Raw genomic sequence first — 57,671 nt, forward strand, 5'->3', positions numbered from 1 at the left:
CTCTGAGGCATTAATCACGTTGTCAGATGTTACCGAATCAATCGCAAAATTTACTGATCCTGTATTTGGTGCTGCAGTATCAACTGTGACTACACCTGTATCTGTACCTTTGTTACCTGCTGCATCTGTTGCAGTCACGGTAATGGTGTGTGGACCGTCTGTTAGCACTGGCAGTGTATTGTCTGCAAGCGTCCAGGTGCCGTCACCATTGTTGGTCGCTGGATAGTCCACACCATCCACAGTCACCACCACAGTCGCAGTCGGATCGTTCACTGTACCCGTCAACGCTGGTGTGCTGTCATTGGTCAACACATCATCAAGAGCGACTGTCGGTGCTGATGTATCAAGCGTATAAGTTTGTGTATCGTTAACTGTGCTGCTATTACCTGCTGCATCAGTGAAAGTTACTTTAGCATCAATGGTTTTATCTGCATCAGCAACCAAACCACTACCCGGTACACTTACACTCCAAGTGCCTGCAACTTTATCAACTGTTGCAGTATAGGTTTGACCATTAATAACAACAGTAACGACTGTATTCGTCGCATCTGCCGGAACATTTTTCAAGACACCTGTAATGGTGACATTGCCCGATGCCTCTGAGGCATTAATTACGTTATCAGCAGTTACTGAATCGACTGCAAAGTTGACACCATCTGTATTTGGACCAACTGCATCCACAATAGCAGTCCCTGGTCCGGAAGTATTGCCAGCAGGATCTGTTGCTACTGCTGTTACCGTGTCTCCATCTTTAAGACCTGGATTATCTACTGACCATGTACCATCTGGTCCCGCAACCACAGTTGTACTCGTTCCATCAGGATAAGTCACCGTTACTGTTGAACCAGGTTCTGCTGTACCCGTAATCGGGTCTGTCCCGTTAACCGGATCAATTACTGGTGCATTTGGCGCTGTGGTATCTACTGTATAAGTTTGCGTATCTTTAACAGTGCTGCTATTACCTGCTGCATCTGTAAACGTTACAGTAGCATCAATAGTTTGATCTGGATCTGCTTTTAAACCACTACCCGGTACACTTACACTCCACGTACCCGCATCCTTATCTACTATCGCATTATAAGTCACACCATTGATTACAACGGTCACAACAGTATTTGCTGCATCTGCTGGAATGTTTTTCAAAATACCAGTAATCGTGACATTACCTGCTGCTTCTGAGGCATTAAGTACATTATCAGATGTAACTGAATTAACAGAGAAAGTTACGCCATCTGTATTTGGTGGAGTAGTATCGGTAGGTGTTGAAGAGTCATTATTACTATCATGGTTCGATGCCGCTGCGATAATACCACCCGCAACTAATGGGATAGCCCACAACCACGGGTTTATGCCGCCATCGTGATAAAGCAATGGTTCAATTGAAGAAATAGGTTGATAAATGACATCAGACACCAACTCTTGTGGTGCCTCTGCTGGTAAAGCAGCTGGTAAATCTTCAGCTACGAGTGCTTGTGGCTCAACATCACTGTCGGCATCAGCATCCGCATCAGCATCAGCGTCTGCATCATTTTCAGCATCTTTGAATTTTGCCCAAATTAACTGTCCATTTTCGTCTTGAAAAACAAGGCTGTTATCTTTAGGCTCAGCTGTTCCACTAAAAAAGCCTTCAATAACAATTGTCTCGCCATTTTTCAGGCGAATGACTGCATTGGTTCCCTCCCTATTTACTACCAATACATCACTGGCAGCCACTTTTACCAATACAACCGATGCTTCTGTAAGCGATGCGGAAGTTCCCTTGATGGTTGACAAGGTGTCGTGACTATCCTTGGCAATAATTTGTATTTCAGGCATATCTGTATTCCTTTTATATTATTGATTTAAATGATTTTTGTATAATTCTTTTTACTTAATGTTTTCAAGTTTTTGACCTACAACTTAAAAACATTAAGTAATGTGATCATTTTTACATTAACCACTTTAAAATAAAAAAAACAAATACTAAAGTACCTAAAGAAAAAATTTTAATTAATAGAAATTATATATAAGTCTTCTTTGAGTTTATCTTGTGTTAATTTAATGGAAAATTTCTTTAAATGTTTTATATATAAAACAAATTTCTTTTTTTATATTTACCATTTGTTGAAAAGTCATTTAATTAAAGTATCCATATAACAATTATTAATATCTTAATAAAATAAAATATATTATTAATGATATATATAGAAAAAAAAGGCTTTAGGTAATATTTCACTATTACACTAAAACCTAATTTGTAAATCTTTTATAAAATTTAAAACCGCAAATATTTAGAAATTATCTGGACTCTCAAATCGTTTTACTTCTTGTAACTTATTTGGGTCATGCATTGTTGCAATTCCATCTTCAGTTTTTTGGTCAACCAGAATATCCGGATTAAAAACGGTAATTGTTTCTCTACCCAGTGCATCCTCTCCAACAATATATTGAAAGCCTCTTCGATTCATCTTATGACACAATCGTTGATAGAGACCTTTTAAACCTTCGGTTTCTTCATTCGGATTGTAATAGAAAGCATTCATCACAGCTGGTAGGCCTAGACCACATACGATGCCTGATAACAACACACTAATAAAAGTATAGCCAATCAGGATACTGCTATAAGGACTTAATGCAGGAATATTGGCAACCGCCAAAATCAATGCAAGTGAAATCCCTCCTCGTACCCCACCCCAAGATAAAATGGTTAAACTACCATTATAACTTTTCATTTTCCGCATATTCGGGAAAAAGGCAAAAGCCATGAAGTTGGCTGCAAAACGAGAGATATGTAGGATAAAGAACGCAACAATACCGCCTAAAATTAGGCTAAAGTTTAAATCAAGAATAAATAACTCTAGACCAATCAAAGTAAATAGGAATGAGTTGATGATCCCTTCTACAGTATGCCAAAAATGATTAACCTCTTGAATCTCTCGCTCTTCTCGTATTTCTTTCCATTTGTTTCCAACAATTAAACCACCTATTACACAGGCAATCGGTGCTGATGCATGGGCAAACAAAGCCACTAAATATGCTCCACTCGCAAGCAAAGCTGTTGTCAAAATCAGGGACTCCATTTCGTGTTTACCACGTAATAGACGCAACACCCCTACCCCAAATGCCCAACCAATCCCGACCGCAACAACAATTTCATAGAGTAGAGCTTCTAGTGTCGCCATCAACGAGAAATGTTCACCCTGTAAAACATTGAGCAAAGTCATAAACAATGCAATACACATTGCATCATTAAAGAGTGACTCGCCTTCTAGCTTAACAATCAAATGATGCGGTGCACGAATCGAACTAAGTACACCTTTAATACCAATAGGATCTGTTGCCCCTAAAGCTGCACCTAAAAGTAAAAGCACCAGAATTGGCACATGATATCCAACCAGTAGTTGGAACCCGTAGAGCAATCCACCAAATAAAACGGCGCAAATGACTAATGCAATGGTGGCCAAGATACTAATTTGCTTCCAGTAACTTTTTAAATCAGAAATTTTAAATTTAAGTGCTGAAGAAGTTAAAATAAAACAGATGACACCATTAATTAAAAAATCATAAAAATCGATATGGCGCACGGCTTCTTCAATATTATGAATATTAATAGTAATAAACTGGTTACCGTTTAGCAGGCTTGCGCCCCATTGCAAAATAAAGACAAAAATTGCTGAGACCAGCGGCACACCAATAGCCTGAGGAAAGCCTAAAATGCGCTTATTGAAGATCGTGGTTGCGATTGATAGCGCAAAAACCACTGTGAATGCTTGTAGTAGAAAAAAATTACCCATTAATACCCTTCTTCTGGGTCAACGACCAAATAAGTGAAACTTCGTTAGATCGACCAAACTTAATAAAAAACTGGCATAAAGAATGCCATAATCATAAAAAACAGAAATTAGGACACAAGTTTAACGAATTGATTGAACAATCTATCACTCTGTTAAATTTCTTAACATTATTTATAGTTATGATCTAAAAAACGGATGAGCTTCTTAAATATGTTTAACAAGACTCATCCTAGAAAAAATTAAACTGGATTATTAAAAGTATCGCATTGGTTAATATCGCCAGTTTTTAAACCAACCTGAAACCAGTGCATTCGCTGTTCACTACTACCATGGGTAAAGCTATCTGGAACCACCTGACCAGTAGAGCGTTTCTGTAAATAATCATCTCCAATTTTTTGAGCAGCATCCATCGCTTCTTCAATATCACCTTGCTCTAAAAATTGAGTACGTTGCTGATTATGACTCGCCCAAATACCCGCTAAACAATCCGCTTGCAATTCTTGGCGAACAGATAATTGATTACCTTCTCTTTGGCTTGCTTGTGCACGGGCTTGTTGTACTTGTGAAGAAATACCAAGCAAGGTTTGAACATGGTGCCCTACCTCATGTGCAACCACATAAGCTTGAGCAAAATCACCTGCCTGATCTTGTCTTGAAAGTTCAGTTTGGTTTTGCTCACCAGAAATTCCCATTTGCTGACGCATATCTTTAAAGAATTCTGTATCGATATAAACCTTCTGATCTGCTGGACAATAAAATGGTCCCATTGCAGATTGAGCAGTACCACATCCAGATTGAATCATTCCACTAAATAGCACCAATCTTGGTGGCGTATATGTTTTACCTAACTGTTTAAATATAGGAGTCCACGTATCCTCTGTATCAGCCAAAACAGTTCCAACAAAATCAGAGGCTTCTTTTTGCTCGGGTGTTAAATTTTCTGGCGCAGTTGCATTTGACTGCTGTGATGCAGTGACTTGCTGAGTTGCCTGATAAGCTTGTTGTGGATCAACCCCAAAAAACTTCCACGCAACAAATGCAACAACCAAACCAATAATACTGATACCACCTGCTCTAACACCGCCACCACCTCGACGGTCTTCCACATTGGTACTAATTCGACGACCTTTCCAGCGCATAATTTCCCTCTTATTTTAGAATGGCATCATGAACCCGATGCTTTTTTGGGCCACATTTTTTGTATTAAGCTCACAATTAATAGAACAATTGCACCTGCAACCAGTCCTATTCCAAAATTAATCAGTGTCGGTGTTAAAGCACCAATAATATTGCCTACCGCTGGTATTGTTTCTATATGGTCCACTGTGTTTTCAGTTAAGTGATGAAGTAACGGAATCGTATGATTAATAATCCCACCACCCACTAAGAACATTGCAATGGTGCCTACGATTGAAAGTAGTTTCATTAAAATAGGTGCAAAAGCTAATAAACCTCGACCTATAGTCTGCTTAAATGAGGCAGTTTGCTTCGTTAAATATAATCCCAAATCATCAATCTTAACAATCATGCCAACTAAGCCATAAACGCCAATTGTCATCACAACAGCAATAATACTGAGTACGCTTACCTTAGTCATTAAACTAGCTGTAGCCACGGTGCCTAAAGAAATAACAACAATTTCAGCAGATAAAATAAAATCTGTTCGAACGGCTCCTTTTACTTTTTCTTTTTCAAAATTTGCTAAATCTAATTCTTCACTATCAAATTCTGCTTTTGCTTCTTCTGATGTAGTGGGCTTTTTATGCATAATGGTATGAAGAACTTTCTCTACCCCTTCATAACACAAAAATAAACCTCCCAACATTAATAGTGGATTAATCAGCCAAGGAGCAATCACACTAATCAACAAAGCCAAAGGAACTAAAATAAGTTTATTAACAAATGAACCTTTAGCCACTTTCCAAACTATAGGTATTTCGCGATCTGCACGCACACCTGTAACTTGTTGCGCATTTAAAGCTAAATCATCGCCTAAAACACCAGCAGTTTTCTTTGCTGCCATTTTGCTCATTAAAGCAACATCATCTAAAATTGTTGCAATATCATCTAGTAATAAAAGTAAGCCACTTGCCATTTCTTATCCAAGTTTGTATTTATTAGGCTATTGTAAGATGATTTTTTTCAATTTCTGTAATTTTACTGAATAAATTCACAATATTATTTTAAGAAAAGTTTAACCAATCGCTGACGAATTTTTTTTATTTCCCGTACAATAATGCCAATCTTTTATATTGCAGGGCTTACTACCCCTGATTAAGCCAATAAGACAGTGGAATAAATAATGAGTAATGTTGATCAGCGTCCAATTATTTTGACAGGCGACCGCCCAACCGGACAACTTCATCTTGGGCATTTTGTCGGTTCTTTGCGTTCTCGTGTAGGTTTACAGGATAGCCATCATCAACATCTCTTGTTAGCAGATGCACAAGCCCTAACAGACAATGCAGATAACCCAGATAAAGTCCGTCGCAATATTTTGGAAGTTGCTCTAGATTATTTAGCTGTAGGCATTGATCCAACAAAAACCACGATTTGCGTTCAATCATGTTTACCAGCACTGAATGAGCTTACTATGCTTTATCTTAACTTCGTGACGGTTGCACGTTTAGAGCGTAACCCGACTATTAAGTCCGAGATTCAAATGCGTGGTTTTGAGCGTGACATTCCGGCTGGTTTCCTCTGCTACCCTGTTGCACAAGCGGCTGACATTACTGCTTTTAAAGCGACTGTGGTTCCAGTGGGTGAAGATCAAATTCCAATGATTGAACAAACCAATGAAATTGTACGTCGAGTAAACCGTCAGATTGGCCAAGACCTTTTACCTGAATGTAAAGCTTTGCTTTCAAATATGGCACGCTTACCTGGTTTTGATGGCAAGGCAAAAATGTCTAAATCATTAGGTAATACCATTGTTTTAAATGCTTCTGATAAAGACATTAAAAAAGCTGTAAATGCAATGTATACCGACCCAAATCATCTTCGCATTGAAGATCCAGGCCAGGTTGAAGGAAATATTGTATTTACTTACTTAGATGCATTTGACCCAAATAAAGAAGAAGTTGAAGAGTTAAAAGCACATTATCGTCGCGGTGGTTTAGGTGATGGAACTGTTAAAAAACGCCTTGAAGGTGTTTTAAAAGAATTGATTAGCCCTATCCGTGAACGTCGTGAAGAACTTGCCAAAGATCCTGACTACATTATGGATGTTTTACGTCAAGGTACAGATAAGTGTCGTCTTATTACTCAACAGACCTTAGACGAAGTTAAAGATGGTTTAGGATTATTTAAATTCTAATTCCTTTAAAAATTAAAAGCCCTTCGGGGCTTTTTTTATGCTTATTTTATTCATAGCATAATTTTTTAGAATTACTAATGTATTGACAACTATTCACATGCTTTTACCCTATTAACGTGAAGTAACACTTATTAACGCTAATAGCGATGAAGAATTTCTTAACTATCTCTATTATTCATCATGTAGGTTACATTATATGAACCTCACGACATTTCTCCTTAAACCGAAACTGTTTTTACAGATTCGTTGTTCTACGCAATGATCACCCCAATCATTGCGTATTTTTTTGCTTAAATATTTTGTTTCTTTAGAAATTTTATTTTGGATTACTTATTTTTTATTTAATAGATAAAAAAACACCGCATCATTTTCAGATGCGGTGTTTTTTAAGATTCAGAATAAAGCGATTAAGCTAAACCTTTCTCTTTTAAAACTTGCAACATTGTTGAACCAAGCTCAGCTGGGCTACGAGTGTAAGCCATTCCCGCGCGTTCAAATGCAGCGAATTTCTCTTCAGCAGTACCTTGACCACCAGAAATGATCGCACCAGCGTGACCCATACGCTTACCTTTAGGTGCAGTTACACCAGCAATGTAACCTACTACAGGCTTAGTCACGTTAGATTTGATGAATTCAGCAGCTTCTTCTTCCGCTGTACCACCGATCTCACCGATCATGATGATGGCATCAGTATCTGGATCGTCTTGGAACAATTGAAGAGCTTCGATTTGGTTCATACCTGGGATTGGGTCACCACCAATACCGATACAAGTAGACTGACCTAAACCAAGCTTAGTTGTTTGAGCAACAGCTTCATAAGTCAATGTACCTGAACGTGAGATGATACCAATACGACCTGGTTGGTGAATGTGACCTGGCATAATACCAATCTTACATTCGCCTGGAGTGATCACGCCTGGGCAGTTAGGACCAACTAAACGAGTACCGTTACCGTTAGTTTCTAAGTAGCGTTTTGCTTTAAGCATGTCGATTGTTGGAACACCTTCAGTGATCACAACGATTAGGCCAACACCTGAATCAACCGCTTCAACGATAGAATCTAAAACAAATGGAGCTGGTACATAAATTACAGATGCGTCTGCATTTGTTTCACGTACAGCTTCTTTCATTGTGTTGAATACTGGTAAATCAAGGTGAGTAGTACCACCTTTACCTGGAGTAACACCACCAACAACTTTTGTACCGTAGTCTAAAGCTTGTGCAGAGTGGAAAGTACCGTTTTTACCAGTAAAACCTTGTACCAATACTTTAGTGTCTTTATTAATTAATACGCTCATGATTGATACTCCCCTTACGCTTTAACTGCAGCTACAACTTTTTCTGCGGCATCAGACAAGCCGTTCGCAGAAATTAATTTCAAACCAGATTCATCAAGTAATTTAGCACCTAACTCCGCGTTGTTACCTTCTAAACGAACAACAACTGGAACAGTTACATTTACTTCTTGAACCGCTGCAATAATCGCTTCAGCAATCATGTCACAACGTACGATACCACCGAAGATGTTAATTAAAACACCTTGTACAGATGTATCAGCAAGGATGATTTTGAACGCTTCGATTACGCGCTCTTTAGTTGCACCGCCACCAACGTCAAGGAAGTTTGCAGGCTGACCACCATAAAGTTTAATGATGTCCATAGTTGCCATTGCAAGACCAGCACCGTTAACCATACAACCGATGTTACCTTCTAAAGCAACATAGTTAAGGTCGAATTCAGATGCTTTTAATTCACGCTCATTCTCTTGAGATTTATCACGTAAAGCAGCAACTTTAGGTAAACGGTAAAGCGCGTTAGAGTCGATACCAACTTTTGCATCTACACATAAAATATCGCCATTTTCACGAACTGAAAGTGGGTTAATTTCGAATAATGCAAAGTCATTTTCTACAAATGCTTGGTAAGCAGCAGCCATAATTTTAACAAATTGGCTGATTTGCTTGTCTTTCAAACCTAAAGCAAACGCAACTTCACGCGCTTGGAATGGTTGTAAGCCAACTAATGGATCAACTTCAACTTTGATAATTTTTTCTGGAGTTTCTTCTGCAACTTTCTCGATTTCTACACCACCTTCTGTAGAAGCCATGAAAGTAATACGACGGCTAGAACGGTCTACAACCGCGCCCAAGTAAAGCTCACGCTCAACTGGGTATACGTCTTCAGCAACAATAATGCTGTTTACTGGTTGACCATTTGCATCAGTTTGATACGTTACAAGACGAGTACCAATAATGTTATTTGCAAACTCGATAACATCTTCTTTAGATTTTGCAACTTTAACGCCACCAGCCTTACCACGACCACCAGCATGAACTTGCGCTTTCATTACAGCGAATTTACCACCAAGCTGTTCGAATGCAGCAACTGCTTCGTCTGCATTGGTTGCCAAGATACCTTCTTGTACCGGCATACCATATTCTTTCAATAACGCTTTAGCTTGATACTCATGTAAGTTCATTTAGTTACCTACTTAACTTTGTTTGTTGTCTTCAATTTGCACAACATTCTCATGTTGTATATGCAAATTGCTGTCTACCTCTATCACCTTGATGTTTTTTTAATCACACCATCAAATGTGAAAAAGAGCGGAGAACCGCTCTTTATTTTATTTACGCTTACGTTGAATCGCGTGAATTGCACGACCATCTACAGCAAGTGCAGCTTCATGAACAACTTCAGAGAATGTTGGATGACCAAATGTCATTAACTGAAGATCTTCAACAGAAGATACAAATTCAAGAGCGATCATACCTTGGTGTACGATATCAGATGCAGCAGGTCCAATGACATGCATACCTAATAAACGGTCAGTTTTTGCATCAGCAACAAACTTAACGAAACCAGCACCTTCACCCGCCGCTAAAGCACGACCATTTACAGCAAAACCGAATTGACCAGTTTTAACTTCATGACCTTTTTCTTTAGCTTGTTCTTCAGTTAAACCAACCCATGCCGCTTCCGGATGTGTATAGATAACAGAAATGATTGTGTCGTAGTTCACTTGAGCTGCATGACCATGGATACGTTCAACAGCCATTACACCTTCTTCCATTGCTTTATGAGCAAGCATTGGACCACGAACTAAGTCACCAATCGCATATACACCTTCTACAGAAGTTGCACAGTAATCGTTTACTTCAACTAGACCACGTTCAGTCAATTTAATGCCTGAATCATCAGCCAATAAACCTTCTGCATAAGCTTTACGGCCTACACAAACGATTAATTTGTCAAAAGTCTGAGTTTTTTCTTCGCCACCTTGAGTGTATTTAACAGTCACTTCACGACCATTAACTTCAGTACCAGCAACTTTAGCGCCAATACGAATATCAAGACCTTGCTTAGTTAAAAGCTTTTGGTACTCTTTTGCCAAAGCTTTATCAGCCATTGGTAAAAATGCATCCATCGCTTCAAATACAACAACTTCAGCACCAAGACGACGCCAAACAGAACCAAGTTCTAACCCGATTACACCAGCACCAATAACACCTAAACGTTTAGGTACTTCTGGGAAGTTTAATGCGCCAGTTGAATCAACAATAATATCTTGATCTACAGGAGCTACTGGAATATTTACAGGTACAGAACCAGACGCAAGAATTACGTATTTAGGTTCTAAAACTTGAGTCTCACCTTCGTGTGAAACAAACTCAACTTTTTTACCAGCAAGTAATTTACCAGTACCTTTTAACCACTCAATACCATTGCCTTTAAGCAATTGATCGATACCACCAGTTAATTGGTCAACAATTTTGTCTTTACGAGCAAGAAGCTTAGCAAGATCAAAATTCACTTCACCTGTAGTAATACCGTGATCAGCTAAATGATGCACTGTATCTTCATAACGATGTGAAGAGTCAAGTAATGCTTTAGAAGGGATACAACCTACGTTTAAGCATGTACCACCTAAAGATGGCTTACCGTTGTGAATACGTTTTTCGATACAAGCGACTTTAAAACCTAGTTGAGCAGCACGAATTGCAGCTTCATAACCACCAGGACCACCGCCAATAACAACAAGATCAAATTGTTGAGACATTGTTTATCTCCATGGTCCGAGATAGAGGATCGCTCTATCTCGGTAATATTATTCGAAGAAATTAAAGATCAAGGATGAGTTTAGCTGGCTCTTCTAACAATTCTTTGATTGCTACCAAGAAACCTACTGCTTCTTTACCATCGATCATACGGTGGTCATAAGAAAGCGCTAAATACATCATTGGCAAGATTTCAACTTGACCATTTACAGCCATAGGACGCTCTTGGATTTTGTGCATACCCAAGATACCAGTTTGCGGCTGATTCAAAATTGGAGTTGAAAGTAATGAACCGAAAGTACCACCGTTAGTAATAGTGAAAGTACCACCAGTCATTTCTTCGATAGATAATTTACCGTCACGTGCTTTAGCAGCATACGCACCAATACCTGCTTCAACTTCTGCATAGCTCATACGATCAGTATCACGTAATACTGGAACAACAAGACCACGATCAGAAGAAACTGCGACACCGATGTCATAGTAACCGTGATAAACAATATCGTCGCCATCAATTGACGCATTTACCGCAGGATAGCGTTTAAGTGCTTCAGTTACAGCTTTAACAAAGAATGACATGAAGCCTAAACGAGCACCATGGCGTTTTTCAAACGCATCTTTATATTGCTTACGCAATTCCATGATTGGTTTCATGTTAACTTCGTTAAATGTAGTTAACATTGCAGTTTCTTGAGTTGCAGAAAGAAGACGCTCAGCTACACGCTTACGTAAACGAGTCATTGGAACGCGTTTTTCGATGCGCTCACCAACAGCTACGCTTAACGGAGTAACGTTAGCAGCTGGTTTAGCTTGATGGTTTGCTACATCTTCTTTAGTGATACGACCACCGCGACCAGTACCTTGTACGTCAGCAGCTGCAATACCAGTTTCAGACAAAGCTTTACGAACTGCAGGAGCTTGACCAGATACAGCTTCAGTGCGCTCAACAACAGGAGCTGCACCAGCTTGAGTTTGAGCAACTTCTTGCTCTACTGCAGGAGCAGCAGCTGCACCAGCACCAGCTTCAAACTGAGCAATCACTTCATCAGAAAGAACTGTATCGCCTTCACCTTTAATGATTGCAACTAAGCTACCATCTGCAGGAGCAACCACTTCTAAAACAACTTTGTCGGTTTCAATATCACAGATCACTTCATCACGTGATACAGGTTCACCCACCTTTTTGTGCCAAGTTGCGATGGTTCCATCTGCAACAGACTCTGGGAATACCGGTGCTTTAATTTCGGTTGCCATTATTGAGAATCTCCTGATTGTTCAGCTTCGATTGCCAATGCATCATTAATTAGCTGAGCTTGTTGTTTTGCATGCAAGTACGGTGAGCCACAAGCTGGTGCAGCAGAAGCTTCACGACCTGCAAAACTGATACGGATTTGTTTGCCAGATTTTAAGATATCGTCGTATAAACGCGGTGCGATAAATAACCAAGCGCCTTGGTTCTTCGGCTCTTCTTGTGCCCAAACAAGTTCTTTCACGTTTGGATATGCAGCTAAGATTTCCGCAAGACGTTGTTCTGGATATGGATATAACTGCTCAATACGTACAATTGCGACGTTAGTTAAGTTTTGTTCACGACGTTTTTCAAGTAAGTCGTAATAAACTTTACCACCACAAAGTACAAGGCGAGTTACATCTGACTTATTAATTTGATCGATTTCGTCAATTACAGTTTGGAATGAACCATTTGCAAGCTCTTCTAAAGTAGAGGTCGCAAGTTTATGACGAAGTAAAGATTTCGGTGACATTACGATCAATGGCTTACGAATTGGGCGTACAGCTTGACGACGTAATGCATGGAAAATCTGTGCAGGTGTCGTTGGAGTGATCACTTGCATGTTATCTTCAGCACATAACTGTAAGAAACGTTCTAAACGAGCTGATGAATGCTCTGGACCTTGACCTTCGAAACCGTGTGGTAACAACATTGTTAAACCACAAACTCGTTCCCACTTAGTCTCACCAGAAGCAATAAACTGGTCAATTACAACCTGAGCACAGTTTACGAAGTCACCAAATTGTGCTTCCCAAATAATTAAGCTCTTAGGAATTGTAGTTGCATAACCATACTCAAATGCAAGAACAGCTTCTTCAGATAATAAAGAATCATAAATTGCAAAACGAGGCTGGTTTTCTTTAACGTGACAAAGCGGAATATACGTTGAGCCATCTACCTGATTATGCAATTTTGCATGACGGTGCGAGAATGTACCACGCCCAACGTCTTCACCAGTAATACGAACAAGGTAATCTTCATCGATCAAGGTTGCGTAAGCTAAAGTTTCAGCAGCACCCCAGTTCAATGCAGTTTCACCAGTTTGCATTTTCACACGATCTTCAATTACTTTTTGCACTTGACGCTGCATAACAAATCCTTCCGGAAGTTTGCTCATGCCCTCGCCTAATTCTTTTAAGCGATTTAAGTCAAATGAAGTATCCCAATCGTCTGTATAGTCATGGCCCAAATAAGGTGTCCAATCAACAAACATTTTTGTATTTGGTTCAAGCACCAAAGCGTTTGCCACATGGTTTCCGGCTTCTAAATCAGCACGGTAATCTTCAACCATTTGGTCTGCTTCAGCACGATCAATTACTTTGTTTTGAACAAGTTGGTCTGCATAGAGTGTACGAGTTGTTGCTTTTTTAGCAATCACTTGATACATCAATGGCTGTGTACCAGATGGCTCATCTGCTTCATTATGACCACGACGACGGTAACAGAACAAGTCAAGTACTACGTCTTTACGGAATTCGTGACGGAAATCATGTGCTAATTGAGTAGCAAAGATTACTGCTTCAGGATCATCGCCATTCACATGGAAAATTGGCGTCTGAATCATTTTTGCAACGTCAGTACAATATTCAGTAGAACGCGCATCACGTGGATCAGAAGTTGTAAAACCAACTTGGTTATTCACGATAATGTGTACAGTACCACCAACCGTATAGCCACGAGTTTGTGACATCTGGAAAGTTTCCATGTTCACACCTTGACCTGCAAATGCAGCATCACCATGAACAATGACTGGTAATACATCATCACCGCCGATGTCTCTACGACGCACTTGACGTGCACGCACAGAACCTTCAACTACAGGACCAACGATTTCCAAGTGAGATGGGTTAAATGCTAATGCCAAGTGAACTTCGCCACCAGGAGTCATTACATTACTTGAGAAACCTTGATGGTATTTAACGTCGCCAGAACCTTTCTTATGAATAGCTTTACCTTCAAACTCGCCAAACAAGTCTGCAGGGTTTTTACCCATAATATTAACAAGAAGGTTTAAACGGCCACGGTGTGGCATACCAATAACAACTTCTTTACAACCAACAGCACCAGCACGTTGAATGATTTCATTCACCATAGGAATAAAAGATTCACCACCTTCTACACCAAAGCGCTTAGCACCAACGTATTTATTGCCTAGGTATTTTTCAAGTCCTTCTGCAGCGGTTAAACGCTCCAGGAACCCTTTCTTTTGATCATTTGTAAAATTAAGCTGACCACGAACACTTTCAAGACGCTGTTGAATCCAACGCTTTTCTTTTGTGTCCACGATATGCATATATTCAACACCGATTGAACCACAATAGATTGCTTCCATTGCTTCAATCATTTCAGCAAGCGTAGCTTCGCTTTTGCCAATCTCAAGATTGCCAGTGTTAAATACTGTGTCTAGATCTGATTTGGTTAAACCGTGAGCTGAAAGCTCTAAATCTGGAATCTCTTCACGCTTAGCAAGACCTAATGGATCTAACTTAGCTTTTTGATGTCCGCGATTACGATAAGCAGCAATAAGTTGTAAAACGCCGATTTGACGACGCTCATGCTCAGTACTTACCGTACTTTGTACAACAGGTTGAACACGATTAGCATTGCGTCCTAGTAATAGGAATTGCTCACGCACAGCACCGTGTGGTTGGTCACCCTTTGGGTATTTATCGAAATATTGGCGCCAGTCCTCAGCTACAGAGGTTGGGGAAGACAGGTACTGCTCGTAAAGTTCTTCAATATACGCTGCACTATCAGCGGAAAGTTCAGTGTCAAGACGCAATGCGTCAGCAACTTCTTGCATTTGTGGACCCATTTCCTATTGCAAAAAATATTACAGGCTGCCTTTTAAGCACACCCATGATGCATAATGCCAAATTGGTAAAAAAGGCATTACTTACCCAACAGGTCTTTAAGACCATGGGGCGTCATACTACCTAGAGAGGAAACTCCATAGGTAATTAATGAATCACAACACCCTCAATGGCATCATCACTCACCTTATACTCGATTAAAACCGAGCAATTTTTTGCAAATCTTTTTAGAAAAATTAACTTTAAAATTAACTTTTCTAAAATGACTTTAACCATAAAAATTAAGCACAGATCTAAGATTGTGCTACTTAAATTAATTTCAATAGTATACGCTTTTTTCACCTATAACTTTGTGGCAAATCGTATCATGTTCTTAACGAACGATTGATTTTTTTGACACATACCACCTATAAATTGGCGAAATACATATGCGATTTTATCTTTTAATATATGGTGCAATATATAAAAACCTCATCTTTTTCGACCAAAGTCTAAAGTTTACATTATAAAGTTAAAAAAAAACGCACATCAAGGATGTGCGTTCTCTATTTGTGCAGAATTAACCCGCTTGATCTAATAGCATATTACGGATGTGACCGATTGCTTTTGTAGGATTTAGACCTTTAGGGCATACTGACACACAGTTCATGATACCTTTACAACGGAACAAACTGAATGGATCGTCAAGACGAGACAAACGGTCTGCAGTAGCAGTATCACGAGAATCAATAATAAAACGGTATGCATTCAATAATGCTGAAGGACCCAAGAACTTATCAGGGTTCCACCAGAATGATGGGCATGAAGTTGAACAACATGCACAAAGAATACATTCATACAAACCGTTTAAGTGTTCACGCTCTTCAGGAGATTGTAAACGCTCTTTAGGTGGAGCTGGTTGGTTATTGATCAAGAATGGCTGAATCTTGTCATATTGATCATAGAATTGGTTCATATCAACAACCAAATCTTTAACCACCGGCAAACCTGGTAATGGACGAATTACGATTTTCTCTGGTAAATCATTCAGGTTTTCTAAACAAGCCAAACCATTTTTACCATTGATATTCACACCATCCGAACCACAAATACCTTCACGGCAAGAACGACGGAATGTTAACGATTCGTCTTGAACTTTCAATGCAAGCAATGCATCAAGCAGCATACGGTGCTTGTCAGTCAATTCAAGCTTGAAAGTTTGCATGTACGGCGCTTTATCCTTATCAGGATCATAGCGGTAGATTTCGAATGTACGAGTACCTCTACTCATCTTTATACTCCCGATTAGAATGTACGTGGTGCTGGCGGAATTGCATCAACAGTCAACGGTTTGAAGCGCACTGGCTTATATTCCAAACGGTTATCTGATGAATACCATAACGTATGTTTCATCCACTCATCATCACGGCGACCGTATGAATAAGTTGGGTGATCAGCTGGTAATTCATAATCAACTACAGTATGCGCACCACGACACTCTTTACGCGCAGCAGCTGAAATTAGAGTTGCTTTTGCAACTTCATACAAGTTTTCAACTTCAAGCGCTTCAACACGTGCAGTGTTAAATACTCTAGATTTATCTTTTAAATGAATGTTACGCACACGTGGTTCAAGAGCAAGGATCTCTTTTACACCCTTATCAAGCAATGCTTGAGTACGGAATACACCAGCGTGATCTTGAACGATATCACGAATTGCATCAGCAACTTCTTGAGCATTTTCACCAGAAGTCGAGTCATCCAATTTACGTACGCGATCTAATGTTTGCTCTAATACGTTTGTTGGAAGAGGTGCATATTCATCACCATGATGCTTAGTTACGTAATCAATAATGTGCTCACCAGCAGCTTTACCAAATACAACCAAGTCAAGAAGTGAGTTAGTACCTAAACGGTTTGCACCATGTACTGATACACAAGAACATTCGCCAATTGCATAGAAACCTTTTACAGGTTTAGTGTAGTTGTCTGTACCCACTTCAGGTAAACACACCTGACCATGCATATTCGTAGGAATACCACCCATTTGATAATGGATTGTTGGTACTACAGGAATCGCTTCTTTTGTAATATCAACGTTCGCGAATTTTTTACCAATCTCAAATACAGATGGTAAACGCTTCATGATTGTTTCAGCACCCAAGTGAGTCATATCAAGTAAGATATAATCACCTTTTGGACCACAACCACGACCTTCTTTAATCTCTTGGTCCATAGAACGTGAAACGAAGTCACGTGGAGCCAAGTCTTTTAAAGTCGGTGCGTAACGTTCCATGAACGGTTCGCCGTCTTTATTACGAAGGATTGCACCTTCACCACGACAACCTTCAGTCAACAATACACCAGCACCCGCAACACCCGTTGGGTGGAATTGCCAGAATTCCATATCTTGTAATGGAATACCAGCACGAGCAGCCATACCAAGACCGTCACCAGTGTTGATATAAGCATTTGTTGATGCACGGTAAACACGACCAGCACCACCAGTAGCAAATAATGTTGCTTTTGCTTGGAATACTGAAATGTTACCAGTTTCTTGGTCAATTGCTGTTACACCAAGAACATCCCCAGCTTCGTTACGGATCAAATCAAGAGCGATCCACTCAACGAAGAATTGAGTACCCATTTTCACGTTGCTTTGATAAAGCGTGTGCAATAATGCATGACCTGTACGGTCCGCAGCTGCACAAGCACGTGGAACTGGCTTATCACCATAGTTAGCAGAGTGACCACCGAACGGACGTTGGTAAATTGTACCATCAGCGTTACGGTCAAACGGCATACCCATGTGTTCAAGTTCATATACAACTTTTGGTGCTTCACGACACATAAATTCAATTGCGTCTTGGTCACCTAACCAGTCAGAACCTTTTACTGTATCGTAAAAATGGAAATGCCAGTTATCTTCTTGCATATTACCTAACGACGCACCGATACCGCCTTGAGCAGCTACAGTGTGCGAACGTGTCGGGAAAACTTTAGTGAGTACTGCAACCTTCAAACCCGCTTGAGCGAGTTGGTAAGATGCACGCATACCAGAACCACCACCACCAACGATAACTGCATCGAAAGTGAGGTTTTGAATATTTGAATAATCTTCTTTAGGGGTTATCGCGCCCATGATGTCTTCCTATCAATTCGCCCAGAAAATCTGGATACCCCAGATTGCGTACACAAACACTGCAATAATGACAGCCGTCGTCAGTACAAGGCGTAAACCTTTCGCTGAAGGACCCATTTGACGAGTAGTGACATAGTCAGTAAAAACTTGCCACATACCAATCCATGCGTGTGCGATAAGCGATAAAATTGCCAATAAAGAGAAAATCTTCATTGGTAATGTCATCATGAAACCAGCCCATTGTTGATAGTCAAATCCACCTTTGCAGAGAATCCAACCCAAAAGAACAACAGTATAGGCTGCAAGTACAACCGCACTTACACGCTGGATAAACCAATCACGAGAACCTGAACCAGTTAAACCTGTAGCACTTTTCATTAGAACATAATCCATATAAAGGCTGCGATAATAGCTACCACAGATAAGATCAATGAAATTGTCGCTGCTATACGACCACTTTGCAGTTCTTCAGCAAAACCTAAATCTGCAAGTAAGTGCTTTACTCCAGCAATAAAGTGGAATAACAAGCCGGCTACAAATACCCAAACGATAAAACGTACAAGGATATTCCCAAACACGACATTTTTAACGTAGTCAAATCCTTCTGGTGAAGATAATGATTTATCTAAAATCCATAATAGAACTGGTACTAATAAGAAAACGATGACACCTGATAAACGGTGTAAAATTGATGCAATAGCCACGGGTGAGCGTAAATTTACCGCTAACACCTGACCCATGGACAAATTGACAGGTCTGTTGCTTTTCACAGCGGGCATCCTGTAGGTAGAAACTCCGACCGGAGTTTGTTGAATTAATTCCAAGGAAAGCTGGCATTGTTAGGCAAGCACAGCTCATGCCTAACCTATAAACGACACTGAATTATAAAACGCGAAGTATCAAAATACAAACAATCCACTTTCCCATTTAAGCAAAAAACAATTAAATAAGAATCATTAACAATGATATCACCCTATTAACCCCGTTAAAATGGCATACAGAGTTTCATCATGTTATTGTTTAAAATAACTTTTTATTTAATTTCATTTTTTCTGCAATTTCTTTTAAATAAGCAAATTTTAGACTAAAGATAAAGTTATAAATTCATCATATAAATAGAAAAATGTTAGTAACTGCTCATATTTTCAATAAAAGCTACAATTCAACTAAGTGAAGTTAGTTGGATTCAATACAAATCAGTCAATCTAAAATACATTTGAGAAAGCAATTTTTATTGAAAATAAAATTTATAATTATTTTAACGCAGTTCAATTAGCTATTTTTTATACAATTAAACTTAAAAAAACAGCAACATTCTTTGTTACAACTAAATAAAAATAGAGTGTTTTTTGATTATTAATTTTAAATTACACCATGAGTTTTATGATTTTTTTAATTGGATTGGCATTTTCTACCGACTTGCCATTCCTCATCTTAATTTAAAAATTTGCTTACAATTGTACTGATACTTCATTTTTTTTCTGCACGTTCTTATTGAATTGACTTATTATACCATCCCGATGCAGTGATTTTACTGACTTTTTTGCTCGGGTCTTGATGACTAACTCTCTGTGAGAACGTTATTTTTTATCCATAAGTATAATTGACAAAATTTCAGTACTCACTAATCTTATAGCAAATTTTGACACCGTCTGATTCGCACATGAGAACATTAGGATTTCGAGTCAGATCAACATTCACCAGGACAGGAGATCTATTGAATGTCTGAAGCAAATGGCAAAAAAGCCGTATTACATCTTGATGGCAAAGAAATTGGTTTACCAATCTACAGTGGCACTTTAGGTCCAGATGTAATTGATGTCAGCAGCATATTGAAAGAAGGTCATTTTACTTTCGATCCTGGTTTTATGGCGACAGCTGCATGCGAGTCTAAAATTACGTTCATTGATGGTGACAAAGGTATTTTATTACACCGCGGTTACCCAATCGACCAATTAGCAACTCAAGCAGACTATCTTGAAACTTGTTATTTATTATTAAATGGCGAGCTCCCAACTGCTGAACAAAAAACAGAATTTGATGCCAAAGTTCGTGCTCATACTATGGTTCATGACCAAGTTAGCCGCTTCTTCAATGGTTTCCGTCGTGATGCTCATCCTATGGCAATCATGGTTGGTGTTGTGGGTGCATTATCTGCGTTCTATCACAACAACCTCGACATTGAAGACATCAATCACCGTGAAATCACTGCGATTCGTCTAATTGCAAAAATTCCAACACTTGCTGCTTGGAGTTACAAATACACAGTAGGTCAACCATTCATCTATCCACGTAATGACTTAAATTACGCGGAAAACTTCTTACACATGATGTTTGCTACTCCTGCTGACCGTGATTACAAAGTAAATCCTGTTCTTGCTCGTGCAATGGATCGTATCTTCACGCTTCACGCTGATCACGAACAAAATGCTTCGACATCCACAGTACGTCTTGCTGGTTCTACTGGTGCAAATCCATACGCATGTATCTCTTCAGGTATTTCTGCGCTTTGGGGACCTGCTCACGGTGGTGCAAACGAAGCTGTTCTTAAGATGCTTGATGAAATCGGCAGTGTAGAAAACGTTGCTGAGTTCATGGAAAAAGTAAAACGTAAAGAAGTTAAACTCATGGGCTTCGGTCACCGTGTGTACAAAAACTTCGACCCACGTGCTAAAGTCATGAAACAAACTTGTGACGAAGTTCTTGAAGCATTAAATATCAATGATCCTCAATTAGCGCTTGCTATGGAACTTGAACGTATTGCATTGAACGACCCGTACTTTGTTGAACGTAAACTTTACCCTAACGTAGACTTCTACTCAGGTATCATCCTTAAAGCGATTGGTATCCCAACAGAAATGTTTACAGTAATCTTTGCTCTTGCACGTACAGTAGGTTGGATCAGCCACTGGTTAGAAATGCACAGCGCACCATACAAAATCGGTCGTCCTCGTCAGCTTTACACTGGCCCGACTCAGCGCGATATCAAACGTTAATATTCGAAAGAAAATTAATGATAAAAAAGCTGCCTTCTGGCAGCTTTTTTATTGTGGTATTTTCAATTCAATTTAAAACTTATTCTTCATCAAACACACTTAATAAATGATGACTAATCCCATCAGCTCGGAGCCAAGCCAACTCATAACTCGCTTTAGCCAAAGCTAGAACACGTCTTTCAAATTCAACCCATATTGTTTTGACTTGAGGTTCTGAAATACCCAAACCACTCTCGTGTGCCAGATGCTTATTTTTTTCACATATTTTCAAAGCATGATAAAGCTTGCGGCCTTTACTCGCCCCTTCCATCAACCGAACACGCTTACTTAAAATAAATCCCTCTACATGCTGTAAGTTCGCATGAGGCAACATAGGTACTAGGATTTGATTCAACTGATCGTCTAAGCGCTTCCACACAGCCAAGCGTTGCTCTGCTGTATACGTATTCCATTGAATCACTTCATGGTTAAAACGGCGACAACCACGGCACACCTGATCACCAAAAACTGTTGAACAACGCCCTGCACATGGGGTGAGAGAGAGCATTCGATGATCATTACTCAAAACAAACTCCTTAAATAAACCATATACTTTTTATGGTTTTCTCGCTTATTACACATTTTCGCGCTAAAATATGCGCCTTAAATTTATATCTTAATACATTTGGAGTTTTCCATGAACGCTACTGTAGAACAGCTTGCACCTGTAGAACAGCAAGCGACCGCGGGTTGGGTTGTTGCAGCACTATATCAATTTAAAGAAGTTCAAGATCCTGCAGATCTTCAGCAACGTCTATTAGACTTAGTGAAAACAATTAACCTTTGTGGAACTCTGATTGTAGCAGGTGAAGGAATTAATGGTACTGTTGCGGGCGATCGTGTAGCAATTGATAGTCTCTATCAATTTTTGCTTAATGAAGGTTTTGCTTCTATGGAATACAAAGAATCCCATAGCTCTGACAAACCTTTCCGTAAAATGAAGATTAAACTTAAAGAAGAGATTGTAACTTTAGGTGTTGAGGTTAAACCCCGCGACTTAGTGGGTCACTACCTCGATCCAAAAGAGTGGAATGATTTAATTGCACGTGATGATGTAATTTTAATCGACACACGTAATGACTATGAATATAAGGCAGGCACTTTTAAAGGTGCAATCGACCCTAAAACTGAGACATTCCGCGAGTTCCCAGAATATGTCAAAAAAGAGCTAGAGCAACATAAAGATAAAAAAATTGCGATGTTCTGTACAGGCGGTATTCGCTGTGAAAAATCAACATCTTTACTTCTTCAAGAAGGCTTCCAAGAGGTTTATCACCTCAAAGGCGGTATCCTTAAATACCTAGAAGAAACCCCTGCCGATGAAAGTTTATGGGAAGGCGAATGTTTCGTATTTGACGGACGTACTGCTGTAACTCATGGCGTTGAGGAAGGCGTAAATATTAAATGTCATGCTTGTGGTTGGCCATTAACTCCAGAAGAGTCAGCTTTAACAAGTTATGAACATGGTGTTTCATGCGTGTATTGCATCGACAAGACAACTGAAAAACAAAAAGCTGGTTTCCGTATGCGCCAGTCGCAAATTGCAGCTGCAAAGCGTAAACGCTTATAATTTTTAATGGAAAGGCATTTAGTTTTCTAAATGCCTTTTTTATAGAAATAATAAAAATATTTTGACTACATAGCCCTTCAAAAACCAATTCATTCACTGAAAGCTAATTTTGGAACTTTTAACATCCAAACTCCACCAGATTATGAAAACAACTCGTTCAACATCCTAATTAAAGCTCTAAATTTAAGATAAACCTTAAAAAAGACTACTTCATTCTTTAAACAATTAAAAAAGCCAAATAATAAAAAACGCCCTAGAAAGGACGTTATTTATTATTTCTTCTAATAAATTAATTTGGAGTATGGTACATCAAATATAATTCATTCAAATTATCTGGAATTTCTTCTGCCAGTTCATCCATTAACTGTCCATTACGACGGAAAGATTCCATCTGCGGATCTTCTTCATCAATTCCACTAAATACCATCATTGGTAAAGTTAAATCAATTAATTGTTCTTCATGTTCAGGGGCAAACCATGCCTCTTCATTTAAGAACATTGCATCAACAAATCCCACACTCCAGTCGCCTAAGCTAGATTCAACATCAGCTTCTTCAATTTCAAATGGAAATACAATTCCATTCTCATTTGCTAAATCTTGTCGAATTGACTCTAACCACGCCTTGATTTGCTGAATAATTTCAGCAGGAACCTTTTTATGGTTATTATCAAACAGCTCATCTAACCAACGGTCAAACTGAGGGCCTACTGCAATTGCACACAGAAAACCATGAGTTGCAGCGAAATCTAGACCATACTCATTGTGGTCTCCATCTAGATATTCACTTAATTGGTCTAAATCTAACGCACTCATTGTGTTACCTGACTATAAAAAAGAAATCTACGATAGCATAGCATTTAAGCTGACGATGCCCTATTCAGATTTGATTAGTCTTCATCATCAAGATCATCATCGTCTAAATCATAATCAAAATCTTTCAACTCACGCTCTAAACGGCGTTGAGCCAATAGATCATCAATTAATCTACGTTTTTCTAATGATTCTTTCGCAGTGATTTTGCCTGATGACTCATCAAAACCGACATCATCATCATCACCGTAGTTATCATCTAGTTCAAAATCTGTAGAAGACACTAAAACTACCTCTAATGAAAAAATGTGAATGGGTCTAGGCGCTATTTATCTCTCTTACAGAATCATGTCAAGTTTTATTTGTATTTTTTTCATTAAACTGCATATTTGTACTTTTTTTCACCCGAAAAATTGTGTATTTATAAAACTCAACTATTTTTTTAATCAAGAAAAAATTCTATGATCTTTTCGATGATTTAAGCTTGAAAAAAATGATTTTAGCCCAATATTCAAAAAACAGACGTGAATTCAAAGATATTTTTTATTTAACGGTTACCGATCAAACCCAAAACATTTCAAGCAAATTGTGCTATCATGCACGGTTTTTCACTGCCACAGATTCAACGAAGAGTAAGCAAAGATGAGCGATATGCATTCCCCTACTTCTCAAGTAGCGGCTCTGATTAGCCGAGGCAAAGAACAAGGTTACTTAACTTACGCTGAGGTTAACGATCATCTGCCGGACTCGATTACTGAAAGCGAACAGATTGAAGACATTATTCAAATGCTTCAAGACGTTGGTATTCCTGTACACGAGCGTGCACCTGAATCTGACGATACCATGTTCGGTGAGTCAACTGACACAGCTGATGAAGTTGCTGAAGAAGAAGCTGCTGCCGTACTTGCATCGGTTGAAAATGAGCCTGGACGTACGACAGATCCTGTACGTATGTACATGCGTGAAATGGGTACAGTTGAACTGTTAACCCGTGAAGGTGAAATCAGCATTGCAAAACGTATTGAAGAAGGGATCCGTGATGTCCTTAATTCAATTGCGTACTGGCCAAATGCTGTTGAAGTTGTATTAAAAGAATATAATGATTTCTTGACTGGCGAACGTCGCCTTGCCGATATTTTATCTGGCTATCTTGATCCGGAAACTGACGAAGATATTCCTGAAGTTCTAGAAGAAGAAACAGAACTTGAAGAAGATGATGCGCCAGCTACACCAGCAAAAGAAGTTAAGCTTGACGATGACGAAGAAGATGAAGAGTCAGAAAGCGACGATGATTCTGAAGGTGAGTCTGGTCCAGACCCTGAAGTTGCAAAGATTCGTTTTAATGAACTTGAATCTGCATGGACTAAAACAAAAGGTATTATTGAGAAACATGGCCGTAACAGCCCTGAAGCAGACGAAGCTTTAGAAGCGTTAGCTACTGTGTTTATGATGTTTAAATTTACACCACGTTTATTCGATATCATTTCTGAAATGATTCGTGGCACACATGAACAAATTCGTGCCAATGAACGTGAAATCATGCGTTATGCAGTACGTCGTGGCCGTATGGATCGTACTCAATTCCGTACATCTTTCCCTAAGCAAGAATCTAATCCAGCTTGGTTAGATGAACAAATTGCTAAAGCTCCTGCTGAAATCAAGGCGCATTTAGAAAAAGTTCGTCCGGATGTTTTAGCGTTCCAGCAAAAAATTGCAGATATTGAGAAAGAACTTAGTTTAAGCGTTGCTGAAATTAAAGATATTTCTAAGCGTATGGCAATTGGCGAAGCGAAAGCACGCCGTGCTAAGAAAGAAATGGTAGAAGCCAACCTTCGTTTGGTAATTTCGATTGCGAAGAAATATACCAACCGTGGTTTACAGTTCCTTGACTTGATTCAAGAAGGGAACATTGGTTTGATGAAAGCTGTAGACAAGTTTGAATATCGTCGTGGTTATAAATTCTCGACTTATGCAACTTGGTGGATTCGTCAGGCGATTACCCGTTCGATTGCCGATCAGGCTCGTACAATTCGTATTCCTGTACATATGATTGAAACAATTAACAAGATCAACCGTGTATCTCGTCAATTGTTACAAGAAATGGGCCGTGAACCAACACCTGAAGAATTAGGTGAACGTTTAGAAATGGACGAAGTTAAGGTTCGTAAGGTACTTAAAATTGCCAAAGAACCAATTTCAATGGAAACACCTATTGGTGATGATGAAGATTCGCATCTTGGTGATTTCATTGAAGATCAAAACATCACTTCTCCAATTGATGCTGCGACTTCAGAAGGCTTAAAAGAAGCAACACGTGAAGTATTGGAAAACTTAACTGAACGTGAAGCAAAAGTATTGAAGATGCGTTTTGGTATTGATATGCCAACCGATCATACGTTAGAAGAAGTGGGCAAGCAATTTGACGTAACACGTGAACGTATTCGTCAGATTGAAGCGAAAGCATTGCGTAAATTACGCCACCCTTCTCGTTCTGAACACTTACGTTCTTTCTTGGAAAATGACTAAGTTTTGAAGGCTTGAAATTTCAAAACCAAGCCCCATTTAATAGAAAGAGCTATAAACGCCTGCGATAATGCAGGCGTTTCAAATCATGAGGTAACTTATGTTAGACCGCACTCCATCTCGCGAACTACAAGAACATCTTTGGGTATTTCCGATGGATTATCCAATTAAACTTATTGGCGATGCGGGTGAAGAATTACGTGTTGCTGTAGTCGATATTTTGGTGAAACATTTCCCAGACTTCGACCACTCAACATTAAAAGTTCAAGAATCTCGCACCGGCAAGTATCATTCTTTAACAGCACAATTGCGCTTTGAAGAATTAGAACAAGTTCATGCACTTTATGCTGACTTGGCTGCTTGCCCGCAGATTAGAACTGCGCTTTAATTTTAAGTTCTTCAATCAATACCACAGTCAGACACTCTTACTGTGGTATTTTTTTGAGAAATTTTTAAGTTATCAAACAGTGAAAAACAATACAAATATTTAGAAACCCTATTATAAAATCCTTTAAAATTACAGGGTTTTCGGCTTCTATCTTGCAGGTATTAACTGGGTGCCGCAGAAACCAACTTATAGGAAGATATTGTGATGAGCCTTGATAAACCCAACTTGATCATTCGCCAATGGAACGATTTACAAGATTATCAAAGCAAGTTCGAAACCATGAAACTCTTAACAAACGAGCGTGATCAAGATACGCCTGATGAGTTATGGTTACTTCAACATTATAATGTCTTAACACAAGGTCAAGCTGGTAAACCAGAACACATCCTAATTTCATCAAATATTCCAGTCGTACAAACTGATCGTGGCGGGCAAGTAACTTGGCATGGCCCTGGTCAACTCGTTGCTTACTTCATGTTTGATCTTAATCGACTAAAATGGAACGTACGTACTTTGGTCAGTTTTGCTGAACAATTTATGATAGATGTTTTAAAAAAATATGGAATTGAAGCTTATGCCAAACCCGATGCCCCTGGGGTATATGTAGATGGCCGTAAGATTGGTTCTTTAGGTTTTAAAATTCGTCGTGGTCGTAGTTATCATGGATTAGCATTAAACTTGGACTGTGCCTTAGATGGATTCCAGACCATCAATCCTTGCGGTTATGCAGGCTTAGAAATGGTACGTATACAAGATTTAGTGACTCCTTATCCATCATTTGGTCAACTTTGTCAGGACTTTATTGAGTATATTAATAGTACTGGGTACTTTAATGACCCTAAAGTCAAATATGAATAAATCGCTTTGCGATGAAATAAAAATGGATTAGAGTAATTACTCTAAATTTGCTTTCGCATAATTTTAACAAGGGATACGCGAGTGATTTCGACAAAAGCGGTAAAGCCGACTCTGCAACTTGCCTACGTTAAGCTCATGATGGATGTTATTGGTCGTGGCTTGGTCATGGCAAGTCAAGTGGACACTGAAATACAAGAGGAAGTATCTAAATTTCCTGTTCACTTTGTACTTTCAATGAATGTTTTCCCGAATGGACCAGCATTTTTTGCTCGAGTGACAGAAGACAAACAGTTAGAACTACTTCAAAGAGCTGAAAGAAAACCAGACTTAACGATTACATTCAAACACGTCACTCATGCCTTTTTGGTATTTTCTTTTCAAGAAAGTACTGCTCAAGCATTTGCCAATGACCGAATGATTGCCGATGGTGATGTATCTGCTGCTATCCGCTTAGTACGCTGCCTAAATAAAATGGAAGCTCTTATTTTACCTAAATTGGTTGCTTCACTAGCAGTCAAAGAATACCCAACCGAACTTAGCCTAAAAGAAAAATTCAACGAGGCTGCAAATATTTACCTAAAAGTAGCCAAGTCCTATTTCAAGCGGAGCGCATAACATGGCCAAACCATATTACGAATTCTTTTGTCCTGTAAAAGTCATTGCTGGTAATGCTGCGTTAGAACATATTCCGTTTGAGCTTGCAACTTTGGGTGCAAAACGCCCTCTTATCATTACAGATAAGGGTGTACGCGCAAATGGCTTATTAAATCCGATTGAAGCTGCATTTAGTACAACTGATGCTGTCATTGGTCATGTTTTTGATGATGTTCCACCCGACTCGAGTTTAGAGGTTGTTCGCCTTGCAGCAGAAGCTTATCGTGCAAACAAATGTGATGCGATCATTGCTGTAGGTGGTGGTTCAGTCATAGACACTTCTAAAGCAACTAATATTTTAGTTTCTGAAGGTGGAAATGACTTATTGCAATATGCAGGTGCTCATAACTTACCGAAGCCATTAAAACCATTTTTTGTGATCCCAACAACTTCAGGCACTGGTTCTGAAGTAACAATGGTTGCCGTGGTTTCAGATACTCAAAAGAATGTTAAGTTAGCATTTGCTTCTTATTATTTAATGCCGCATGCAGCGATTTTAGATCCACGCATGACACTTACATTACCGCCTCATTTAACTGCAATGACTGGTATGGATGCATTAACGCATTGTGTAGAAGCCTATACATGTATGGCTGCCAATCCATTGAGCGATGCTTATGCAAGTGCCGGAATTAAAAAGATTAGTGAAAATCTCTTTAATGTCTTAGAAAACCCAAATGACTCACAAGGCCGCTTAGAGTTAGCTCAAGCTTCCACAATGGCGGGTATTGCATTTTCTAATTCAATGGTCGGCCTAGTTCACTCTTTAGGACATGCTTTAGGTGCTGTTGCTCACCTACCCCACGGTCTATGCATGAATTTATTCTTACCTTATGTACTTGAATATAATAAACAAGTAAATGGTCAGAAAATTGGTGAGTTACTATTACCGCTTGCTGGTGCAGATATTTATGCACAAACTCCTGCAACCCAACGTGCAGATAGAGCAATTACGACTATCTTAGCAATGCGTGATCGCCTATTTACTTTAACAAAGTTACCACGCACTCTACGTGAAACAGGTAAAGTAACTGAAGCACAGCTTGATGAAGTTGCAGAAAAAGCACTAAATGATGGCTCAATTATTTACAACCCGAAAGAAGCAAGCTTAAAAGATATTCGAGATATCTTAGAAAAAGCTTGGTAATTCGATAAGTTAAACTCCAAGAAATTCCATAAAGGTCTGATTTATATATTGAATCAGACCTTTTTTATCATTAACCATTTTTATTGATTATTTTATTTGAAACATATGGCAAAAAAATTGCTAAAAAATAGATGAAAGTACTGACAATTTATATCAATTTAGGATAGATTGGCGCACTTTATCTTTTTCTGTAGGGGGGATCGTTCGTCTCAAACGATCCTTAACACCAAGCTGATCCTTGATCAACGATTATGAGGATAACGCCGTTGACAAATTTATCTGGGACTAAACCAACAGGCAAGCTTCAAAAGAATCTTGTACTTTGGCATATTGTTATTATTGGTTTAGCTTACATTCAGCCATTAACGTTATTTGATACTTTTGGTTTAGTGTCAGAACGAAGTGGTGGTCATGTACCAACTTCCTACATTTTTGCATTAGTCGCAATCTTATTAACATCGATCAGTTATGGACATATGATTAAGCGCTACCCTTCTTCTGGGTCGGCCTATACGTATGCTCAAAAATCAATTCACCCTAATGTTGGCTTTATGGTGGGTTGGTCTTCTTGGTTAGACTATCTACTGTCACCGCTTGTTAATATTATCTTGGCAGATATTTATCTAAGAGCTCTTTTTCCAGAAGTAAATAACTGGTTATGGGTGATTGGTTTAACAACGCTTATGACTGTTATTAATTTATTTGGTGCACGGTTCGTTGCACGTTTTAACAGTACGATTGTTGTTATTCAGCTTGGCGTAATTTTTTATTTTGTTTATCAAGTATATACCTTACTTACTCAAGGTGTATATGCAGATGGAACTTTAAATCCAGATAAAGCGGCATTGTGGTCATTAACTCCTTTTTGGAACGATATGACATCTGTCAGTTCTTTAATTGCTGGCGCGACTGTACTCTGCTTCTCTTTTACCGGATTTGATGCTTTATCGTCTCTTGCTGAAGAAACAAAAGATGCAGAAAAAACGCTACCAAAAGCTATTTTTTCTACAGCATTACTTGCAGGTATTATTTTCATTGTAAGTACTTACTTCATCCAATTATATTTCCCAAGTAATCCAAATACTTACTTCAATCCGTTAGATGAATCACAACCTGTGATGGTCGCTGCGATTGGTAGTTTGATGTTTAAAACTTTGGTTTTATATTTTGCTGTAGTCGCTGTGATGGCATCAGGTATTTCTGCACATGCGGGTGTATCACGCTTAATGTATGTGATGGGACGCGATGGGGTCATCAACAAGAAACTATTTGGTCATATCAGTCCAAAATTGCATACCCCAACTTACAACATTCTTATTGTTGGTGTGGTTGCTTTATCTGCTGGCTTTTTAGATCTTGAACATATTGTTAACTTGATTAGTTTTGGTGCTTTAACTGCTTTTAGTTTTGTTAACTTCTCTGTAGTTTCTCGCTATGCATTAAGAGATGGAAAGAATAAAACGCTTAAAGACATCATTAATTATATTGCTATACCAACGCTTGGTTTTGCCAGTGTGTTTATGATGTGGTTAGAGATAGATAAGCTTGCCTTACAAATTGGCTTAGCTTGGGCCGTTATTGGTGTAGGTTATTTGGCCTACAAAACCAAAGGCTTTAAATATAATGCTCCGCAACATAACGAGCATGAGTAATAAAAAAGGCGCTTAAAGCGCCTTTTTTATGGTCAAATTAACCAAAAATTTTATTTACAATGCTTTGTACACGTTGAGCATAAAGTTTTGCTGTTTCAAGATCACCTGTCGGAACCTCTTCCACACTTGCATCCGAAGGCGATTGAACTAAAAGTCCTACCGAACCACCTAAGTTGTTTACATCTTCACGTGTTGCATCTTTCGTATTTGCTGGCAATAAACCAAGACTCACCCAAATGCCACCATGCTGTGATGCTAAAGTTTGCAGTTGAATAAGAGTTACTTGCTTATCACCATTTAAGCTCGCGCTGTTTGTAAAACCTGCAAATACTTTATCTTGCCAACCACGTGTAAACCACACTTTTGAAGTTGCATCAGCAAACTTTTTAAACTGCCATGGCGCTGTACCCATATAAGTAGGCGCACCAAAAACAATCCCCTTCGCATCATTTAATGTCTGCCAATCTTGATCAGTAATATTTCCCTCTTGATCAATTTGGATGAGCTGGGCAGTAATTTCGTTTGCAAACGTTTCAGCAACAACTTTTGTATGGCCATAACCAGAGAAATATACAACCGCGATATTAGAGTTAGACATGGGAGCAAACCTTTGTTTTATTAAATTCCACTTTATGATATATTTTAGAAACTAGGTGTCAATTAGTTACTAGTTGGTAACTAGGGTAATTTTTTCAAGAAATTATAGGTAAATGGTATGAATGAATGTCTAAAATATAATATTTTTCAACAACATTGCCCTGCTCGTTTATTTTTTGAAAAAATTGCAGATAAATGGGTTTTATTGATTTTAAATATTCTTGAGGAAGAAACTCAGCACTTCAATTTGCTCAAAAAGAATATTCAAGGTATCTCCCCTAAAGTCTTATCACAAAAGTTAAAAATGCTGGAGAGAGACGGTTTTATCGAGCGTAAAATTCAGAATACATCCCCAATTCGTGTTGATTACTCACTTACTTCTTTAGGGCAAAATGTAGCTTCAATGGCGTTCCAATTAAAGGAATGGGCCGAAACCAATATTGAGCAAGTTTTAGCAGCTCAAATAACTTATGATGAAAAAGCATTAGAACAGGCTTAACTCATACTTCCCTTAAAATTTTATAGCTCATGAGTGGCTCATCTTAATTAATTTTAATCGGCTCAGGTGGCGCACTTATTCTAAATTGAATAGTTAAAGGTTCGCATTGTTTTAACTCCTGCTCATTTTTCAAATAGGTGCTTTCTAGACCATATTTCCAAGTACCATTCATGACTTCAAATGCAGGATAATTGACAATAAAAGTTTTGGTTTCACTAGGCTGATATTCGTAAGTTTGGGTCTCTTTACACTCATTTTCTGGGTAAGAACGTTTAGTATTTCCAAATAAATAGAGTTCTAAAGGTACATAACACGCAGGTTGTTGTTCTTGTATTTTCTCTAATCCCTTATTAGTTTGAGTAATCTGCAAAGCAATTGTGCCATTTAAAGTCAACTGCTGTGCATATTTAAAAACTGTTTCTTTTTCGATGGGTTCACGCGTTACATTATTTAGGAACTGCAGTTTACGATGCAAGCTATTACAGTCATCTTCAACAGGTGCGGATAACCAAATTTCATTATCTTTTGAGTCACCTTTCTCACCATCGGCAGGTGTCTCATAATCACCTGGTTTACCAGGTTTAGTCGGATTTCCCGATCCACCTAAACTGGCACCACCTGCGAATAAATCCTCTCCACAAGCAGTCAAAAGACCACCCATCAAAATGAAACTCATGGATATTATTAATTTTTTATAAGTTATTTTCATCATATTGATAAGCTCCGAAACGGAAAGTTTTGGTTGCACCCTCTTTTCCTTCATCGAGTGCACAACGTTCAATGGCTAACTTAAGTATTTGTAGTGATAGATCTTCCCACAAGCGTAAACTTGCGTCTTTGAGTAAAGTGATCGATTCATCTGTTAATTCATCAGCAAAAATTGCTTGTTCTAAATAGGGCTCTTTTTCTGGCTGAAATAAATTATGAACTCCGGCAGCTAAATGTGCCTCTAAGTTATTCGTTAATAATTTTCGAACCTCGAATTGCTCAACATCAGGCATAAAACTACGCTGCTGCAACATCACAAGGCCATCTTCTTCTTTCACAATGTTCAAACGCTCAAGTTCGTTCAAAATAGATCTTGGATGTTTTTCAGTTGAAATTTTCTTTACCAAACTTTCAAAGCTAATCTGATTTTCACTAATAAAAGGAATTTTTTCTGCTAATCCCTCTGCAAGCCACAAGCCAATCACCCGAGCAGGAACACTTACTGGCTCTGCTACTTTTGCTTCTGTTAAAGGTTGCCCAGCCTGCATTGCCTTTTTAAATGCATTCACGTCTTTGCGATGTAACCCTGAAAGTAAACTGACCGCTGAATCAGTTGGCTTTTGTTCTATACGCTCTAGCTCAGTTAAAGCCTGTTGATAGAAAATAGGTTTTAAAGCAGTCACAAAGTCGTTATATCCCACTCCTGAACGAATTAACCATTGCGTCAGGTATTCCATTAACATTAATACCTGCTTTTGATTAAGTTCTGCATTGTTCGTTTGGAGTGTGGTCATAGGGTAACAATTTTCCTTCATATTTGAAAAACAGTATGGGCCGAGCAATTGTCACACTGAACGGTTTAAGATGCAATTTTCATTCTTAGACCTCTTTTGGAAACCGATCAACATAATGATTTGGCGCATTAAAATGGGTAAAAGAAATACTGATTGAGACGTCTAAACTTTCTACACTATGCCACCAACCAATTGGGATAAACAAAGCTTCCCCAGCATTCAAAATACATTCCACTGGAGTGATTGATCTTGCCAAAGGATATTTTTCAAAATCAATTTTATTTGCATTATTTAATTCACTAAACACCCAATGATCGTTATACAGATGAGGAACTTGTAAGGCAGGAATTAAAGTTACTTTTTTTCTTCCATAAATTTGGACTAACATATTATTCGTTAAATCATGGTGTAATGGCGTAAATGTTCCTTTAGGTCCAAACCATAAAAAACTACGCTCATCTTTTAAAGCCAAGTCGCAATAACCTTCTGCAAAATTACCAATATCTAAAAATAGCTCTTGAAGCATCTGATGGCTGTTAGTCGCATTATTTGCAGTCATATAAAAATCATTACTGGCATCAACTGACATAACTTTTGATACAAGCTCTGACATCTTCATTTTGTGTTTTAGTGATGGAGAATGTCTTTCAAACTGTTCATCTAAATTTCTATTCATCTGAATTTCAACTGAATGATGACCAAATTTAGAAGCAAAATATTGCGGAGACCATTTGTGCAAAGCTGGCCAATGTTCTATTCCTTCTTTTAAAATCACAGGGCGATGTTGACTATAGTAATCCTTTATAAAAACAGAGAACCGTGGAGCAGTAATTGAAGGAATTTCTTCACTATAGCCAGAATTTAGCTGTGCCAATTGATCTACAGTTTCTATTAGCCATTCACGTTTTTTAAGTTGATGATGCTTTTTCTTCAAAATTTTATATAGCTGATTATTTTCTAAATTATTTAGATATTCTTTTACTTTTAAACCATCATGCCCCTGCTCTATTAATATTTTTACTATTTGCTCAGACGTGACCTCATTTAAAACTTGTTCAATTATCCACTCTTGATCATGATTCAATAAAGTCTGAAATTTTAAATCATTCATTTCAAACCGTGGCTCAAATCCATTTGCTTTTAAAACATCGACTAATTGTTCAATTCCACACCCTTTTTCTAAATTTTCTTCAAGCCAGTTTTTCCATTCTAATGGCAACTGGTCAAACCATTTTTGGCTTTGTTCGAATATTTCAATTTGATTATAAGCTGCCATGTTGAACCTTTTTTCAAATTTGATCTTTACAACTGCATTATAATTGATCTATTTTAAAAATGTTAAATTTTCACATTTTTAATAAAAAAAGGGTTCATATGATGAATAATATAGTAAAAGGAAGCAGCATTGCTTTGATTTTTATAGCTTTAAGTGGGTGTGGGTCTGACGATAATGATTCGACACCGACACCGACACCGACACCGACACCAACACCAACACCAACACCAACACCAACACCAACACCAACACCAACACCAACACCAACACCAACACCAACACCAACACCAACACCAACAAGTGTAGCGGATCGCTTTATTGGAAGTTGGTTAGCAGGTAAAGGAGCTTGTATTAACGGCTCTGCTCTAAAAATGAACGTCATTAAGGTTTCTGATAACAGCGTTCGATTTACCAGTGAAACAGTACGTTATGAGAATGAATCGAACTGTACAGGTAACATTGTTGCAAGTTACCGCCAAGCTGAAGATTTTAGTCTGGTTTCAAATATTGGAGCACCACAGACTATACAAACCTCAAGCTATAATAAAGTAGATTGGCAGCTTGTAGTAGCTGGAGAATTGGAGCAAAAACAGCCAGCTATTCTAGGGTTTAAAAATGCAAACCAATTCTGCTTAGTCCCTACGGATCAACCTAATGCGATACATAATTATTTGCAGCAAGCAAACTTTGATCTCACAAATACGTGCTTCACAAAAACAACACCACCAGCAAGCATGCAAAAGCCGACACAAGTATTGGCAACAGCAAGTTATAGACTAGGAGATAATAAGGAATCTTGGGCAGATCTATTAACCCAACTTAATGACCAAGGACGTCAAGGCTATGCCCTTCTCACACCATCTGTAAGTTTAGATAATCCTGACGGCAGTTTTGCCCTATATAAAAACTTATATGTTAAAAACAATAAGTCCGCTGATACATACACCTATAAGACAGTTGATGTTAAAACGAACTCGGTAGCAAACCGTTATTTACTATGGGTGAATGAGCTAAATAAACAAGGTAGCTTAGGCTATATATATAAACTCTCATTTGGAGAAGTAACTTCGAATACAGATAAATATTTATTTGTGAAAAATGATAAGAAACCAGCAACTTATACTTACTCTAATCGATTCTTAACCAATACCTCTCGCACAACAATTTTAAATGCCTTCAACGAACTTGGTGCACAAGGTTGTAAACTCATTTACGCAAACACCTCGTTCACCAATAATGGCACAACGAATGGAACCTTCTATGTACCCACTTGTGTAAATAGCAGTACACATAACGGAACCTATGCGTATCGTTATTTTGAAGTTCCGCGACATATTCCGTTTAACAAGGAAGATGCAATAAAACTTGAAAAACTTCTTAAAGAGCAGGCAGCTGAAGGTTATAGACTGGTTGATGCAAACAATAATCTAGGCTTCTTTAATATTGATGGTTATCTATTTGAGCGTGATAGTGAAAATACGGGACCTATTGAATATAAAGTATTTATTGAAGATGCTGCATCCGAAACAGATGAACCATATCTCGTTGAAAATCGAATTCAAGACCAAGGTAAATTAGGTTGGTTCTTTGCAGTTCGACTTGGATCGGTCTATACCAACTCACCAACAAATTATGATTTAGCAAGTGGTGTTATTTTCCCTAAATAAGACATCTAAAAACAAATAAGGCCACAACTGTGGCCTTATTCTTACTTAAAATTAGATAACTTATCCTAAGTTTTTAAACCCCTGCTGACGCCATGCTTCATAAACAATCACTGCGGTTGCATTAGATAAATTTAAACTTCTTGAGTTTTCAGCCATTGGCAAACGGATCCACTGTTCTTGTGGAAACATTAAGCGGACATGCTCAGGCAAACCACGTGTTTCTGGCCCCATTAGTAAAGCCACAGGCCGATTCAAATCGACTGTATGTGGAGTCGCTGAGCCTTTAGTGGTGAGTGGAAAAACATGCTCAACACCTTTCGCTTTTAAGTCTGCAAGGCACAGTTCAATGTTGTCCCAAATCTGCATACGTGCCCATTCATGATAATCAAGGCCTGCTCGCTTGAGCTTTTTATCATCTAACTCAAAACCCAAAGGTTTGACTAAATGTAACTGTGCGCCCGTATTAGCACATAAACGAATGATATTGCCTGTATTGGCAGGAATTTCAGGCTCGTATAGAACAACATGAATCACAAATTTTCTCGACTTTAATAACCAGCAATAAATTCAGATGAACTTATTGCCATTTTAACTGTTCACGTAAACTCACCACTTCACCAATAATGGTTAAAGTCGGCGCCACGATATGATGTTCAGACACTTTAGTTGCAATATCAGCTAATGTTCCAACGATAACTTTCTGCTCTGGTGTAGTTCCTTTAGAAATTAAGGCTACTGGCATATCAGCACGTTGACCATGAGCAATAAGTTGCTCACAAATACGTTCTAATCCAACTAACCCCATATAAAGAACTAAAGTTTGATTTTCATAAACCAGTTCATTCCAAGGGAGTTCAGGTGAACCTTCCTTTAAATGTCCAGTCAAGAAACGTACACTTTGCGCATAATCACGATGAGTTAATGGAATCCCTGCATAAGCTGAACAACCTGATGCTGCTGTTATGCCCGGTACAACTTGGAAAGTGACATTCGCCTCAACCAGCTCTTGAATCTCTTCACCACCACGCCCAAAGATAAATGGATCACCACCCTTTAGACGACAAACACGCTTTCCTTTTTGAGCATATTCAACCAATAAAGCATTGATACCATCTTGGGGAACAGAGTGATTTGAACGGGCTTTACCCACATAAATTTTGGTCGCATCACGACGGCAAAGTTCTAAAATTGGTGCAGACACCAAACGATCATAAATCACCACATCTGCTTGTTGCATAAGACGTAATGCTTTTAGTGTCAGTAGCTCAGGATCACCTGGTCCAGCCCCGACTAAATAAACCTCACCTTTAGGTGCAGTCCACTCGGTTAAGGCTTGCTGGATCAAATCATTTGCAACGTCTAAATTGTCATTAAAAACTTGTTCTTTTAATGGACTAGCATAGAGGTTTTCCCAAAAGATTCGACGCTCATCGGGGTTAGTAATCTTTTCTTTTACTTGCTTACGCCATTGACCAGAAAACTCAGCCAATTTACCCATGCCATGTGGAACAATCGTTTCGATTTGAGTACGAAGTTGTCTAGATAAAACTGGCGATGCGCCATTTGAGGCAACAGAAATGATCAATGGAGAACGATCAATAATCGCTGGAACCATAAAACGGCAGTGCGGAATATCATCGACACTATTTACCAGTAAATTACGCGCTTCACATTGTTCAAAAACAGCTTTGTTTACTTGCGCATCATTAGTGGCAGCAATAACTAATCTGTAAGGAGTATTTAAAAAAACTTCGGCAAAGGTCTCAGCAAAGTACTGCCCTCCAGTTGCCTGAATCAACGATAAAAGCTGATCTTCAATTGCCGGAGCAATAATATCAATTACTGCTCCAGCTTTGGCTAAAAGATTTGCTTTGCGCAAAGCGATATGCCCACCACCCACAATCAGACAACGTTGCTGTTGCAACTTTAAAGAGATTGGAAAAATATCCACCTTAAACCTCTACATTAATCATCTGATTTGGATTAAGCAAAAACCGTGCACAATTTAGATGCAAAGCTTAGTCAATAAATGTTAAACCACCCATATATGGGCGTAATACTTCTGGAATCTCGATAGAACCATCTTCACGTTGGTAATTTTCCATTACAGCAAGCAAAGTACGTCCAACTGCAAGACCTGAACCATTTAGTGTATGCACCAATTCGGTCTTCTTTTGATCCATTCTGTAGCGCGCTTTCATACGGCGTGCCTGAAAATCACCCATATTAGAGCAGCTTGAGATTTCACGATAAGTATTTTGGCTTGGAACCCAAACTTCTAAGTCGTAAGTTTTAGTCGCACCGAAGCCCATATCACCGCCACAGAGCAAAATTTTGCGATATGGCAAGCCAAGTGCCTGCAAAATGCCCTCGGCATGTGCAGTAAGTTCTTCAAGTGCCTGCATAGAAGTTTCAGGTTTAACGATTTGCACCATCTCAACTTTATCAAACTGATGCTGACGAATTAAACCACGTGTATCGCGACCATAAGAACCAGCTTCACTACGGAAACACGGTGTATGCGCTGCATATTTTAATGGCAAGCGTTCGGTATCAATAATCTCATCACGAACGAAGTTAGTAACAGGAACTTCTGCTGTAGGGATGAGGTAATATTCTTTTTCGCCTTGAAGTTTGAACAAATCTTCTTCAAATTTTGGTAATTGACCAGTACCACGAAGTGAATCAGCATTTACCAAATAAGGCACATAAGCTTCTGTATAGCCATTCTTTAAAGTATGGGTATCAAGCATGAACTGCGTTAAAGCACGTTGTAGGCGCGCTAAAGAACCTTTCAACACACTAAAACGTGAACCAGTCAATTTAGTCGCAGTTTCAAACTCTAAACCGCCCATCCACTCCCCTAAGTCAGTATGATCTTTGATTTCAAAATCAAACTGACGAGGCGTACCCCATTTTGAAATTTCAACGTTATCATCTTCATCTTTACCAGCAGGAACAGATTCATCTGGTAAGTTAGGGATGCTAAGCGCTTTTTGTTCAATCTCGTTTTGGAGCTCTGACAAAGCTACTTCAGCAGCTTTGATTTCATCACCAATCGCCTGCATACGCGCCATGATTTCAGAAGCATCACCACCGGATTTTTTAATCTGACCCACTTGTTTTGCACCGGCATTACGTTCTGCCTGCAATTTTTCAGTTTTTGATTGCAAGTCTTTACGGCGAGTTTCTAAAGAAGCCCATTCTTGAACATCTAATTGAACACCACGTTTTGCCAAAGCCGCATTAACAGCTTCAATATTATTTCTGAGTAACTTAGGGTCGATCATAATCAATCATAATATGGGTAAAAAACTGGCTATAGTGTAAGGCCTTCACACTAAAAAATATAGTGATCATATTCATAACGAATAGCTTTCACACAATTGTTAGAATAGATCACCTATTTTAGAACTTATAGTTTGGCACGCTCGGTAAATACTCAGGTTTAATGAATTTACTCGCTTCAAAATATGGTAGCGTTAATTCAGACATTCCTTCGGCATAAGAAGCCAACTCATAAATTGGATAGACAAAAACAATCCCATTTGCGCCATAGTAGAAATTATCACTTAATTGCAGTTTTTCACGATTGATATTGTGCTCTTGAAGCCAATTTGTATTTGCATCATAGAGGGCATCAACCAACTGTTTTTCAACATCTGGTTGAATAAGTTCAGTAACAGTAATGTGCTTTTTATTTAATAAGTCAAAATTTACAAATTCTTGATGAGACATGCCGTGTGCAGCACCAGCTGAGTACGAATAAGTCTGTAATGCAAAGGTGGCAAGATTATAGTTTTGCCCTAAATAACGAACATAGATTGCACTTTGACTTGAACTTGGTTCACCTTCAGGTACTTCAACTGGTTGATCAGCTAAATTTGCAAAAGCATTCGGATCTGCTTTCTTTATACGATTGGTGAAGTAATCATTAATCCATTTTTGATTGGTCTGTACTGTTTGAAAATCATACTCAGTACAACCATCTTCTAAGCAAACTTTTGATTTTGGCAATTTTACTGGGATTACTTTTGCTTGAATTACAGGAACACCAGCCTCTTTCGTTTCTTTAACTTTTGCAGTCGAAGCAGCCTGCTCTTCTTTGGCGGCCGACTTTGGTTGACAACCAGTCACCATTGCCATTGCAGCCATTAATGGAAGAATACAAATAATTTTCTTATCGTAAAGTCGCATAATAATCCCCATGAATTTACCTCTAACACTATACAAAGCGTAAGAATAAGACGGGGTTAAAAAATGTATCTGTCTCTCTTATATAAAAAAAGCTACCTTTTACGGTAGCTTTTTTGAAGAGGCTTTAATTATTGGTCAATAACATCTGTACCTTTTGGTGGCGTAAAGTTAAAGACTGATGCTGGAATTGAAGCATTTACTTTAACGTTCTTAAAGCGTACATAGGTGGTTTGACCTAATGAGTCTTGTAATACCATAAGTGTAGGCGCTTTATTTGCTCCAAAGCTAATCGTTAAGCTTTGGAATGCCCCATCTTCTTTTTTCGGGAATAATGTGAAATAAAGTTTAGATTTATCGGGTTGTGTTACACGATAAGACTTCATGATTTGGTTGGTATTACCAGAGAGTAATAATGCTGGTGTATCTGCAACCTGATCATCTAAGCTTTGGCGAACCGCTTGTTGTAAATCTGGATCATAGATCCAAACTGTTTTTCCGCTCGTTACAATAGTTTGTTTAGCAGGACTTACTGTTTCCCAATAAAATTTCCCCGGACGCTCAACTTTCATTGAGCCTTTAAATGTCTGGTTCATATGCTGTGCACTTAAACTCTTTTTCTGTGCCACAGTTTTTGTATTGGCTTTAGTTGTTTGTTCAAAGTCGGCAGTCAAACGCTGTAATCCTGATAACTGATTAACCAGGTTCCCAATTGCCTGTTGCTCCGGTGCTGCTACAGGCGCAGCAAACACTGTAGTACTCATTACAGGAGCAAGCACAGACGCGCTGAGTGTAATAGCACACATAGTTTTACGAAGCATATTCATGTCATCACCTTTTTAGTTGCTGTAAGACAACTTGCCATCTTCCAAAGTTATGAAACTTAGCAAGCTCTTAATTCAAGACTCATATTAACCGACAAACTCTGTGCTAATCATTGAGAAAATAAGATATTTTGTTATGTTATTCATGTTGTTTGTAGAATTTCATTCATCATGATGAAGATACACAAGATTAAATTCCATAAAAAAAGCCCACAAAATGTGGGCTTTTTTTTGAAGCTAAAACTTATACAGTTTCAACTTTTACGTAGCGACGGCCAAATTGACCTTTCACTTCGAATTTTACTACGCCGTCAGCAGTAGCAAATAAAGTATGGTCACGGCCCATACCAACATTTGCACCAGCGTGGAACTCAGTACCACGTTGACGAACGATGATGTTACCAGCAGTTACAGCTTGACCGCCGTAAACTTTAACACCTAACATTTTTGGGTTTGAATCACGACCGTTCTTCGTCGATCCACCGGCTTTTTTAGTTGCCATGTCTCTTACTCCTCGTGATTAGCCTGAAATACCAGTAATTTTCAACTCAGTGAACCATTGACGGTGACCTTGTTGTTTACGGTAGTGTTTACGACGACGCATTTTGATAATGCGGATTTTGTCGTGACGACCATGGCCAACCACTTCTGCAGTTACTTTAGCGCCAGCTACAACTGGAGCACCGATTTGAATGCTGTCACCGTTTACAACCATCAATACATCATCAAATGTAATAGTCGCGCCAGATTCAGCTTTCAATAATTCAACTTTAAGGGTTTCACCCTCAACTACACGGTGCTGTTTACCACCGCTTTGGATTACTGCGTACATAATGTACTCCAATGAGCCCGTGTCGACGTGCCGATAAGGGATATATCGATCTTAAAACGCTCGCCACTGGGGTTATATAAGGCGACAGATTTTAAGTGAAATTTGATCAAACGACAAGTATTTTCTATTTATCAGTGACTCCTATTCCCCTCTTTTTACAAAATCAACAGACAGCTTAGATTGGAATTTAGCAGTTTTCATTGATTCTGAATGAAAATTAAAATACAGTTCCAGACACAAATTGCGACAAGAACAAGTTGTATTAATGCTGATGTCATTAAATTTATTGTTTTGCCGGAAATATCATGTTTTGCTTAAATAAAGAACAAAGAACGCATAAAGACAATAGAAATGATTAATATCAGCCACTTGTTTACCTGTGCAACACACCTTTAATTGATACACTAACGCCACTTATCTACCAATACGGGGTTTTTCTTCATATGGTCATCGATTTCAAGCAAGACATTCTTGCGCCTGTTGCCTCAGACTTTGCTGCGATGGATCACTTGATTAATGAAGGAATTAGCTCAAAAGTCGGTTTAGTCATGTCTGTCAGCAAGCATGTTGTTGAAGCTGGCGGAAAGCGTATGCGCCCAATCATGTGTTTACTTGCAGCCCGTGCTTGTGGTTTAGATAACATGCAAAACGCACAACGTTTAGCTGCAATCATTGAAATGTTGCATACCGCGACATTGGTCCATGATGATGTGGTAGATGAATCTGGCCTTCGACGTGGTCGACCTACAGCAAATGCGACATGGAATAATCAGACCGCTGTATTAGTCGGTGACTTCCTGATTGCCCGTGCGTTTGATTTACTGGTCGATTTAAATAACATGACTTTATTGAAAGACTTTTCAACAGGTACATGTGAAATTGCTGAAGGTGAAGTATTACAACTTCAATCACAGCATCAACCAGATACAACCGAAGAAACTTATTTAAAAATTATTCACGGTAAAACATCTCGCCTGTTTGAACTCGCTACAGAAGGCGCTGCTATTCTGGCTGGACAAGAGGCGTATCGTGAACCATTAAGATTGTTTGCAGGTCATTTTGGTAATGCATTCCAAATTATTGATGATATTTTAGACTACACTTCAGATGCTGAAACATTAGGTAAAAATATTGGTGATGATTTAATGGAAGGTAAGCCAACTTTACCGTTAATTTCTGCATTAGCACACTCAACAGGTGAAGAGCATGCGATTATTCGTCGCAGTATCGCCACTGGTGGAGTAGACCAATTATCTCAAGTCATAGAAATTGTACAGAAGTCTGGTGCTTTAGATTATTGTCACCAACGTGCCCAAGAAGAAACAGAAGCAGCACTGCAAGCTTTATCAAACCTACCCGATACACCGTATCGTCAGGCATTGATTAACTTAACTCAGCTTGCGTTACATCGAATACAATAGATATTATTTTGCCTATGCATGTAAATTTTTCAGAACATTTTTTAAAAATAGAGAAGCAGCTTGAGGATCCTCAAGCTGTCATTGATGAAAATCTACTGATTGAACTCGTCAATGTCGTTCGCCCATCCGACCCAGAGGATACGGATGAAATTAAGAACAAAATACAGGCTTTAATTGAAAGTCTTTTACGTACACCTACAGCACCCTTTCTATTACAAACTTTCTTATTACGTTTGATTAATCGCTATAAGCAAGTCAGCTTATATGCGGACAGCGGGATTTTGTCTTTAGATGGTTTCTGGAACCAGCTTGGACAAAGACTCGGAGCACATTTTTTACCGCTAATCGAAGACTCAAGCCAACTCAAAATATTAATTGGAAGAATTTTCTATTTAGAAAGTGACAAAATCTGGCTCAATAATATTGCTGATGAAGATTGGTCAAATTTATTTAGTCTTATTGGGCAAAGCCAAAGTAATGTCGATGAAAAGTTAGTCATTCAAAATGAAATGATTAAAGCCATCACTGTCTTATCCTATCGAATTAGTGGAATTGGTCTTTATCCCGAATTTATTAATGCTCAACCAGAATTAACGGAATATGAATCCCCGTTTCTAGTTCAGAATCGTGAAATTATTGAATTTATAGAAAAATATAAAAAACAAGAACTTTCTGATCATGAGATTGCAGTTATTGCTCCTCCCGATGCATCACAAGCATTTGTTATGTTGGAACAATGTCGGGATGTAGTGTTAAAGATTCGCCGTGCTACTAAAAGAATTGGTGTAAGTTTAAGTTTGACTTATTTGTTGTCATTACTTGAGCAATGTCTTGATCGTATTGAATTATTACTTTATCTGGTTGTAGATAATACTCATGGAAAGTATGTTTCGTTAGGGCACCTTATTTCCGATTTAACCAAGGCGCACTATAGTGAAAAAAGTGTTCGCTCTTTACTCAGCACAACCAGTGAACTTATTGCCTTTCAAGTGACTGAAAATGCCAGCCGAACAGGTGAACATTATGTAAGTACTGATACCAAAGGCTTTTGGGGCATGTATAAAGCTGCTGCTGGAGCAGGCGTCATTATTGCCTTTATGGCATCTTTAAAAATTCTTGCAGCACGAATGACAATGGCTCCGCTCATGCAAGCCTTTACATTTAGTATGAATTATTCTCTAGGTTTTATTCTGATTCATGTTCTGCACTTTACTGTTGCTACCAAGCAACCCGCAATGACGGCGGCGGCTCTTGCTGCAACAGTACAGCAGCGTAGAGGTTCTAAAACAGCTCAGATTGCAGAGTTAGCAGCCCTGATTATTAATATTATCCGAACTCAATTTATTGCTATTTTAGGCAATATTTCGATTGCGATTCCTACTGCCGCACTCATTACTTTTGCTTGGCAGTTTTATCTTGATGAACCGTTATTAACCCATACTAAAGCAACGTATTTGTTGCACAGCCTAAATCCATTCACTTCTTTAGCAGTTCCCCATGCAGCAATTGCCGGAGTTTGCTTATTTTTGTCGGGTCTCATTGCTGGCTACTTTGACAACATGGCTGTTTACCGAAAAGTCGGTCCACGCCTAAGAGCGCATCGCCGCTTAGCAAACTGGTTTGGGCAAGATCGCCTCAACCGTTTTGCTGATTATATTGAACGTAACTTAGGAGCGTTAGCGGGTAACTTCTTATTCGGGATTATGTTAGGAAGTATGGGTACCATAGGGTTTATTTTAGGTTTACCTTTAGATATCCGTCATATTGCCTTTGCTTCGGCTAACTTTATCCAAGGTTTAATGACTATTAACGGCAGCCCAGACATCGGACTGATTATCGTGTCCTTTCTAGGCGTGCTATGTATTGGTCTCACTAACTTATTTGTTAGTTTCACCTTAACGATTATTGTGGCTCTACGTGCACGTCGTGTTCGCTTCGAACAATGGAAACCTTTAGCCAAACTCGTTATGACCCATTTCCTGACTCGCCCAAGCGATTTTTTCTGGCCCCCAAAACAGCCGCTAGAACTTGAAGAAAATACGACTACAAATAACGGAAAAAAAGCAGACCACTAAGAATTTTGCTTTGTACACAAAATGTGATTTTCGTCAATTTTGTTGTGATTGTTTTTCCAAATGTTAAAAAATTTTCAAAATGAATTTACGATGATCTATCAGGCTTGAAAAAAAGTGTACTGGCAAGTACACTTTTAGCGGCTTTCAGTAGTGGACACTGCTTGAATAAGCAAAGGTATTTTTTATATGCCCTATTTGTTGCTTTTTATTGGTTGTATTTTTTTAGGATTAGGTGTTCTTGGTCTTTTTGTACCAAGACTTCAGTCTTTGGATCTTCTCAGCGTTCAAATATTGAGTGAATATCGTTCAGATTATCTTAACTCTATTACGATCTTCCTAGCACGGATAGGTGGTATGCCTTTTGTACTTTTTTTATCCTTTCTGGTGTGTATATATCAGGCATGGTATAAAAAATATATTACTGTTATTTTCATTAGCGTGGGAGTTCTTGGCAGTATCACCATGGGTTGGCTGCTCAAGTGGTGTGTTGATCGCCCAAGACCCCCACAGGTATATCATATTGTCGAAAGTTACGGTGCATCGTTCCCAAGTGCACACAGTGTTTATGCATCAACACTGGCTTGTCTGGCAATGATAATGTTATGCCATAAGCCCAACATTAACTCTCCTTATATCATTTTGATTTCTTGCCTTTGGTTTATCTGCATGGGGCTTTCAAGAATATATGCTGGAGTTCATTTTCCAACAGATGTACTCGCCGGTTGGGGCATAGGTTTTATTTGGATTGCACTGCTTTGGCTCTGGTTATTACAAACACAAAGTAGGTTAAGTAAAAAACAAATATATTTTTAGATTTTATCTAACGAGGTGGAACAATGATGTCGGCTAAGCTTTGGGCTCCTGCCCTTACTGCTTGCGCATTAGCAACAAGTATCGCACTTGTTGGTTGTGGCAAAGGCTCCGATGAGAAACAGCAAGCTGCTGCTGCTCAGAAAATGCCGCCTGCTGAGGTAGGTGTTATTGTTGCTCAACCACAAAGTGTTGAACAAAGCGTTGAGCTTTCTGGCCGTACTTCAGCATATCAAATTTCTGAAGTTCGTCCTCAAACAAGTGGTGTAATTTTAAAACGCTTGTTTGCTGAAGGAAGTTATGTGCGTGAAGGTCAGGCTCTTTATGAACTGGACTCTCGAACAAACCGTGCAACGCTTGAAAATGCAAAAGCATCTCTTTTACAACAACAGGCAAATCTAGCTTCACTACGTACCAAGCTAAACCGTTATAAGCAACTTGTTTCGAGTAATGCTGTATCTAAACAAGAATATGACGACTTACTTGGTCAGGTTAATGTTGCTGAAGCACAAGTTTCTGCTGCGAAAGCTCAAGTAACGAATGCAAATGTAGATCTTGGTTATTCTACAATTCGCTCACCAATTTCTGGTCAGTCTGGACGTTCTTCTGTAACAGCTGGTGCTTTAGTTACGGCAAACCAAACTGATCCTTTAGTGACGATTCAACAGTTAGATCCAATCTATGTTGATATTAACCAGTCTAGTGCCGAGTTATTACGTTTACGCCAACAACTCAGCAAAGGCAGTTTAAACAACAGTAACAACACGAAAGTGAAGTTGAAGCTTGAAGATGGTTCGACTTATCCAATCGAAGGACAACTTGCTTTCTCTGATGCTTCTGTAAATCAGGATACAGGAACGATTACTTTACGTGCCGTATTCTCGAACCCGAACCATCTGTTACTTCCGGGTATGTATACAACTGCGCAGATTGTTCAAGGTGTAGTTCCAAATGCTTATCTGATTCCTCAAGCCGCAATTACGCGTTTACCGACAGGTCAAGCTGTAGCAATGCTTGTTAATGCTAAAGGCGCTGTTGAGAGTCGTCCTGTTGAAACCTCTGGTGTTCAAGGACAAAACTGGATTGTGACTAATGGTCTCAAAGCTGGTGAAAAAGTGATTGTTGATGGTGTTGCCAAAGTTAAAGAAGGGCAAGAAGTGTCAGCAAAACCTTACCAAGCTCAACCAGCGAATCCTCAAGGTGCAGCTCCAAATGCTACAAAACCGGCTCAATCAGGTAAACCTCAAGCAGAACAGAAAGCATCTAATGCATAAGGGGTAGATTGAATGGCACAATTTTTTATTCATCGCCCCATTTTTGCGTGGGTGATTGCATTAGTCATTATGTTGGCGGGTATTCTCACGCTAACTAAAATGCCTATTGCACAGTATCCGACGATTGCACCACCGACAGTTACAATTGCTGCAACTTATCCTGGTGCATCGGCTGAGACTGTTGAAAATACTGTAACCCAGATCATTGAACAACAAATGAATGGTCTAGATGGTTTACGTTATATTTCATCTAACAGTGCGGGTAACGGTCAAGCTTCTATTCAATTAAACTTTGAACAAGGTATTGATCCGGATATTGCACAGGTTCAGGTTCAAAACAAACTGCAATCTGCAACTGCGCTTTTGCCTGAAGACGTTCAACGCCAAGGTGTGACGGTTACTAAATCTGGTGCAAGCTTCTTGCAAGTTATTGCATTCTATTCACCAGACAATACCCTGTCAGACTCAGACATTAAAGATTACGTAAACTCGTCAATTAAAGAACCACTTAGCCGTGTTGCTGGTGTTGGTGAGGTACAAGTCTTTGGTGGTTCATACGCAATGCGTATCTGGCTCGATCCTGCAAAACTTACCAACTATCAGTTAACACCAAGTGATATTGCGACTGCTTTACAAGCGCAAAACTCGCAAGTTGCTGTAGGTCAGTTAGGTGGTGCACCAGCGGTTCAAGGTCAAGTGCTTAACGCAACAGTAAATGCGCAAAGCTTGTTACAAACACCTGAACAATTTAAAAATATCTTCTTAAAGAACACAGCATCAGGTGCTGAAGTTCGTTTAAAAGATGTTGCTCGTGTAGAGTTAGGTTCTGATAACTACCAGTTCGATTCGAAGTTTAATGGTAAACCTGCTGGCGGTCTCGCAATTAAAATTGCAACTGGTGCTAACGCACTTGACACCGCTGACGCTGTTGAACACCGTTTAGCTGAATTGCGTAAGAACTATCCAACAGGTCTTGCAGATAAACTGGCTTATGACACGACTCCATTTATTCGTCTTTCAATTGAAAGTGTTGTACACACATTAATTGAAGCGGTAATTTTAGTGTTCATTGTTATGTTCTTGTTCTTGCAGAACTGGCGTGCAACGATTATTCCAACACTTGCTGTACCTGTTGTTGTATTAGGTACATTTGCTGTTATTAATATCTTTGGTTTCTCAATTAACACCTTAACCATGTTCGCTATGGTATTGGCAATTGGTCTTCTGGTCGATGATGCCATTGTTGTAGTAGAAAACGTTGAACGTGTGATGAGTGAAGAGCATACCGATCCGGTCACGGCAACTTCACGATCGATGCAACAGATTTCTGGTGCGTTAATTGGTATCACAAGCGTATTGACAGCGGTATTCGTACCAATGGCATTCTTTGGTGGTACAACAGGTGTAATTTACCGTCAATTCTCGATTACCCTTGTAACAGCAATGGTTCTATCGTTAATTGTAGCGTTAACTTTCACCCCTGCACTTTGTGCAACCATTTTAAAACAGCATGATCCTAACAAAGAACCAAGCAATAATATTTTTGCTCGTTTCTTCAGAGGATTTAACAACGGTTTTGACCGCATGTCGCATAGCTACCAAAATGGTGTTAGCCGCATGCTTAAAGGCAAAATCTTCTCTGGCGTACTTTACGCTGTAGTGATTGGCCTACTAGTGTTCTTGTTCCAAAAACTCCCATCTTCATTCTTACCAGAAGAAGATCAGGGTGTGGTCATGACACTTGTTCAGTTACCACCAAACGCAACGCTTGACCGTACAGGTAAAGTGATTGACACCATGACAAACTTCTTCATGAATGAAAAAGATACTGTGGAATCTATTTTCACCGTTTCGGGCTTCTCATTCACGGGTGTTGGTCAAAATGCTGGTATTGGCTTCGTTAAATTGAAAGACTGGAGTGAACGTACTTCACCAGAGTCTCAAATCGGTGCGTTAATTCAGCGCGGTATGGCATTAAATATGATCGTCAAAGACGCATCTTACATTATGCCATTACAGCTTCCTGCAATGCCTGAACTTGGTGTAACAGCTGGATTTAACTTGCAACTTAAAGATTCAAGTGGTCAAGGCCATGAGAAACTTATTGCAGCACGTAATACGATCTTAGGTTTGGCTTCACAAGATAAACGTCTTGTAGGGGTACGTCCTAATGGTCAAGAAGATACACCTCAGTATCAAATTGATGTAGATCAGGCTCAAGCTGGTGCTATGGGCGTTAGCATTGCTGACATTAACAACACTATGCGTATTGCATGGGGTGGCTCATACATTAACGACTTCGTTGACCGTGGTCGTGTGAAAAAAGTTTATGTTCAAGGTGATTCGGATAGCCGTATGATGCCTGAAGACTTAAACAAGTGGTATGTACGTAATAACAAAGGCGAAATGGTACCGTTCTCTGCATTTGCTACAGGCAAATGGACATATGGTTCTCCTCGTCTTGAACGTTATAACGGCGTATCATCGGTTAACATTCAAGGTACACCTGCACCTGGCGTGAGCTCTGGTGACTCTATGAAAGCCATGGAAGAAATTATTGCTAAGTTACCATCTATGGGCTTACAAGGTTTCGACTATGAATGGACAGGTTTATCACTTGAAGAACGTGAGTCTGGTGCTCAAGCTCCATTCTTATATGCACTTTCATTGTTAATCGTTTTTCTTTGCTTAGCTGCATTGTACGAAAGCTGGTCTATTCCATTCTCGGTTTTACTTGTAGTACCACTTGGTATTATTGGTGCAATCGTATTGACTTACTTGGGTATGATTATTAAAGGAGATCCAAATCTCTCAAATAACATTTACTTCCAGGTAGCGATGATCGCGGTCATTGGTCTTTCTGCAAAAAATGCGATCTTGATTGTTGAGTTCGCAAAAGAGTTGCAGGAAAAAGGTGAAGACCTACTTGAGGCAACTTTACATGCTTCAAAAATGCGTTTACGTCCAATTATCATGACTACCCTTGCCTTCGGTTTCGGTGTACTTCCACTTGCCCTTTCAACAGGTGCCGGTGCAGGAAGTCAGCACTCAGTCGGTTTCGGTGTACTCGGTGGCGTACTCAGTGCAACGTTCTTAGGTATCTTCTTTATCCCTGTATTCTATGTGTGGATTCGTAGTATCTTTAAGTACAAACCAAAAACCATAAACACTCAGGAGCATAAATCGTGATGCAAAAAGTATGGTCTATTTCAGGTCGTAGCATTGCGGTATCTGCACTTGCGCTTGCTTTGTCAGCTTGTCAAAGCATGCGCGGCCCAGAACCAGTCGTGAAAACCGATATTCCAGAAAGCTATGCATATAACAGCGCTTCTGGTACGTCTATTGCTGAACAGGGTTACAAACAGTTCTTTGCTGACTCTCGTTTGCTCGGAGTGATTGATTTGGCGCTTGCCAACAACCGCGACTTACGTACAGCAACGCTCAATATTGAACGTGCCCAACAGCAATATCGAATTACGCAAAACAACCAGCTTCCAACAATCGGAGCAAGTGGTAGTGCAATTCGTCAGGTTTCTCAAAGCCGTGATCCGAATAACCCCTACTCTACTTATCAAGTAGGTTTGGGTGTAACTGCCTATGAACTCGATTTTTGGGGCCGTGTACGTAGCTTAAAAGATGCTGCACTAGATAGTTATCTTTCGACGCAAAGTGCACGTGATTCGACTCAAATCAGTCTGATCAGCCAAGTTGCTCAAGCATGGTTAAACTATTCTTTCGCAACAGCGAATTTAAGACTTGCAGAGCAAACGCTTAAAGCACAACAAGACTCTTACAATCTCAACAAAAAACGTTTTGATGTGGGCATCGACAGTGAAGTTCCACTACGTCAGGCACAGATTTCTGTAGAAACTGCGCGTAATGATGTAGCGAACTACAAAACACAGATTGCTCAAGCACAAAACTTGTTGAACTTGTTAGTAGGCCAATCAGTTCCACAAAACTTGTTGCCAAACCAACCTGTAAAACGCATTACTCAACAAAATGTATATACAGCTGGTTTACCGAGTGACTTGCTTAACAACCGTCCAGATGTAAAAGCTGCCGAATATAACTTAAGCGCCGCTGGTGCGAATATTGGTGCTGCAAAAGCACGTTTATTCCCAACAATTAGCTTAACGGGTTCTGCAGGTTATGCATCAACTGACTTAAGTGATCTATTTAAGTCTGGTGGTTTTGTTTGGTCAATTGGTCCAAGCTTAGACTTACCAATCTTTGACTGGGGCACGCGTCGTGCCAATGTGAAAATTTCTGAAACCGATCAGAAAATTGCATTATCTGATTATGAAAAATCAGTTCAGTCTGCGTTCCGCGAAGTTAATGATGCGCTTGCAACTCGTGCCAATATTGGTGAGCGTTTAACAGCTCAACAACGTCTAGTAGAAGCAACTAACCGCAACTACACACTGTCAAATGCCCGCTTCCGTGCTGGTATTGATAGTTACTTGACGGTTCTTGATGCACAGCGTTCATCTTATTCAGCAGAACAAGGTTTATTGTTGCTTCAACAAGCTAACTTAAACAACCAAATCGAGTTATACAAAACTCTAGGTGGTGGTTTAAAAGCAAATACTTCAGATACAGTGGTTAATCAACCATCAAGTGCTGAACTTAAAAAGCAATAAGTTTTAAATCACTTAATTTATAAAAGCTCACTTCGGTGGGCTTTTTTATTGCATCTGATGTGAATATTTTTTATCTTGAAACTTTAAGAATTTAGATTGATAAAAAACAATGTTACTGAGTAATTTAGAAAGTGTTCCGGGCCACCAGATTGTAAAGCAACTTGATGTTGTTTATGGAAGTACCGTCCGTAGTAAGCATGTTGGCCGTGATTTGATGGCAAGTTTAAAAAATATTGTAGGTGGTGAACTTACAGGTTATACCGAATTATTAGAAGAATCCCGCCAAGAAGCGATGGATCGTATGATTGTAAAAGCCCAGCAGCTTGGTGCGAATGCAATTGTTGGTATTCGTTTTTCAACTTCAAATATCGCCCAAGGTGCTTCTGAATTATTCGTATATGGCACAGCTGTGGTTGTTCAACCTCAAGCGCCCCATCTACCAGATCCCTTTAGTGCGTAGGTAGAAAATGGACAATCTAATTTTTCAGCTTATTATTTTTCTGATTCTTTTCAGTATTGGTTGGGGTTTTGGCCGCCATATTGAGCGAAAACATTTAAAAGAACTTCAAGAAAAAGAACAGCAATTTGCCCATATCAGAATTGATACCAATCGTTTTGCAACGAGTGATCAGCTAGGTCATTTGATTAGTAGTAATGTCGTGATTTCTCATGACTACTTTAAATATGTATTGGCATCCATTAAGAATGTTTTGGGCGGAAGACTGACCAGTTATGAAAGTGTAGTTGAGCGTGCTCGCCGTGAAGCAATTGTTCGCTTAAAACAACAAGCCCATACCGCAGGAGCTAACCATATTATGGGAGTTCGGCTGAGTACAACCGAACTTGGTATGCAAGGTGGCATGGTTGAAGTATTTGCTTATGGTACAGCAGTAAAAGACTAGCACTGCCCCATAGCAGAAAAATGAATACGCGGATTGCCAATATTTTTAGTTAAGTGTTGGCAAATTCCGGTAATTTTCCAACTCTCTTGTTGTTTTGCCAAAGTAAAATAATAACGACCAAACGAATGAAAATAATCATTTTCCGAAAAACGATAAATTTGATAATTACATTCTAACCATGCTTGATCTTGTTCAATACGAATCAGAGGATTACTCAAATTGTGCTGTAGCCGTAAATGCGATAAAGCTTGTTGCCGAGAACCTTTATATTCATGACAAGACACGACACATAAAGGCTCTCCCCTAAACTGGAAATAGTCCACCTCAAGTTGATCTGCCAATAACTCATCAAAAGCGTCCCAATTTTTCTGATCAAAGACCAATTGAAAACGCGTAATGACATCTAAAATACGGTGATAATCTTGATCCATGGTGAACCTTCTGCGGGTTTTTCCATCAATTTAGCACGGCGAAATCACTTTTTTATTTTACTTTTGTTTTCCGAATCATTTTATAAAGAAGTTTTGGTGACATGCGAGAAACCATCACACCTAGTTTTTCTTTCGCTCCACCAACAATAATATATTCTTGCCCCTGCATTAATGCTTTTACAGATTGCTCTGCAAATACATCTGCCTCTAAACCATTCTCGATAGCCTCATCTTGATGACCTTGAGGTTGCCCAGCACCATTTAGCGCATTGAAAGAAACGTTAGTTTTTACAAAGCCTGGGAAAATAACTGACACCTCAACACCTTGATCAGAGACTTCAGCACGTAAACTATTTGCCCACATGTGAATTGCCGCTTTAGCAGCAGAGTAGCTTGCACGGTACTGAGTCCCTAATAAACCTGCTACACTCGACACAAATACAACTCGGCCAGACTTCTGTTTTAACATAGTTGGTAGGACGGTTTTGGTGAGTGCGACTTGAGAGAAATAGTCGACTTCCATAATGGCCCGTTCGGTTGCCATTGTCGTGTCTTTAATTAAAGCACGTTGGCTTAAGCCAGCATTATTGATAAGCCAATCAATACGGCCTTTCGCTTTTAAAATCTGCTTATAAGCTTCGTTTACTTGCTTTTCATCAGTAATATCAGCAACCACTGACAAATGACGGTCAGCGTTTAACAAACCAACACGAACTTCTTCTAATTCTTCAAAACGACGCGAGGTCAAAATTACTTCGGCCCCTTGCAAAGCCAACTCACCTGCTAAGGCCTTACCCAGACCAGAAGATGCTCCCGTAATCCATACCACTTTATTTTGCAAAGTATCAAGTTTGGCCATGCTTTATGTTCCTGTTATCTTTTTAAATTATGCTGCTTGATGCATGAAGGCCAAAAAGTGGTTGATATAATGAGTTGCTGTGGTCTGATCGACCTGTGTCCCTAACTTTTCCAAACGTTTATAGCCCAAATGCGTCGTCATGTTGATGACTCCGTTAAGAGTTTTATCGACAACTAAATTAAATTTTAAACGCTTTTTAGGTTCACGTACTAGACTTGTTACGCCTAAATCCACAATTTCTATAAGCGTCTCAAATGCAGCCGTAATACTTTGCATATTACCGTCACGAATTTGCTGTGTAAGGTTTTGAGCTTGTTGTACGAGTTGTAGGGTAACTGGGTAAGTAATATAAACTTGTTGGCCCTGTTCTTTCATTAGAGATGTCATGTAATCAACTAAAGGTAAAAGACGCTCATTTCCAAAAAATGAAACTGACCAAGGCATATATTTTCGAAAAGTCTCTAAAACTTGCTGAATAACTTTTTCAGACTCAGCTTGTTGTTTTGGCGACATGGTTGAACTTCCTGACTGTAAAAGCACAGAAAAAACCTGCTCAATAATTTCACAAGAAAGATCAGAGAGTACATCGCCTAAAGGTTTTGCCTGACTTTGACTTACCCCATCATGCAATTTCTGTCGAATGGTCTCGAATTGGGTATAAGTTGAATCGGAAATTTTCAAAAAAACTTCATAACTCATGAGCAACATCCTTTTCAATTCATTTGTAATTTTTGTGCCGTGTGTCTACACGATTAAATTGTGATCCATCTTTCATAAATCTACCGTTTTTTGAAAAAAATACAAAACCGTTTATCTGTTTTCAGCACATTAATTTCGAGGCATTTTTTTGCTACAATAGGTGCAATTTTTTATGCATATTCGATCTAAGCTACTATGACTGACGCTCAAACCGCTCAAAATATTGCGACCACATACGATCCAACCGAGATCGAAAAGAAGTGGTACCAAACGTGGGAAGAACAAGGTTACTTCAAACCTTCTGGTCACGGTGAATCATTCTGTATCATGATTCCACCACCAAACGTCACAGGTAGTTTGCACATGGGCCATGGCTTTAACAATGCCATTATGGATGCCCTCACCCGTTATAACCGTATGATGGGTAAAAACACTTTGTGGCAACCGGGTACTGACCATGCTGGTATTGCAACGCAAATGGTTGTTGAGCGTCAACTTGGCTTACAAGGTGTGACTCGTCATGACTTAGGCCGTGATAAGTTCATCGAAAAAGTTTGGGAATGGAAAGAACAATCTGGCGGCACAATTACGAAACAAATTCGTCGCTTAGGTTCATCTGTAGACTGGTCACGTGAACGTTTCACGATGGACGCAGGTTTATCAAACGCAGTTAAAGAAGTATTCGTTCGTTTACACGAAGACGGTTTAATTTACCGTGGTAAACGTCTTGTAAACTGGGACCCTAAACTTCAAACCGCTCTTTCTGACCTTGAAGTGGAAAGCAAAGAAGAAAAAGGCTCACTTTGGCACTTTAAATATTTCTTTGAAGACAAATCAGTTAAAACTCAAGATGGCAAAGACTATTTAGTCGTTGCAACAACTCGTCCTGAAACTTTACTTGGTGATACTGCGGTTGCTGTTCACCCTGAAGATGAGCGTTATGCACACCTTGTTGGTAAAAACATTGTATTGCCAATTACTGGTCGTTTAATTCCGATCGTTGCTGACGACTACGTTGAAAAAGACTTCGGTACTGGCTGTGTAAAAATCACGCCTGCTCACGACTTCAATGACTATGACCTAGGTAAACGTAATAGCTTGCCAATCATTAATATCTTCAACAAAAATGCCGAAGTTTTAGGTGAGTTTGAATATATTGCAAAAGCTGGCGAACAAATTTCTAAAACCATTACTGCACCTGCAGACTATGCTGGTTTAGAGCGTTTTGAAGCACGTAAAAAATTAGTTGCTCAAGCTGAAGCTGAAGGCTGGTTAGATCAAATCCAACCGTATGACTTAAAAGCGCCACGCGGTGACCGTTCAGGCGTGATCATTGAGCCATTATTAACTGACCAATGGTACGTAAAAATTGCTCCGCTTGCTGAGCCTGCAATTGAAGCAGTTCAAGATGGCCGTATTAAGTTTGTTCCAGAACAATATAGCAACATGTACATGGCGTGGATGCGTGACATTCAAGACTGGTGTATTTCACGTCAGCTTTGGTGGGGTCACCGTATTCCAGCTTGGTACGATGCAAATGGTAACATCTATGTTGGCCGTAACGAAGAAGAAGTCCGCGCGAAAAACAACATCGCGGCTGACATTGAACTTAAACAAGACGAAGACGTTCTTGATACATGGTTCTCATCTGCACTTTGGACATTCTCAACTTTAGGTTGGACTGGCGATGCACAAAAAGATGCAGCAAATGATTTCTTAAAAACTTTCCACCCAACAGATGTGTTGGTGACGGGTTTTGACATCATTTTCTTCTGGGTTGCCCGCATGATCATGATGACCCTGCACTTCATGAAAAATGAAGATGGCTCATCTCAGGTTCCATTTAAGACTGTTTACGTTCACGGCTTAGTACGTGATGGTGAAGGTCAAAAAATGTCTAAGTCTAAAGGTAACGTACTTGACCCATTAGACTTGATTGACGGTATTGACTTAGAAAGCTTAGTTGCAAAACGTACGACTGGCCTAATGAACCCGAAAGATGCAGCGAAGATTGAAAAATCAACGCGCAAAGAGTTCCCAGAAGGTATTAATGCTTATGGTACTGACGCAGTACGTTTCACGTTCTGTGCACTTGCAAACACTGGTCGTGACATCAAGTTCGACTTAAAACGTGTTGAAGGCTACCGTAACTTCTGT

At 39.2% G+C, this 57,671-nt stretch carries 51 protein-coding genes and 1 pseudogene (1 of these 52 running past the window's edge); 21 read left to right on the forward strand and 31 right to left on the reverse strand.

Going from position 1 to position 57,671, the window contains the following annotated elements; all coding sequences use genetic code 11:
- From ACS604_RS12580 to ACS604_RS12595, 4 genes are all read right to left on the reverse strand, one after another.
- Window positions 1-1,815 (reverse strand): BapA/Bap/LapF family prefix-like domain-containing protein (locus tag ACS604_RS12580; protein WP_474771900.1); only part of this gene is annotated, 1,815 nt, incomplete at its 3' end.
- A 455-nt stretch (window positions 1,816-2,270) separates the two neighbouring features.
- A complete protein-coding gene (locus ACS604_RS12585) occupies window positions 2,271-3,773 on the reverse strand; it encodes a cation:proton antiporter (protein ID WP_004789435.1) in 1,503 nt (500 codons plus the stop codon).
- Window positions 3,774-4,012: 239 nt separating this feature from the next.
- Window positions 4,013-4,912, reverse strand: coding sequence for a KPN_02809 family neutral zinc metallopeptidase (gene ypfJ, locus ACS604_RS12590; protein WP_004789433.1), 900 nt, complete (start codon window positions 4,910-4,912; stop codon window positions 4,013-4,015).
- A 26-nt stretch (window positions 4,913-4,938) separates the two neighbouring features.
- Window positions 4,939-5,868, reverse strand: coding sequence for a DUF808 domain-containing protein (locus tag ACS604_RS12595; protein ID WP_004789432.1), 930 nt, complete (start codon window positions 5,866-5,868; stop codon window positions 4,939-4,941).
- A 207-nt stretch (window positions 5,869-6,075) separates the two neighbouring features.
- Between ACS604_RS12595 and trpS the strand changes: the two genes are divergently transcribed.
- Window positions 6,076-7,089 (forward strand): tryptophan--tRNA ligase, encoded by a 1,014-nt coding sequence (trpS, locus tag ACS604_RS12600; RefSeq protein ID WP_004789430.1) that lies wholly within the window; start codon window positions 6,076-6,078, stop codon window positions 7,087-7,089.
- 407 nt (window positions 7,090-7,496) lie between these two features.
- Here the strand turns inward: trpS and sucD are convergent, their stop codons facing one another.
- The 10 genes from sucD to sdhC all read right to left on the reverse strand — a co-directional run bounded on the left by sucD (window position 7,497) and on the right by sdhC (window position 19,150).
- On the reverse strand, window positions 7,497-8,387 hold the full coding sequence (gene sucD, locus ACS604_RS12605) for a succinate--CoA ligase subunit alpha (RefSeq protein WP_003655479.1): 891 nt from the start codon (window positions 8,385-8,387) through the stop codon (window positions 7,497-7,499).
- Between the two features lie 14 nt (window positions 8,388-8,401).
- Window positions 8,402-9,568: an ADP-forming succinate--CoA ligase subunit beta gene (gene sucC / locus ACS604_RS12610; protein ID WP_003655470.1), complete on the reverse strand. Its 1,167-nt coding sequence runs from the start codon at window positions 9,566-9,568 to the stop codon at window positions 8,402-8,404.
- Between the two features lie 147 nt (window positions 9,569-9,715).
- Window positions 9,716-11,149, reverse strand: a complete 1,434-nt coding sequence (lpdA, locus tag ACS604_RS12615) for a dihydrolipoyl dehydrogenase (RefSeq protein WP_004789427.1) — start codon at window positions 11,147-11,149, stop codon at window positions 9,716-9,718.
- 61 nt (window positions 11,150-11,210) lie between these two features.
- Window positions 11,211-12,401 carry a 2-oxoglutarate dehydrogenase complex dihydrolipoyllysine-residue succinyltransferase gene (odhB, locus tag ACS604_RS12620; RefSeq protein ID WP_004789424.1) on the reverse strand — a complete coding sequence of 397 codons (1,191 nt, stop codon included), beginning with the start codon at window positions 12,399-12,401 and terminating at the stop codon, window positions 11,211-11,213.
- A complete protein-coding gene (locus ACS604_RS12625) occupies window positions 12,401-15,241 on the reverse strand; it encodes a 2-oxoglutarate dehydrogenase E1 component (RefSeq protein WP_004789422.1) in 2,841 nt (946 codons plus the stop codon). The genes odhB and ACS604_RS12625 overlap by 1 nt, the downstream gene beginning before the upstream one ends.
- A 157-nt stretch (window positions 15,242-15,398) precedes the next feature.
- Entirely contained in the window at window positions 15,399-15,527 is a 129-nt protein-coding gene (locus tag ACS604_RS12630) for a hypothetical protein (RefSeq protein WP_002116082.1), read from the reverse strand.
- A gap of 283 nt (window positions 15,528-15,810) precedes the next feature.
- A complete protein-coding gene (locus ACS604_RS12635; RefSeq protein WP_004789420.1) occupies window positions 15,811-16,521 on the reverse strand; it encodes a succinate dehydrogenase iron-sulfur subunit in 711 nt (236 codons plus the stop codon).
- 14 nt (window positions 16,522-16,535) lie between these two features.
- Complete coding sequence (gene sdhA, locus ACS604_RS12640; protein WP_004789419.1) at window positions 16,536-18,371, reverse strand: succinate dehydrogenase flavoprotein subunit; 1,836 nt, start codon at window positions 18,369-18,371, stop codon at window positions 16,536-16,538.
- A 12-nt stretch (window positions 18,372-18,383) separates the two neighbouring features.
- Window positions 18,384-18,749: a succinate dehydrogenase, hydrophobic membrane anchor protein gene (sdhD, locus tag ACS604_RS12645; RefSeq protein ID WP_003655454.1), complete on the reverse strand. Its 366-nt coding sequence runs from the start codon at window positions 18,747-18,749 to the stop codon at window positions 18,384-18,386.
- The gene (gene sdhC, locus ACS604_RS12650; protein ID WP_081399112.1) at window positions 18,749-19,150 is read right to left on the reverse strand and encodes a succinate dehydrogenase, cytochrome b556 subunit; all 402 of its coding nucleotides are present in this window, start codon (window positions 19,148-19,150) and stop codon (window positions 18,749-18,751) included. The genes sdhD and sdhC overlap by 1 nt, the downstream gene beginning before the upstream one ends.
- Before the next feature lie 497 nt (window positions 19,151-19,647).
- Here sdhC and ACS604_RS12655 point away from each other — a divergent pair.
- Together ACS604_RS12655 and gltA are read left to right on the forward strand one after the other, a co-directional pair.
- Window positions 19,648-19,731: pseudogene (locus ACS604_RS12655) on the forward strand (hypothetical protein); the annotation flags it as partial.
- A 361-nt stretch (window positions 19,732-20,092) separates the two neighbouring features.
- Entirely contained in the window at window positions 20,093-21,367 is a 1,275-nt protein-coding gene (gltA, locus tag ACS604_RS12660) for a citrate synthase (RefSeq protein WP_004789414.1), read from the forward strand.
- 79 nt (window positions 21,368-21,446) lie between these two features.
- Here the strand turns inward: gltA and ACS604_RS12665 are convergent, their stop codons facing one another.
- On the reverse strand, window positions 21,447-21,932 hold the full coding sequence (locus tag ACS604_RS12665) for a DUF1289 domain-containing protein (RefSeq protein WP_107881187.1): 486 nt from the start codon (window positions 21,930-21,932) through the stop codon (window positions 21,447-21,449).
- Between the two features lie 111 nt (window positions 21,933-22,043).
- Between ACS604_RS12665 and trhO the strand changes: the two genes are divergently transcribed.
- On the forward strand, window positions 22,044-22,976 hold the full coding sequence (trhO, locus tag ACS604_RS12670) for an oxygen-dependent tRNA uridine(34) hydroxylase TrhO (RefSeq protein ID WP_049838014.1): 933 nt from the start codon (window positions 22,044-22,046) through the stop codon (window positions 22,974-22,976).
- 289 nt (window positions 22,977-23,265) lie between these two features.
- Here the strand turns inward: trhO and ACS604_RS12675 are convergent, their stop codons facing one another.
- Together ACS604_RS12675 and ACS604_RS12680 are read right to left on the reverse strand one after the other, a co-directional pair.
- A complete protein-coding gene (locus tag ACS604_RS12675; RefSeq protein WP_004789407.1) occupies window positions 23,266-23,790 on the reverse strand; it encodes a YecA/YgfB family protein in 525 nt (174 codons plus the stop codon).
- 74 nt (window positions 23,791-23,864) lie between these two features.
- A complete protein-coding gene (locus ACS604_RS12680) occupies window positions 23,865-24,071 on the reverse strand; it encodes a PA3496 family putative envelope integrity protein (RefSeq protein WP_002116495.1) in 207 nt (68 codons plus the stop codon).
- Between the two features lie 358 nt (window positions 24,072-24,429).
- On the opposite strand from ACS604_RS12680, the gene rpoD reads away from it, so the two are divergent.
- The 6 genes from rpoD to ACS604_RS12710 all read left to right on the forward strand — a co-directional run bounded on the left by rpoD (window position 24,430) and on the right by ACS604_RS12710 (window position 31,009).
- Window positions 24,430-26,313, forward strand: a complete 1,884-nt coding sequence (gene rpoD / locus ACS604_RS12685; RefSeq protein WP_005310050.1) for an RNA polymerase sigma factor RpoD — start codon at window positions 24,430-24,432, stop codon at window positions 26,311-26,313.
- A 97-nt stretch (window positions 26,314-26,410) separates the two neighbouring features.
- Window positions 26,411-26,698: a YbeD family protein gene (locus ACS604_RS12690; protein ID WP_002116017.1), complete on the forward strand. Its 288-nt coding sequence runs from the start codon at window positions 26,411-26,413 to the stop codon at window positions 26,696-26,698.
- 204 nt (window positions 26,699-26,902) lie between these two features.
- Window positions 26,903-27,556, forward strand: coding sequence for a lipoyl(octanoyl) transferase LipB (gene lipB, locus ACS604_RS12695; protein WP_174730759.1), 654 nt, complete (start codon window positions 26,903-26,905; stop codon window positions 27,554-27,556).
- Window positions 27,557-27,637: 81 nt separating this feature from the next.
- Complete coding sequence (locus ACS604_RS12700) at window positions 27,638-28,171, forward strand: hypothetical protein (RefSeq protein ID WP_004789401.1); 534 nt, start codon at window positions 27,638-27,640, stop codon at window positions 28,169-28,171.
- Window position 28,172: 1 nt separating this feature from the next.
- On the forward strand, window positions 28,173-29,357 hold the full coding sequence (locus tag ACS604_RS12705; RefSeq protein WP_004789399.1) for an iron-containing alcohol dehydrogenase: 1,185 nt from the start codon (window positions 28,173-28,175) through the stop codon (window positions 29,355-29,357).
- A gap of 266 nt (window positions 29,358-29,623) precedes the next feature.
- Window positions 29,624-31,009, forward strand: a complete 1,386-nt coding sequence (locus ACS604_RS12710; protein WP_081399425.1) for an APC family permease — start codon at window positions 29,624-29,626, stop codon at window positions 31,007-31,009.
- A 37-nt stretch (window positions 31,010-31,046) separates the two neighbouring features.
- Here ACS604_RS12710 and ACS604_RS12715 read toward each other — a convergent pair whose 3' ends face one another.
- Window positions 31,047-31,607: a flavodoxin family protein gene (locus tag ACS604_RS12715; protein ID WP_474771901.1), complete on the reverse strand. Its 561-nt coding sequence runs from the start codon at window positions 31,605-31,607 to the stop codon at window positions 31,047-31,049.
- A 117-nt stretch (window positions 31,608-31,724) separates the two neighbouring features.
- On the opposite strand from ACS604_RS12715, the gene ACS604_RS12720 reads away from it, so the two are divergent.
- The gene (locus ACS604_RS12720) at window positions 31,725-32,105 is read left to right on the forward strand and encodes a winged helix-turn-helix transcriptional regulator (protein ID WP_174730765.1); all 381 of its coding nucleotides are present in this window, start codon (window positions 31,725-31,727) and stop codon (window positions 32,103-32,105) included.
- Window positions 32,106-32,148: 43 nt separating this feature from the next.
- On the opposite strand, the gene ACS604_RS12725 is transcribed toward ACS604_RS12720, so the two are convergent.
- From ACS604_RS12725 to ACS604_RS12735, 3 genes are all read right to left on the reverse strand, one after another.
- Complete coding sequence (locus ACS604_RS12725; RefSeq protein WP_474771902.1) at window positions 32,149-32,781, reverse strand: hypothetical protein; 633 nt, start codon at window positions 32,779-32,781, stop codon at window positions 32,149-32,151.
- Between the two features lie 16 nt (window positions 32,782-32,797).
- Window positions 32,798-33,607: a DUF6502 family protein gene (locus tag ACS604_RS12730; RefSeq protein WP_092708962.1), complete on the reverse strand. Its 810-nt coding sequence runs from the start codon at window positions 33,605-33,607 to the stop codon at window positions 32,798-32,800.
- Window positions 33,608-33,692: 85 nt separating this feature from the next.
- Window positions 33,693-34,883 (reverse strand): cupin-like domain-containing protein, encoded by a 1,191-nt coding sequence (locus tag ACS604_RS12735; protein ID WP_474771903.1) that lies wholly within the window; start codon window positions 34,881-34,883, stop codon window positions 33,693-33,695.
- Between the two features lie 101 nt (window positions 34,884-34,984).
- Between ACS604_RS12735 and ACS604_RS12740 the strand changes: the two genes are divergently transcribed.
- A complete protein-coding gene (locus ACS604_RS12740) occupies window positions 34,985-36,550 on the forward strand; it encodes a PT dipeptide repeat lipoprotein (RefSeq protein WP_474771904.1) in 1,566 nt (521 codons plus the stop codon).
- A 60-nt stretch (window positions 36,551-36,610) separates the two neighbouring features.
- On the opposite strand, the gene ACS604_RS12745 is transcribed toward ACS604_RS12740, so the two are convergent.
- The 7 genes from ACS604_RS12745 to rplU all read right to left on the reverse strand — a co-directional run bounded on the left by ACS604_RS12745 (window position 36,611) and on the right by rplU (window position 42,400).
- Entirely contained in the window at window positions 36,611-37,084 is a 474-nt protein-coding gene (locus tag ACS604_RS12745; RefSeq protein ID WP_002116042.1) for a tRNA (cytidine(34)-2'-O)-methyltransferase, read from the reverse strand.
- 43 nt (window positions 37,085-37,127) lie between these two features.
- Entirely contained in the window at window positions 37,128-38,501 is a 1,374-nt protein-coding gene (cysG, locus tag ACS604_RS12750; RefSeq protein WP_474771905.1) for a siroheme synthase CysG, read from the reverse strand.
- 67 nt (window positions 38,502-38,568) lie between these two features.
- Complete coding sequence (gene serS / locus ACS604_RS12755; protein WP_004789381.1) at window positions 38,569-39,840, reverse strand: serine--tRNA ligase; 1,272 nt, start codon at window positions 39,838-39,840, stop codon at window positions 38,569-38,571.
- Between the two features lie 118 nt (window positions 39,841-39,958).
- A complete protein-coding gene (locus tag ACS604_RS12760; RefSeq protein ID WP_174728329.1) occupies window positions 39,959-40,759 on the reverse strand; it encodes an RsiV family protein in 801 nt (266 codons plus the stop codon).
- A 116-nt stretch (window positions 40,760-40,875) separates the two neighbouring features.
- Window positions 40,876-41,571 (reverse strand): outer membrane lipoprotein periplasmic chaperone LolA, encoded by a 696-nt coding sequence (gene lolA, locus ACS604_RS12765; RefSeq protein WP_004789378.1) that lies wholly within the window; start codon window positions 41,569-41,571, stop codon window positions 40,876-40,878.
- A gap of 241 nt (window positions 41,572-41,812) precedes the next feature.
- Entirely contained in the window at window positions 41,813-42,070 is a 258-nt protein-coding gene (gene rpmA / locus ACS604_RS12770; protein WP_002116037.1) for a 50S ribosomal protein L27, read from the reverse strand.
- Window positions 42,071-42,088: 18 nt separating this feature from the next.
- A complete protein-coding gene (gene rplU, locus ACS604_RS12775; RefSeq protein WP_004639133.1) occupies window positions 42,089-42,400 on the reverse strand; it encodes a 50S ribosomal protein L21 in 312 nt (103 codons plus the stop codon).
- Between the two features lie 443 nt (window positions 42,401-42,843).
- On the opposite strand from rplU, the gene sdsA reads away from it, so the two are divergent.
- The 8 genes from sdsA to ACS604_RS12815 all read left to right on the forward strand — a co-directional run bounded on the left by sdsA (window position 42,844) and on the right by ACS604_RS12815 (window position 53,525).
- Window positions 42,844-43,821 (forward strand): All-trans-nonaprenyl-diphosphate synthase, encoded by a 978-nt coding sequence (sdsA, locus tag ACS604_RS12780; RefSeq protein ID WP_005310003.1) that lies wholly within the window; start codon window positions 42,844-42,846, stop codon window positions 43,819-43,821.
- Window positions 43,822-43,835: 14 nt separating this feature from the next.
- A complete protein-coding gene (locus ACS604_RS12785; RefSeq protein WP_151964407.1) occupies window positions 43,836-45,896 on the forward strand; it encodes a site-specific recombinase in 2,061 nt (686 codons plus the stop codon).
- Window positions 45,897-46,082: 186 nt separating this feature from the next.
- The gene (locus tag ACS604_RS12790) at window positions 46,083-46,709 is read left to right on the forward strand and encodes a phosphatase PAP2 family protein (RefSeq protein WP_004789375.1); all 627 of its coding nucleotides are present in this window, start codon (window positions 46,083-46,085) and stop codon (window positions 46,707-46,709) included.
- A 23-nt stretch (window positions 46,710-46,732) separates the two neighbouring features.
- Window positions 46,733-47,980, forward strand: a complete 1,248-nt coding sequence (adeI, locus tag ACS604_RS12795; protein ID WP_004789373.1) for a multidrug efflux RND transporter periplasmic adaptor subunit AdeI — start codon at window positions 46,733-46,735, stop codon at window positions 47,978-47,980.
- A 12-nt stretch (window positions 47,981-47,992) separates the two neighbouring features.
- On the forward strand, window positions 47,993-51,169 hold the full coding sequence (gene adeJ / locus ACS604_RS12800; protein WP_174728333.1) for a multidrug efflux RND transporter permease subunit AdeJ: 3,177 nt from the start codon (window positions 47,993-47,995) through the stop codon (window positions 51,167-51,169).
- A complete protein-coding gene (gene adeK, locus ACS604_RS12805) occupies window positions 51,169-52,623 on the forward strand; it encodes a multidrug efflux RND transporter outer membrane channel subunit AdeK (RefSeq protein ID WP_004789369.1) in 1,455 nt (484 codons plus the stop codon). Before adeJ ends, adeK begins: the two co-directional genes overlap by 1 nt.
- A 109-nt stretch (window positions 52,624-52,732) precedes the next feature.
- Window positions 52,733-53,083 (forward strand): YbjQ family protein, encoded by a 351-nt coding sequence (locus tag ACS604_RS12810; RefSeq protein ID WP_312824461.1) that lies wholly within the window; start codon window positions 52,733-52,735, stop codon window positions 53,081-53,083.
- 7 nt (window positions 53,084-53,090) lie between these two features.
- Window positions 53,091-53,525, forward strand: coding sequence for a heavy metal-binding domain-containing protein (locus ACS604_RS12815; protein ID WP_312824463.1), 435 nt, complete (start codon window positions 53,091-53,093; stop codon window positions 53,523-53,525).
- Here ACS604_RS12815 and ACS604_RS12820 read toward each other — a convergent pair.
- The 3 genes from ACS604_RS12820 to ACS604_RS12830 are packed head-to-tail and all read right to left on the reverse strand — an operon-like array spanning window position 53,522 to window position 55,514.
- Window positions 53,522-53,956 carry a nuclear transport factor 2 family protein gene (locus ACS604_RS12820; RefSeq protein ID WP_004789364.1) on the reverse strand — a complete coding sequence of 145 codons (435 nt, stop codon included), beginning with the start codon at window positions 53,954-53,956 and terminating at the stop codon, window positions 53,522-53,524. The two genes, ACS604_RS12815 and ACS604_RS12820, sit on opposite strands and share 4 nt — an antisense overlap.
- Window positions 53,957-54,008: 52 nt before the next feature.
- Window positions 54,009-54,815, reverse strand: coding sequence for an SDR family NAD(P)-dependent oxidoreductase (locus ACS604_RS12825; protein ID WP_004789363.1), 807 nt, complete (start codon window positions 54,813-54,815; stop codon window positions 54,009-54,011).
- Window positions 54,816-54,842: 27 nt separating this feature from the next.
- Entirely contained in the window at window positions 54,843-55,514 is a 672-nt protein-coding gene (locus ACS604_RS12830; protein WP_474771906.1) for a hypothetical protein, read from the reverse strand.
- A gap of 195 nt (window positions 55,515-55,709) precedes the next feature.
- Between ACS604_RS12830 and ACS604_RS12835 the strand changes: the two genes are divergently transcribed.
- Window positions 55,710-57,671, forward strand: the 5' portion of a protein-coding gene (locus ACS604_RS12835; protein WP_474771907.1) for a valine--tRNA ligase. The gene runs 936 nt beyond the window's last position; the window shows 1,962 of its 2,898 coding nt (coding positions 1-1,962); the start codon lies at window positions 55,710-55,712; its stop codon lies beyond the right edge, outside the window.

Source organism: Acinetobacter sp. Li1LvA2, from assembly GCF_056156705.1.

What these genes read in the sequence shown, in the direction of transcription:
- ACS604_RS12585 (WP_004789435.1), bottom strand. Translation starts at nt 3,773, where the DNA reads ATGGGTAATTTTTTTCTACTACAAGCATTCACAGTGGTTTTTGCGCTA.
- ypfJ (WP_004789433.1), bottom strand. Translation starts at nt 4,912, where the DNA reads ATGCGCTGGAAAGGTCGTCGAATTAGTACCAATGTGGAAGACCGTCGA.
- ACS604_RS12595 (WP_004789432.1), bottom strand. Translation starts at nt 5,868, where the DNA reads ATGGCAAGTGGCTTACTTTTATTACTAGATGATATTGCAACAATTTTA.
- trpS (WP_004789430.1), top strand. Translation starts at nt 6,076, where the DNA reads ATGAGTAATGTTGATCAGCGTCCAATTATTTTGACAGGCGACCGCCCA.
- sucD (WP_003655479.1), bottom strand. Translation starts at nt 8,387, where the DNA reads ATGAGCGTATTAATTAATAAAGACACTAAAGTATTGGTACAAGGTTTT.
- sucC (WP_003655470.1), bottom strand. Translation starts at nt 9,568, where the DNA reads ATGAACTTACATGAGTATCAAGCTAAAGCGTTATTGAAAGAATATGGT.
- lpdA (WP_004789427.1), bottom strand. Translation starts at nt 11,149, where the DNA reads ATGTCTCAACAATTTGATCTTGTTGTTATTGGCGGTGGTCCTGGTGGT.
- odhB (WP_004789424.1), bottom strand. Translation starts at nt 12,401, where the DNA reads ATGGCAACCGAAATTAAAGCACCGGTATTCCCAGAGTCTGTTGCAGAT.
- ACS604_RS12625 (WP_004789422.1), bottom strand. Translation starts at nt 15,241, where the DNA reads ATGCAAGAAGTTGCTGACGCATTGCGTCTTGACACTGAACTTTCCGCT.
- ACS604_RS12630 (WP_002116082.1), bottom strand. Translation starts at nt 15,527, where the DNA reads ATGGTTAAAGTCATTTTAGAAAAGTTAATTTTAAAGTTAATTTTTCTA.
- ACS604_RS12635 (WP_004789420.1), bottom strand. Translation starts at nt 16,521, where the DNA reads ATGAGTAGAGGTACTCGTACATTCGAAATCTACCGCTATGATCCTGAT.
- sdhA (WP_004789419.1), bottom strand. Translation starts at nt 18,371, where the DNA reads ATGGGCGCGATAACCCCTAAAGAAGATTATTCAAATATTCAAAACCTC.
- sdhD (WP_003655454.1), bottom strand. Translation starts at nt 18,749, where the DNA reads ATGAAAAGTGCTACAGGTTTAACTGGTTCAGGTTCTCGTGATTGGTTT.
- sdhC (WP_081399112.1), bottom strand. Translation starts at nt 19,150, where the DNA reads ATGCCCGCTGTGAAAAGCAACAGACCTGTCAATTTGTCCATGGGTCAG.
- gltA (WP_004789414.1), top strand. Translation starts at nt 20,093, where the DNA reads ATGTCTGAAGCAAATGGCAAAAAAGCCGTATTACATCTTGATGGCAAA.
- trhO (WP_049838014.1), top strand. Translation starts at nt 22,044, where the DNA reads ATGAACGCTACTGTAGAACAGCTTGCACCTGTAGAACAGCAAGCGACC.
- ACS604_RS12675 (WP_004789407.1), bottom strand. Translation starts at nt 23,790, where the DNA reads ATGAGTGCGTTAGATTTAGACCAATTAAGTGAATATCTAGATGGAGAC.
- rpoD (WP_005310050.1), top strand. Translation starts at nt 24,430, where the DNA reads ATGAGCGATATGCATTCCCCTACTTCTCAAGTAGCGGCTCTGATTAGC.
- ACS604_RS12690 (WP_002116017.1), top strand. Translation starts at nt 26,411, where the DNA reads ATGTTAGACCGCACTCCATCTCGCGAACTACAAGAACATCTTTGGGTA.
- lipB (WP_174730759.1), top strand. Translation starts at nt 26,903, where the DNA reads ATGAGCCTTGATAAACCCAACTTGATCATTCGCCAATGGAACGATTTA.
- ACS604_RS12705 (WP_004789399.1), top strand. Translation starts at nt 28,173, where the DNA reads ATGGCCAAACCATATTACGAATTCTTTTGTCCTGTAAAAGTCATTGCT.
- ACS604_RS12715 (WP_474771901.1), bottom strand. Translation starts at nt 31,607, where the DNA reads ATGTCTAACTCTAATATCGCGGTTGTATATTTCTCTGGTTATGGCCAT.
- ACS604_RS12720 (WP_174730765.1), top strand. Translation starts at nt 31,725, where the DNA reads ATGAATGAATGTCTAAAATATAATATTTTTCAACAACATTGCCCTGCT.
- ACS604_RS12725 (WP_474771902.1), bottom strand. Translation starts at nt 32,781, where the DNA reads ATGAGTTTCATTTTGATGGGTGGTCTTTTGACTGCTTGTGGAGAGGAT.
- ACS604_RS12730 (WP_092708962.1), bottom strand. Translation starts at nt 33,607, where the DNA reads ATGACCACACTCCAAACGAACAATGCAGAACTTAATCAAAAGCAGGTA.
- ACS604_RS12735 (WP_474771903.1), bottom strand. Translation starts at nt 34,883, where the DNA reads ATGGCAGCTTATAATCAAATTGAAATATTCGAACAAAGCCAAAAATGG.
- ACS604_RS12740 (WP_474771904.1), top strand. Translation starts at nt 34,985, where the DNA reads ATGAATAATATAGTAAAAGGAAGCAGCATTGCTTTGATTTTTATAGCT.
- serS (WP_004789381.1), bottom strand. Translation starts at nt 39,840, where the DNA reads ATGATCGACCCTAAGTTACTCAGAAATAATATTGAAGCTGTTAATGCG.
- ACS604_RS12760 (WP_174728329.1), bottom strand. Translation starts at nt 40,759, where the DNA reads ATGGGGATTATTATGCGACTTTACGATAAGAAAATTATTTGTATTCTT.
- lolA (WP_004789378.1), bottom strand. Translation starts at nt 41,571, where the DNA reads ATGAATATGCTTCGTAAAACTATGTGTGCTATTACACTCAGCGCGTCT.
- rpmA (WP_002116037.1), bottom strand. Translation starts at nt 42,070, where the DNA reads ATGGCAACTAAAAAAGCCGGTGGATCGACGAAGAACGGTCGTGATTCA.
- rplU (WP_004639133.1), bottom strand. Translation starts at nt 42,400, where the DNA reads ATGTACGCAGTAATCCAAAGCGGTGGTAAACAGCACCGTGTAGTTGAG.
- sdsA (WP_005310003.1), top strand. Translation starts at nt 42,844, where the DNA reads ATGGTCATCGATTTCAAGCAAGACATTCTTGCGCCTGTTGCCTCAGAC.
- ACS604_RS12785 (WP_151964407.1), top strand. Translation starts at nt 43,836, where the DNA reads ATGCATGTAAATTTTTCAGAACATTTTTTAAAAATAGAGAAGCAGCTT.
- ACS604_RS12790 (WP_004789375.1), top strand. Translation starts at nt 46,083, where the DNA reads ATGCCCTATTTGTTGCTTTTTATTGGTTGTATTTTTTTAGGATTAGGT.
- adeI (WP_004789373.1), top strand. Translation starts at nt 46,733, where the DNA reads ATGATGTCGGCTAAGCTTTGGGCTCCTGCCCTTACTGCTTGCGCATTA.
- adeJ (WP_174728333.1), top strand. Translation starts at nt 47,993, where the DNA reads ATGGCACAATTTTTTATTCATCGCCCCATTTTTGCGTGGGTGATTGCA.
- adeK (WP_004789369.1), top strand. Translation starts at nt 51,169, where the DNA reads ATGCAAAAAGTATGGTCTATTTCAGGTCGTAGCATTGCGGTATCTGCA.
- ACS604_RS12810 (WP_312824461.1), top strand. Translation starts at nt 52,733, where the DNA reads ATGTTACTGAGTAATTTAGAAAGTGTTCCGGGCCACCAGATTGTAAAG.
- ACS604_RS12815 (WP_312824463.1), top strand. Translation starts at nt 53,091, where the DNA reads ATGGACAATCTAATTTTTCAGCTTATTATTTTTCTGATTCTTTTCAGT.
- ACS604_RS12820 (WP_004789364.1), bottom strand. Translation starts at nt 53,956, where the DNA reads ATGGATCAAGATTATCACCGTATTTTAGATGTCATTACGCGTTTTCAA.
- ACS604_RS12825 (WP_004789363.1), bottom strand. Translation starts at nt 54,815, where the DNA reads ATGGCCAAACTTGATACTTTGCAAAATAAAGTGGTATGGATTACGGGA.
- ACS604_RS12830 (WP_474771906.1), bottom strand. Translation starts at nt 55,514, where the DNA reads ATGAGTTATGAAGTTTTTTTGAAAATTTCCGATTCAACTTATACCCAA.